Consider the following 56,273-nt stretch of genomic DNA (forward strand, 5'->3'; position numbering starts at 1 on the left):
ACCGATCTCGAGGACGTGCTCGCGGCGATGCGCCGCGCGGGGCGTCACCTGGCCAATGTGCGCGATCTCAGCGGCGCCACCACGGCGGTGCTGTTCCTCGAGGACATCCTCGAGGAGCTCATCGGCGAGGTGCAGGACGCCACGCGGCGCGGACATCACGGACGCTGATCGCGTCCCGGCATCCGGTGCGCAGAACATCGGATGCCGGGACCCGGCCGTCACGCGACGGTGGCGAGTGCCGGTGGCTCAGCGCCAGCGCGCGCGTTCGTACTGTGGAGCCCATTCCACTGCTGCGCCGAGTTCGTGTGCGGCGCGCAGGCCGAAGTGCGGATCACGCAGCCACTCGCGTCCCGCGAAGACGGCATCCGCAGCTCTCGAGGTGAGCACCTCCTCGGCCTGTGCGCCTGAAGTGATCAGGCCGACGGCGCCAGTGCGCACGCGGCCTCCGGCGCGCACGGCGGCGGCGAGGGGCACCTGGTAGCCGGGGTGTACGTCGATGTGCTGGTGCGCGACGAGGCCGCCGCTGGAGACATCGACGAGGTCGGCCCCGGCCTCGATCGCCCACAGGCCGACCTGCGCGGCCTCATCGGGAGTGAACCCGCCCTCGGCGTGGTCTGTGGCCGAGATGCGCAGGAACACCGGAATGTCGTCTCCGGCCGCTTCGCGGACGGTCCTGAGCACACGGAGCAGCAGTCGAGCCCGGTGCGCCAGCGCGCCGCCGTACTCGTCGGTGCGCAGGTTCGACAGCGGCGAGAGGAACTCGTGCAGCAGATATCCGTGCGCACCATGCACCTCGAGTACATCGAACCCGGCGTCGAGAGCGCGCTGCGCCGCTGCGGCGAACGCTGCGACGATCCGATCGATGTCGTCGGCTTCAAGGGCCGTTGGTGTTGCGAGGCCCTCGAAGGCGACGGCGGAGGGCGCCTCCGTGGTCCAGCCGCCGTGCTCGTGCGGTACAGATCCACGCTGTGGCGCCCATGGCCACCAGGTGGAAGCCTTGCGTCCGGCGTGCGCGAGCTGCACGCCGATCAGGGCCCCGCGCTGGTGCACGTCATCGACGATCGGCGCCCATGCGTCGCGCTGCACGTCGTTCCACAGCCCCACATCACGCGGCGAGATGCGGCCTTCAGGGGTGACGGAGGTCGCCTCGGCGAGGATGAGACCCGCACCGCCGGAGGCGAACTGCGGCAGGTGCACGCGGTGCCAGGGCTGCGGGATGCCATCGATAGCGCTGTACATGCACATCGGCGAGACCCACAGCCGGTTGCGGAAGGAGCGGGCGCGGATCGTCAACGGGGAGAAGAGCAGACTCACGGTACGACCGTATCGCCGCACGGATGGCTGTGGGCGCTAGCGTGGAAACATGTTGCGGGAGTGGACGCGGGCCGACACCATCGCCGTGCTGCCGGTACCCACCGCGCACGACGACAAGTACTCGCGGGGTGTCGTGGCGCTGCGCACGGGGTCGGCGACGTACCCGGGCGCGGCCGTGCTCGGGGTCGAGGCGGCCTGGCGCACTGGCGCCGGCTACGTGCGCTACGTCGGCGACGCGGTTCAGGCGGTTCTTGCCCGGCGGCCCGAGACCGTCGCCGGTGAGGATCTCGGCAGCACCCGCGTGGGTGCCTGGGTGATCGGTTCGGGAACGGATGCTGCGCATCGCAGCGAGCACGAGCAGCGAGCTCTGCAGCGGATCCTCGACGGTTCCACACCGGTCGTGGTCGATGCGGGTGCTCTCGATCTCGCGGACGGTGCAGCGGCACCGCTGGTGCTGACGCCACACGCCGGTGAGCTGAGGCGACTGCGCGACCAATTGGGCTTGCCCGCGACCGACCTGACGACCGAGCACGATCGTGTGGCGGCCGTGATCGAGACTGCTGACCGGGTCGGTGCGACGGTGCTGTTGAAGGGCGCTCGAACCCTGATCGCCACCCCGGGGCAGATACCGATCGTCGTAGACAATGCGCCGCACTGGTTGGCGACGGCGGGTACCGGAGATGTGCTCGCCGGCATCCTGGCCGCGCTCCTCGCTGCGTGCGGCACCGCGCCGCCGCACGAGACTGCCGCGGCCGGGGTCTGGCTGCATGGGCACGCGGCCGCTCTGGCGTCGGGCAGCGTCGGGGGAGCCGCCGGGCATCCGATCGTCGCGCTCGACGTCGCCGAGGCGCTGCCGCGCGCGGTCGGGGAGCTGCTGTCGTGACCGCCCGGCACCGCGCATGAGGTGGCCGGCCCTGGCGCTGTGGAGCGTTTTCGTGGCCACGCACGCCGTGGTGGCTTGGTTGGGGTGGATGCTGCCGAATCAGCCTATGGGTGACGTGGTGCTGGTGTACGAGCCCTGGGCTCGTGCGGCGCTCTCGGGCGAGCACGTGATGGGCATCACCGAGCCGTGGGTGTATCCGCAGCTCGCTCTCGTGCCCCTGCTGTTCACCCAGCTGCTGGCCGTACCGCTGCTGCCGTCGCTCGGTGTCACAGCGGCGTATCTGATCGCGTGGGCGGTGCTGGTGACCGTCTGCGACCTGCTCGCCTTCGCCGTTCTCGTCGGCCGGGGCCGGCATCGCGGGCGCCGTGCCGCGGGGTGGTTCTGGACCGGAGCGCTTCTCATGCTCGGACCGATCGCACTCTACCGACTGGACGCCATCACCGTTCCGCTGGCTGTGGTCGGCGGGCTGTGGCTCGCACGGCGGCCGGTCGTCGGGACCGCGCTGCTCACGCTCGCCGCGTGGATCAAGATCTGGCCCGGCGCCGTGGTGCTCGCCGCGATCGCCGCGGGTCGGCGCAGCCTGCGTGTGGCGGTGACGGCTGCGACCGTGTGCGCGGTACTGGTCGCAGGCCTGCTGCTCATCGGCGCCGACGTGTTCGGGTTCCTGACGACGCAGAACGGGCGCGGACTGCAGATCGAGGCGGTCGCCGCGACACCGTTCCTGTGGCTGGCCCTGTTCGGTAAGGCCTCTATCGACTACAGCATCGAGATCCTGACGTTCCAGATCGGGGCTCCGGGAGCGGATGCCATCGCCGCACTGCTCACCCCGGTGATGATCGTCGTGGTAGCAGCCATCGTCGTGCTCGGCGCATGGCGAGCACAGCGCGGGGCTGACTGGCGGCGTCTGCTGCCGCCTCTGTCGCTGGCTCTCGTTGCCGCGCTGATCGTGACGAACAAGGTCGGGTCGCCGCAGTTCCAGACCTGGTTGCTCGTGCCGGTGATTCTGTGGATCGTGTTCGACCGATCCCGCTCCCAGACGCCGGCGGCCATCGTGCTCATGCTGTGCGCACTGACCTTCGCCGTGTACCCGCTCACCTACGACGGACTGCTGCGCGCCCATCTGCTGCCGATCGTGCTGATCACGGTGCGCAACGCGGCCCTGATCGTGCTGCTCGTGTTCGCCGTACGATCGATCATGCGTGTGCCAGCGCGCCGACCGCACCGTCGTGTCTGACGGGCGATCAACTCGACTGAAAGAGGAACCATGCTCGTCGCATTCTCCGTCGCCCCCTCCGGTACCGGACGAGAGGACGCCTCGGTGCACGATGCCGTCGCCGCCGCGGTCCGGGTCGTGCGCGACTCGGGCCTGCCGCACCGCACCACCAGCATGTTCACCGAGATCGAGGGACCGGACTGGGACACGGTGATGGATGTCGTCAAGCGCGCCACCGAGGCGGTCGCGCCGTTCGGCTCACGCGTCTCGCTCGTGCTCAAGGCCGACATCCGGCCGGGGTACTCGGGTGAGCTCGATGCCAAGGTCGAGCGGCTCGAGGCGGCCATCGACTCCTCGGAAGATCGCTAGCATGGACGAGTGAATCCCTCGAAGACTTCGAGGGGTGCGGCGAAGATGGCGCTCCTCTCTCTCGCCATCGGCAGCTTCGGCATCGGCATGACCGAGTTCGTCGTCATGGGGCTGCTACCCGATATCGCCGCCGACCTGTTGCCCGCGCTGTGGGTGCAGAGTCCCGAAGAGGCGCTCGGGCGCGCCGGCTGGCTGATCTCGCTGTACGCGCTGGGTGTCGTCATCGGCGCCCCGACCATCGCCGGCTTCGCCGCGCGCTTCCCGCGCCACCGGGTCATGATCGTGCTCGCGATCGCACTGACCGTGTTCAACGCCCTGACCGTGGTGCTGCCCACCTTCGAACTGGTCGCGCTCTCGCGTCTGCTGGCCGGCCTGCCGCACGGCGCGTACTTCGGCATCGGCGCGCTCGTCGCGGCCGATGTGATGGGCCCGGGCAACCGCGCCAAGGGGGTCGCGTTCATCCTCACCGGGCTCACGCTCGCCAATGTGATCGGTGTGCCGCTGGGCACCTTCCTCGGCCAGCAGTGGGGCTGGCGCACCGCTTTCGCCGTGGTGACGCTGGTCTTCGCCGTCGGAGCCCTGTGCGTTGCTCGATTCGTCCCCGCGCACCCCGGCTCACCAGGGCGCACGATGCGCGAGGAACTCGGCGTGTTCCGCAGCACGCAGGTGTGGTTCGCGCTCGCGGTCGGCGCCATCGGCTTCGGCGGGTTCTTCGCCGTGTACAGCTACATCGCACCCGTCGTCACCGAGGTCGCGGGCGCTGCCGAGTGGACCGTGCCGATCGTGCTCGTGCTGATGGGTGTGGGTATGACCGTCGGCAACCTCATCGGCGGGCACCTGGCCGACATCGATCTGCGCCGCACTCTGCTGTGGGGACTCGCCGCGATGACGGTCGTCTTCGTCGTGCTCGCGATGGTCTCGGCATGGATCGTCACCCTGAGTGCGCTCGTGCTGGTGGTCGGCATCGTCTCGTCGGTGCTCAGTCCGACCATCCAGACCCGCCTGATGGATGTCGCGGGTGACAACCAGTCCATCGCCGCCGCTCTGAACCACTCGGCGCTGAACGTGGGCAACAGCCTCGGCGCTTTCCTCGGCGGGGCTGTCATCGCCGCCGGCTGGGGGTTCACCGCGCCATCCTGGGTCGGCGCCGCGCTCGCTGCCGGAGGCCTGCTGATCGCGTTGCTGTCATACCGCATCGAGCGCGCCCGCGCCGAGGCCGTGCTCGCCGTCGCGTCGTAGAGTGACGGGGTGAGTACCCCCGAGAAGTCGGCTCCGCCCGCGTCAGCCCCGGAGGCCAGCATCCGCGTCGCCGGCACCGCAGTCGTGCTGCGCGACGGTGCAGACGGGCTGGAGACGCTGCTGTTGCGGCGGCCATCTTCGGGGTCGTTCGCCGACGCCTGGGTGTTCCCCGGAGGGCGCGTCGACTCCGCAGACCGCGATCGCGCACGCGATGAAGCGGATGCCGCCCGTCATGCAGCCACGCGCGAGACGCAGGAGGAAGCGGCGATCCGGGTGCATTCGTTGCGGCCGCTCTCGCGTTGGGTGCCGCCGACCGAGACGCCGGTGCGCTATCGCACCTGGTTCTTCCTGGCGCGCGAACACGGGGACGAGGTGCGCGTAAACCCCGGCGAGATCGTCGATGCGGCCTGGATGACCCCGCAACGTGCCTTTGACGCCCACGCCGCGGGCAGCCTCGCCCTGTTCCCACCGACCTGGGTGACGCTGCGCGGGCTGCTTGCGCACGCCAGCGTCGATGCGGCCTTCGCCGCGGCCGGTGAGCTCGCCCGGTACGAGACACGCATGCTCAGTACCGCCACCGGACGACGCGCGATGTGGGCGGGCGACGAGGACTATCCGGATGCCCCGGGCGCAGTCGGAGCGCGGCACCGGCTCACGATGGACGCGCTGCCCTGGGTGTACGAGCGCAGCTGACGGCATCCGTGCCGCGCACACCGTTATGACGCGAGGAGCCGATCGAGGTGCGCGCCGACGGGGTCGGTCTCGATCAGGAAGCCGTCGTGACCGAAGTCGCTGGTGAGTACAATCGCCTCGTCGTCGATCAGGTTCGGGATGCTTCGCGCGATGCGCTGTTGCCCGTCCACGGGGAACAACCGGTCGGTATCGACACCGAGCACCAGGGAACGGGCGGTGATGGTGTGCAACGCCTGCTCGACGCCGCCCCGGTCGCGTCCGATGTCGTGCGAGTTCATCGCCTCGACGACTGTGATGTAGCTGTTCGCGTCGAAGCGCCGTGTGAACTTGTTGCCGTGGAAATCGAGGTACGACTCGACCGCGAACCGGCCGCCGCGACCCAACGGCGACACCCCCGACTGCCATGAGCGCTGGAAGCGCTGGTTCAGCTCGATCGGGCTGCGGTAGTTCAGCAGCGCCATGCGGCGGGCAAGTGCGAGCCCGCGGTGCGGGCCGTCTCCGAGACCGGCGTCGTAGTACTCGCCGCCGGCGAAACGCGGGTCCATCCGCACGGTCTCCAGCTGCACGAAGTTCAGCGCCAACTGATCGGCCGTGGTCACCGGGGGAGAGGACAGCACGGCGAGGCGTTCGACGCGCTCGGGCTGCATGACTGCCCACTCCAGGGCGTGCATGCCGCCCATCGAGCCACCGATCACGGCGGCCCAGCGGTCGATGCCCAGTTCGTCCGCGAGGCGGATCTGCGCGCTTACCTGATCGCGGATGGTCAGGTACGGAAAGCGGGACGCCCACTCGCGTCCGTCGGGGGCGATGCTCGCCGGGCCCGTCGAACCCTGGCATCCGCCCAGCATGTTCGGGGCGATCACGAACCACCGGTCGGTGTCGATCGCCGCTCCTGGGCCGACGATGTCCTGCCACCAACCCGCGGTCGGATGCCCGGGACCGGCGTTGCCGCGCACGTGGCTGTCGCCGGTCAGGGCGTGCAGGATCAGGACCGCGTTGTCGCGGGCCGCGTTCAGCTGCCCCCAGGACTCCCAGGCGATGCGCGCGACCGGCAGATGGTCACCGTTCTCGGTGCGCAGGTCGCTCAACACGGTGAACCGGCGGTCGCCAACCGGATCGCCGTCGCGCCAGGCGCCGGTGGCGGGCGGGCGTGCGCGCAGCAGACGCACGTCGGCTTCGGTCACGGGAGCCGACGGCACCGTGTCCTCGGAGGTCGTCTGCCAGTCCATGCTTCCATTCTCGCCTGCGCGTGCGGGTCGTGCCGGCACGTTACACAGCGCGGCCGTGAAAGACGACGGCGGGCCCCACCAGGAGAGGTGGGGCCCGCCGGAGGAGGTGCCGATGTCAGGCGCGAGCAGCCTCGGTTACGCGACGTGCAGCGGCGAGTGCGTGGTCCAGGTCGGCCTTGAGGTCGTCGATGTTCTCCAGACCCACCGACAGACGCACCAGGCCGGGCGTGACTCCGCTGGCGAGCTGCGCCTCGGGCGACAGCTGCGAGTGGGTGGTGGACGCCGGGTGGATGACCAGCGAACGCACGTCGCCGATGTTGGCGAGGTGGCTGAACAGCGACAGGCTGTTGACGAACTCGCGTCCGGCCTCGACGCCGCCCTTGAGCTCGAACGACAGCACTGCGCCGACACCCTTCGGAGCGTACTGGTTGGCCTTCGCGTACCAGGGCGACGAGGGCAGTCCCGAGTAGTTCACCGAGGCGACGTCGTCGTGGTCGTCGAGCCACTCGGCGATCAGCTGGGCGTTCTGCACGTGCCGCTCGATGCGCAGCGACAGCGTCTCGACGCCCTGCAGCAGGTTCCATGCGCTCTGCGGTGCGATCGCCGAGCCGAGGTCGCGCAGCAGCTGCACGCGTGCCTTGATGATGTACGCCAGGCCGTCACCGACCGCGGTCGTGTAGCTGGCGCCGTGGTACGAGGGGTCGGGCTCGGTCAGGCCCGGGAACTTCTCGACGTTCTTGGACCACTCGAAGCTGCCGCCGTCGATGATCGCGCCGCCGATGGTGGTGCCGTGTCCGCCGAGGAACTTCGTAACGGAGTGGATGACGATGTCGGCACCGTGCTCGAACGGACGGATCAGGTACGGGGTGGCGATCGTGTTGTCGACGATCAGCGGAACACCGTTGTCGTGGGCGACGTCGGCGACGGTACGGATGTCGAGCACGTTGATCTGCGGGTTGCCGATCGTCTCGGCGAAGAACAGCTTGGTGTTCGGGCGCACCGCCGCGCGCCACTCTTCCGCGTCGTCCTGGTTCTCGACGAACGTGACCTCGACGCCCAGCTTGGCGAGCGTGTACTTGAACAGGTTGTAGGTGCCGCCGTAGATCGACGACGACGAGACGATGTGGTCGCCGGCCTGAGCGACGTTGAGCACGGCGAAGGTCGCCGCAGCCTGGCCGCTCGCGAGGACGAGGGCGCCGGTGCCCCCTTCGAGTGCGGCGAGGCGCTGCTCGAGCACGTCCTGGGTCGGGTTCTGGATGCGGGTGTAGATGTTGCCGAACTCTGCCAGGGCGAACAGGTTCGCTGCGTGGTCGGCGTTGTCGAACACGTAGGAGGTGGTCTGGTAGATCGGCGTGGCGCGCGCCTTGGTGACCGGGTCGGGTGCGGCGCCGGCGTGGATCTGCTTGGTCTCGAAGCGCCAGTTCTCAGTTGCGGACATGAGGTTCTCCCGAGGTCAGGGTGCGGGTAGGGGTCGAGCGGCGGATGCCTTGTAGTGAGAGTACGGATGCGGCGCACGCGTCAACAAGCGTCCAGAAATGTTACGTAACACGCCGGAGTCGGATGCCCGTGGCAAAGGACGTACGGTGGAGGCATGGTGAACAGACGAGCCGTGGTGACCGGAGCGAGCACGGGTATCGGAGAGGCGACGGTGCGTGCGTTGCGCGCCCGCGGTTGGGACGTTGTCGGGGTAGCCCGGCGAGAGGAGCGGCTCGCGGTGCTCGCCGCCGAGACCGGTGCGACCGGAATCGCCTGCGACCTCACCGATCAGCGCGCGGTGGATGCCCTGATCGACGAGCTGGCGAAGACCGGTCCCGTGCACGCGCTGGTGCAGGTGGCCGGTGGCGCCCGTGGCACCGACAGCGTCGAGGCGGGCTCGGTCGCCGATTGGCAGTGGATGTATGACGCCAACGTGCTAGCGACGCAGCGGCTGGTTTCGGGCATCCTGCCCCTGCTGCGACGCGCGGCGGCCGACGACGGCCACGCCGACACGGTCTTCGTGACATCGACGGCCGCTCAGACGGCGTACCCCGGTGGTGCGGGTTACAACGCGGCGAAGGCCGCGGAGGCGATGCTTGTGAAGGTGCTGCGCCAGGAGCTCAACGGTGAGCCGATCCGGGTCGTCGAGGTGGCACCCGGCATGGTGCACACCGAGGAGTTCACGCTCAACCGACTCGGCGGCGACAGCGTCGCGGCCGAGGCCGTCTACGCGGGCGTGGAGGAGCCGCTGCTGGCCGAGGATGTCGCCGACGTGATCGCGTACGCACTCAGCGCACCGCGCCGGGTCAACCTCGACCTGGTCACGATGCGTCCGGTGGCGCAGTCCGCGCAGCACCTGCTCGCCCGTGGCCCGCTGCACGTGCGCACCGACGTCGACTGATGGTGCGGTCCCTCGGCGAGCTGGCCGAAGCGGGCCTGATCGACCCTGGCTGGGCGCGCGCGCTCGCGCCGGCGCAACCACTGCTGAACGCACTCGGCGAGCGACTGCACGCCGAGCAGGCCGTGGGGATCGGACACCTACCCGCCGACGAGCACGTCCTGCGCGCGTTCCAGCGCCCGCTCGACGACGTGCGCGTGCTGATCACCGGCCAGGACCCGTATCCGACACCGGGACACGCCATCGGGTTGTCGTTCGCCGTCGACCGCGAGGTGCGGCCGTTGCCGCGCAGTCTGGCGAACATCTACCGGGAACGCGAGAGCGATCTGGGCATCCCTCCTGCACCCCACGGCGACCTCACCGCGTGGAGCGACCAGGGCGTGCTGCTGCTGAACCGCGTGCTCACCGTGCGGCCCGGCGCGCCCGCATCCCACCGCGGGTGGGGATGGGAGAAGGTGACCGAGCTGGCGATCCGTGCGCTCGTCGCGCGCCGTGAACCACTCGTCGCGATCCTGTGGGGAAAGGACGCCGCAGGCCTGAGACCGCTGCTCGGCGATGTTCCGACGATCGAGTCCGCGCACCCCTCACCGCTGTCGGCGCGGCGCGGGTTCTTCGGGTCGCGACCCTTCTCGCGCACCAACGCCCTGCTCGAGCAGCACGGCGCCGCCGAGATCGACTGGCGGGTGGCGGGCGAGCACTGAACACGCACCGGCCGCCTCAGGGGCGGCGGATGGACGGGATCGCAGCGAGCAGTTGGCGCGTGTAGTCCTCGCGCGGATGCTGCAGCACGGCGGCGGTGGTGCCCCGCTCGACGATGCGGCCGTCCTTCATCACCGCGACGGTGTCGCTGAGGTTCTGCACGAGACCGATGTCATGCGACACGACGATCAGAGTGAGTCCCTGTTCGGCGCGCAACTGCTGGAAGAGCGCCAGCACCTGGGCGCGTACGGTCACATCGAGCGCCGACATCGGCTCATCACCGACGAGGATCCGCGGCCGGTGGGCGATCGCCCTCGCGATGGCGATGCGCTGTCGCTGGCCGCCCGAGAACTCGTGCGGATGACGATCGGCCATGTCGGCGTCCAGGCCGACCTGCACGAGCACATCGCGCACGCGCGCACCATGGTCGCCGGGGACATCGAGCGCCCACAACGGCTCCGCGATGATCTGCCCCGCGGTCATACGCGGGTCCAGCGACGCGTACGGGTCCTGGAACACGAGCCCGGTCTGGCGCCGCAACCAGTGCAGCGAACGGGCGCGCGCCGCGGCATCCACATCGCGTCCGTCGACGATCACTCGACCGCCGGACGGACGGTCAAGGCCCAGCAGCAGCCGCACCAGTGTCGACTTACCCGAGCCCGACTCTCCGATCAGGCCGAGTGATTCGCCCTCGGCGATCTCGAGGTCGGTGGGCTCGAGCGCGGTCGACTGGTGCTGCTTCTCGAACACGTGCCGCTTCGGCACGGGGAAGCGCCTGCTCAGGCCCTCGGCGCGGATGAGCGTCACGATGCGCCTCCCTCGGGACGCCACAGGGTGGCGGTCGCATCGCGCAGCAACGCTTGGGTGACCGGTGCCTGCGGTGCTGACAGCAGAGTGCCGATCGGTGCGGACTCGATAACCGTGCCCGCATCGAGAACGACGCCATGCGTGGCCACCTGCGAGAGGACGGCAAGGTCGTGGGTGATGAAGACCAGCGACATGCCCTCTTCCGAGACCAGCGAGAGCAGCAGCCGAAGGATCTCGGCCTGGATCGTGACATCCAGTGCGGTGGTCGGTTCATCGGCGATGAGCAGACGTGGCCGGCAGGCCAGCGCCATGGCGATCGCGACGCGCTGGCGCTGGCCACCCGACAGTTGGTGCGGGTAGCGGTCGACGACGGTCTCGGGGTCGGGAAGGTGCACGCGGGCGGCCTCGGCGATCGCCCTCTCGCGCGCTTGCCTCCGCGGCACGCGTTCGTGGATGCGGATGGCCTCAGCGATCTGACGGCCGACGGTGCGGATCGGGTTGAGGGCGGTGCGCGGTTCCTGAAAGACCATCCCGATCTCGTCGCCGCGTAGCTCAGCCAGTTCGCGATCGCGCATGCCCAGCAACTCGATGCCGTTCCAGCGGACGCTGCCGCGCGCGACCGCGCCCTCCGGCAGCAACCCGAGCACAGCGAGCGCCGTCACCGACTTGCCGGAACCGGACTCGCCGATCAGGCCAAGACGCTGACCGTCGCTCACCTCGAACGAGACACCGTCGAGCACGCGCCGCCCGCCGATCTCGACGACCAGGTCCTCCACCTGCAGACTCATGCCACCACCTCCGGCACATGCACCTGCGCCGCGCGGCGCGACAGCGTCGGATCGGTGGCCTCGCGCAGCGCGTCGCCGAGCAGGTTCAGGCCGAGTACGGTGATCGTGATCGCCAGGCCCGGCCACACCACCGAAAGCGGATGCACGCCGATGTAGCGCTGCAGCTCGGCCAGCAGCGTGCCCCACGAGGCATCGGCCAGCGAGGCGCCGAACCCGAGGTACGACAGACCGGCCTCTGCGAGAACGGCCACCGCCATCGACCACGACAGCTGCACGATGAACACGGGGGCCACGTTCGGCAGCAGGTGACGCACGAGGTTCTGCCCGGCCGTCAATCCGCTGGCGCGTCCGGCGAGCACGAAGTCGCTCTTCTGCACACGGCGCAGCTCGGGGCGGGTGACGCGCGCGATGCTCACACCGAACCCGATGCCGACCGAGATCACGACCACCCACAGTGAACCGCCCCAGACCGCCGAGATCATCATGGCGATCATCAGTACCGGGAAGGCGATCAAGATGTCGACCAGTACCGCGACGGTCTCGCGCATCCAGCGTGCCGTGAGTGCGCCCAGCGCCGCCAGCAGCATGCCGACCACGGTGGCCACGATGCCGGCGCCCACGGCGACGAAGACGGTGGTGCGTGCTCCGGCCATCAGCAGGCTGAGGATGTCGCGGCCCGTCGCATCGGTGCCGAGCAGATGGGGCCACCCCGGGGGCGCCCAGCGCCCCTTGACATCCGTGAGCATCGGATCGAAGGGCGTCCACACCAGCGACACCAGGGCGGTCAGCGCGACGGTCAGCACCACGACCACGCCGAACCAGCCGGTTGCCGACGATAGCAGCACGCGCATCCAGCGGGGCATCATGCGGCCTCTCGCTGTCGCGGGTCGATGGCGTGATGCACCAGGTCGACGATGAACCCGATGATCAGCACGAACCCGGTGAGTACCAGCAACTCGCTCTGCACCTTGACGAGATCACGGGTGCCGACGTCGGCAACCAGCATCCGACCGATGCCCGGCAGGGTGAACAGCTGCTCGATCACGACCGAGCCGACGATGATCCCCGCGATCTGCAGGCCGAGCACCGTCACGATCGACAGGCCGACAGCGGGGATGCCGTGCTGCACCAGGGCGCGGCGCCGGGTGAGGCCCTTGGCTGCTGCGGTGCGCACGAAGTCCTGGCCCGCCGCCTGCAGGGTGGCGCTGCGCACGAAGCGCATCAGCATCGCGCCCTCGACGAGGCCGATCGTCAACGCCGGCAACAGCAGCGCCTCGAAGGCCTTGCCGGGCGTCGCCCAGCCGGTGCGGGGAAAGCCCTGCGCGGGCAGCCACCCGAGCCAGTGGGCGAAGACGACGACGAGCATCATGCCGGCCCAGATCACCGGGACGGCCGCGACGGCCTGCGCGCTGACGCTCATCGCCGTGCCACCGGCGCGGCCGCGCAGCATGGCCGAGACGATGCCGAACGGTACAGCGATGAGCAGGGCGATCGTCAGCGCCATCAGCCCGAGCGGTACGGTGACCTGTGCCTTCTCGAGCAGTTCCGCTGACACCGAGGCGCCGCTGAGCTGCGAGGTGCCGAGGTCGCCGCGCAGAACGCCGCTGATCCATTCCAGGTATTGCACGATGAGTGGCCGGTCCAGGCCGAGCGACTGCCGCAGCGCCTCGACCGTCTCCGCGGATGCCTGTGTGCCGGCGATGAGCTGGGCGACGTCGCCGGGGAGGACACGCAGCGTCAGGAAGATGATCACGCTCGACACGAGGAGCCCTGCGACCAGCAGGGCTCCTCGTGTGAGCGTGTAACGGAGCACAGGTCAGTCTGCGGTCTTCGTGACGCCGGCGAGGTCGATGCGCGAGTTGATCGAGTCCTCGGGGAAGCCCGAGACGCCGGGCAGCAGCGCCGTCAGGGTGGCGCCGTTGTACAGCCAGTCGGCGGCGTGATCTTCGGAGACGAGGCGAGCGGCCTCGGCCAGGAGCTCGGCGGAACGCTCAGCGTCGGTCTCGGTCAGTGCCTGTGTGTACAGGTCCTGCACCTCGGCGTTGTCGTAGCCGAAGTAGTAGTCGGGGTTCGCCCAGTTGCCGAAGTCGCGCGGCTCGACGTGTAGCACGAAGCTCAGCTCGTAGTCGTGGTTGGTGTAGACGTCCTCGAGCCAGGTGGCGAACTCGACGCGCTTTACCTCGAGCGACACACCGACCTTCGCGAAGTCCGAGATCAGCACCTGAGCGGCGGTCGTGCCGTAGAACGACGGGATCGTCAGGGTGAGGTCGAGCTCTTCGTGGCCGGCCTCGGCCAGCAGCTCGCGTGCACGCGACGGATCGTACGGTGCGATCTCGGACAGATCCTCGTAGCCAGGGTCGAGTTCCGGGATGGGGCCGAACATCGTCTGTCCGGCCCCGACGGCGTCGACGAGTGCCTCATGGTCGATCGCCAGGCGGAGCGCTTCGCGTACCTTCACATCGTCCAGTGGTGCCTGGGCGTTGTTGAAGGCGAGGGTCGCCTTGTCGGTCGTGCGCCCGGTGGTGATGACGAACTCGCCCGTCTCTTCGAGCTGCGGTGCCAGGTTCGGGTCGACCGCGGTGAGTACATCGAGTGTGCCGTCCAGCGCGGCGTTCACGCCGGCGGTGAAATCGGGGATGTAGTGGAAGACCACCTCGGCGACCGTGGCCTGTTCGCCCCAGTACTCGTCGAAGCGGTCGAACGTGATCGAGCTGCCCTTGGTCCAGCGGTCGAGCACGAACGGGCCGGTGCCGTTCTCAGCGGTCTTCAGATCGGTCGCGTCGTCCTTCTTGAAGACGAGGCCGGCCGGACCGGTCAGGGCGAACAGGAAGTTCTGGTCGGGTTCGGTGAGTGTGATCACGACGGTCGCGGCGTCCGGGGCTGCGATCGAGGCGATGCCGGCGAACTGCGCGTTGCCCTGCACGGCGGCATCGGAGCGGACGGCCTCGTATGAGGCGACCACGTCGGCGGAGGTCAGCGCGGCGCCATCGTGGAACGTGATGCCCTCGTTCAGCGTGAAGGTGTAGGTGAGGCCATCGGGTGAGATCTCGTATGCGCTGGCGAGGCGCTCGACGATCTCGTTGTCCTGTGTGCGGGTCACGAGGCCCTCGTAGATGTTGTCGACCAGAATCTGTTCGAGGGCGGCGCCGCTGGTGTGCCGGATGTCGAGGTTGGTCGGTTCGAGCACGAGGCCGACGCTGAGGGTGGCATCCGGGTCGGGCGCGCTGGCGGCCGTCGGCGTCGCTTCGGGGGCGCTGCTGCTGCAGGCGCTGAGCACGAGCGCGCCGGTGGCGATCAGGGCGATCGCGGCGACGCGTCCGGATTGACGTGCGCGGGTGAAGGAAAACAAGGGTAGGTCCTCTCGGAGGGGTGCGGTGCCGCGTCGCTCGGGTCAGCGGTGCGTTCGGGTGAGGGCGGCGGAGGCGAGATCGGCGAGGGATGCCGGTGACGTCTCCTGAACGTTGTGGCCGGCGTCGACGGTGACGACGGTTGCCGCAGGGAGTCTGCGGGAGAACTCGGTGACGTCGGCGTCGCGCAGGAATCCGCGGGTACCGCGAACGAGCGACACCGGCGCCGGGACGGCGACGAGATCTTGCCAGGGATCGTCGGATGCCCGTCGCTCCGCGTTGAGTGCGTCAAAGGCGTGGCCGATGATCTGGGCGAAGTGGTGCTTCCACTCGACGCGGCCATCGGCGCGCACGCGGGTGTTGAAGAAGACGCCGCGCTCGGTGTCCTGGATCGTTCCGCCGAAACCGAATGACCGGGCCCGGGTGACCGCGTCGTCGCGGGAATCGAACTCGGTCACGGTGTAGAAGTCGCGCAGCACAGCGGGAGCGGCATCGGTGTCGAGTCCGGGAACCACGTCGACGAGGATGAGTTCACGGACCAACTCAGGGTGCCGGGCGGCGACCACCGCGGCCGCGAGTCCGCCGAGCGAGTGCCCGATGAGCACCTGGGGGACGGAGGTGCGGGCGCGCAAGGCATGTGCGACGTCGTCGGCGAGCGAGCCGGGGGAGTAATCCAGATCCTCGCGCCACGAGGAGTCGCCGTGTCCGGCGAGGTCGATCGCCAAGGCGGGGCGGCCGAGCAGAAGGTTGACGGTGTCCCACGTGTGGGCGTTCAGGCCGGCGCCGTGCAACAGGGTTACGTCGGCGGGGCCGTCGCCGTAGACGAGCGCGCTCAGGGTGCGTCCGTCCGGTAGCGTGTGCGCGATGCGTCGGGCTGCGGGCAGGGCGACGCCGAGCATCTCGGCCTGGCCGGGCAGGTAGCGGAACTCGTCGGCGTGTGTTGTCACGACGATATTGTCCTATCCGTCGGGGGTCAGCAGGAAATGCGGGATCAATTCGTAACGTCACATCGCGAAACAACTATCGTAATGCTGATGATTGACTCTGCCTGCTTGGCTATCTGCATTTCTACCGTGGGGAACTGCTCGGATCTGCTGGCCTAGGCTGGGGCCATGAGTCAGTCGCGATGCCCCGGAACGTGCCGATGACGATCATCCGGGTTCCCGGGGTCAGCAACCTCCGCGACGTCGGCGGTATTCCCGTCGGTGCCGGTCGGGTGCGCGCCGGCCGCCTATTGCGCTCGGGGCAATTGGCCGGCCTCACCCCAGCGGGCAGCGCCTTGCTTGCCGGGCGCGTGCAGCGCGTCGTCGATCTGCGTGCCGACGACGAGGTCCGGGCCGAACCCTCGGCGCTGGCGTCGGTGCCGACGACCAGGATTCCGCTCTTTCTGGGATCGACCGCTTCCTTCTTCACCGAGGACATCGACTTGTCCGGCATGTACCGCCACCTGGTCGATGAGTCTGCTGATCGGCTCGCGCAAGCGGTGCGTCTGATCGCGCAGGGAGTGCCGACGCTGGTGCACTGCACCGTGGGCAAAGACCGCACCGGTGTGACCGTGGCACTGGCCTTGAGCGCCGTGGGAGCGGATCGGGCTGCCGTAGTCGCCGACTATGCGCTCACCGCCTCGCAACTGCCCGAGGCGCGCACACGTGCGGTGGTGGAGTACTTTCGCACGCACCTGCCCGATTCGCGGAATGCGATCCAACTCGCCACCGAGTCTCCGGCGCCGGTGATGGCGGCGCTGCTTGCCGATATCGATGAGCGCTACGGATCAGCGGCGGAGTACCTGCGCGCGGTGGGGATGTCGGACGCCGAGCTCGACGCGCTGCGGGCCTTCCTCGTCGAGTGATGCGCGCTATGTAGGTAAGGCATGCCTACATCGGGTGTAGACTGAGTGCATCATGAGCACTGTCGAGACCGCCGCTGGCACCCGCGCCGCCCGCGCTGCGCGTCGGGCGTCCCGTCGCCCGCAGGTGCAGCACCTCATCACGGCCGACGAGAACGCGCTCGCCGAACTCGAGGCGGTCCTGGCCACTCTTCCGCTGTGTGCGGTCGGCCGCGTGTTCATCGAGGTGCCTGAAGCGGGCGACGTCAGCATCGTCACGGCGCCGCCGCGCATGACTGTCACCTGGTTGCCGCGGGCACGCCCCGTTGGAGCGATCGGCTCCGCTCGCCGATGCGCCACCGGCGAGGCGCTCACCAGGGCAGCCATCGCGTGGGCCGATGAGATGCTCTGCGATGCCGGTCCCGAGGCGCTGCGCACCGAGGTGACCCTGCTCGGCGGGTTCTTGAGCACGGCCGACATCATCGAACACCTCACAGAGACACTCACTGTGGATGCTACGGCGATCACCGCTCCGGAGCGCTACGGCCTGAGCGTGCGCTGATTGCGTCGGCGGCGCACATAGCCGCCGTCCTCCAGACCGGCCTCGATCTCGAAGCGGTTGCGCAGCGGATCCCTCCCGGCGAACAGGTACAGCACCGGGGTGAGGAAGCCGTAGCGCAGCCACTGCTGCTTGTGAACGGCCTCGTGTCGCAACACCGCATCGGACGGCGAGGTATCGCCGGTGAGGAAGCATCCGCCGACGCAGACGCCACCGCGCATGAATGTCCACTTCGGCATCCCGCGGAACACCCAGAGGGCCTCACGTCGCTCGACACGGCCGGTGCTCCAGAGGGTGCCCCAGGTCCAGCCGACGGCGGTGCCCCACCAATAGCCGATGCGACTGATCGGGGAACGCAAGAGGAACGAGGGGATGCGGCGATCGAGGCGTCGCCCGCGCTGCAGAACGCGTTCGGCTTCCGAACGCCAGTCGTCGCTCACGCCACGGCGCCGATCAGCCGCAGGATCGACCCCATGTCCTGCACAGCGTCCTCGGGGCCGCGCGGAGCGAAGCCGGCGATCGTGGCACCCGCCAGCGGCACGTGCTCGCGTACCTGGCGGATCGCCGTGACCAGTGCGGCGGTCGTGGTGCCGAACGGAGCGGCATCCGATACACCGGAGATCGTCGAGGGGTCGAGCACGTCGACGTCGATGTGCACCCAGACGCGCGACGCCCCCGTCGAGCGCACCGCCTCGGCGACGGAATCCGCGTCGAAGTCGGTGGGGGAGAACCGCGTCAGCCGATCGAGTTCGGGCTGCTCCGCGGCGTCGATGTTGCGCGTGCCGAGCATCACGACGCGTTCGCGCGGAATGCCGGGCGATAGCGCCAGCTGACCTTCTCCGTCGCCGAGGACGGCACGCAGCGCCATGCCTGAGAACGCCCCGGAGGGGGAGGAGCCGGGGTCGTGCAGGTCCGGGTGGGCGTCGCACCAGAGCACCGCCAGATCGGAGGTGTCGATCGCCGACAGCGCGAAGGCGCTGACGCTGCAGTCGCCGCCGATGACGATGGTCGTCTCGTCGGAGTGCGACATCGTCTCGCGCAGCAGTTCGCGCACGCGCAACAGTGAGCTGAGGCGATGAACACCGGTACCGAGCGCCTCACCGGCCTCCATCGGCACGTCGAGGGTGATGGTGTCCTTGCGTGGCAGGTCACCCGAGATCGCCGTTGCGCCGTCGATCAGCAGCATGGCGCGGGCCGACGGCGATCCCTGCCACTGCGGGGTGATGAGAAATCGGGTCATGACGTTCTCCGGGGGAGAGGTAGGGCGGATGCCACCGGCATCCGCCCCGGGGAATCACTCGGATTCGAGGGCGGCCTGCGGTTTGCCGCCGACCTTCAGTGCGGCGAGACGCGCCTCGACCTCGGTCAGCTCACCGAGGTCTTCCAGGCTCTCGAACTGCGCATCCAGCGACGAGGCCGCGAGCTCGGCCTTGCCCTGTGCCAGGGCCTCCTGGCGGCGGATCTTGTCTTCGAAACGGCCCAGTTCGCTGGTGGGGTCGAGCACATTGATCGAGCCGATGGCGTCCTGCACCTTGGTCTGTGCCTCGGCGACCTTGGCGCGGGCGAGCAGCTCGCTGCGCTTGGTCTTCAGCTCGCCCAGCTTGGTCTTCATGCCGTTGAGACCGTCCTTGAGCTTGTCGACGATCTCGGTCTGGGTCGCGATCTGCGGCTCGGCTGCACGGGCTTCGCGCTCGGCGCCGATCTGACGCTGCAGGGCGATCTTGGCGAGGTTGTCGAACTTGTCGGCGTCGGCGGTGTGGCCGCCGCCGCGCAGCTCATCGGCCTTGCGGCTGGCAGCGATCGCCTTGTTGCCCCAGTCCTTGGCGGACTGCACGTCCTCCTGGTGGTCGCGCTCGAGCAGGCGCAGGTTGCCGATGGTCTCGGCGATGGCCGACTCTGCCTCGGCGATGTTGTTCGTGTAGTCGCGCACGAGCTGGTCGATCATCTTCTGCGGGTCCTCGGCGGAGTCGAGGAGCGAGTTGATGTTTGCGCGGACGAGGGTCGAGATGCGCCCGAAGATGGACTGCTTGGTCATGGGTTGTTCCTTTCAGGGGACGGGATCATGAAGTCGAGTCGGAATGAGCGGGGGTCAGAATCGGCCTCCTCCGGAGCGGCCACTGCGGCCTCCTGACCGCCCGCCGCCGAAGCCTGAGCTGCGGAAACCGCCGCCGCCCGAGCGGAAGCCGCGGGAGCGCGAACCACCGGAGGAACGTCGTGAGGAGCTTGCGCCGGCGATCAGCCCGCCGATGATGCCGCCGACGATGTCCCCCGTGATTCCGGAGCCCGAGCTGCGACCGGAGCCGCCGCCGAAGGGGTCACCGCCCCAGCTCGCCCAGCCGTCCTGAGCGCCGCGGCGGGCGTACGCGTCGACGTCGCTGCGAGCGTGCTGTGAAGCCTGGCGGGCGAGCGAAAGGGCGCGTTCAGCTTCGGAGAGCGCGGTGCGTTCGTCGGAGGGCTGCACCGCGATCGCCTGGTCCAGCGCCGCCTCGGCCTGCGACAGGCGCGTGCGGGCCGTGGAGCCGATGCCACCGCGACGGGTGTCGATGAAGGTGCGCGCGGCGCGCACCTCGGAGCTTGCCTGAGCCAGAGTCTGCGACAGCAGCGCCTTCTGGCGCTGGGCTTGTGCGAGTGTCTCGTGCCCCCGGGCGATCGCGGCGTCGATCTGCGTGTTGGCGGCGGTCAGCGCACTCAGCATCCGCTGCGGGCTGCGTGACTGTCCGCTGAGATTCGCGGCGGCCTCGGCGAGCCGGGAGCGCACGGAGTTCACGGCGGCGGCGATCTGCCCGTCCGGGTCGGGCAGGGCCTGTGCGGCGGTCACATCGGCCTGCAGCTCAGAGACGAGCGCCTGGGCCTGCGTCTCGAGAGCGTGCAGCTCGTCACCGAGCGTCGAGACGGCCGTGACGAGCTGAGTCGCCTGCGCGACGGCCTGCTCGGCGGTGCGGATGCCGAATGCTGCCGGGCCGGTCTGTCCGGCGGCGATCGACGCTGCGGCGGATTCGATGGCGTGGTCGGCGAGCATCGCCCGCTCGTGCGCTTGTTCGGGGTTGTCCGTGACGGTCGAGAGGGCATCCGCGTCATACTCGCCGTGCAGCGCCGTCAGCGCCGGGCCGACGTGTGCCAGCAACGGCGTGAGCGCGGCGCGCTCGGCACGTACGCGTTCGAGCTCGGCCGGTGCGTTCTGCTGCAGCGCGCGCAGCGCTTCGAACGCCTCGGTGTTGTCATCGAGCAGGTCGTCGATCTCGTCACACAGTTCGATGATGCGGATGTTCCACGCGCGCCGGTCGTGGATGGAGTCCTCGATCTCGTCGTCGAGCTTCTGGCGCAGGCCGAAGGCCTCGGAGAGCTTCTCACGTGCCGTCTGGACGACCTGTGCGAATTCCTCGGTCGCCTGGTCGCCGAACTGCGCGATGGCGAAGCCCAGTTCCTCGCGGCTCGAGGTGATCGCGTCGTCCGCCTGCACCAGCGCCGATCCCGCCTGAGTCTGCACCTGCTCATCGGTGAGCGTCGAGAACGGATCGTTCGGGTCGGGGGTGGCGGGCATGGCTCCGCGGGCGCGGATCGCGGCCGCGCGTCTGCGGCGCCGGATCGCGCGCACGATCAGCCAGATCACGATGATGACGGCGGCGACCGCCACCAGCACCAGCATGACGCGCAGCAGTCCTGCACCGCCGTCGCCCTGGATCTCGTCGGCGGCGAGGGCGATCGCGCCGCTCCAGTCGTTCTGAGCGAGAAGGGGTTGGATGCTGTCCTCGATGGCGCTCAATCTGCTGTCTCTGAGTGGGCCGCCGGTGGCTGCCGAGATGTAGTACGCCCGCTGCTCGACGGCCACGGCGAGCAGATACTGCTCGGGGCCGAGGTTGTTCTGCTCGGCGACCGTGTCGGCCCAGGCGATGCGATCGGTGGGCGACGAGAACTCGTCGACGAACACCACGAACAGATCGGCCGAGGAGTTCTCGGTCAGCTCCTGCAGGCGTTGTTCGGCGGCATCCTCCTGCGCGGGCGAGAGCACCCCGGCGGTATCGGTGACGTAGCCCGAATCGAGCGTCACCGGAGCGGTGGCCGAGGCCGCTGAGCCGGTGATGGCAGTCAGCGCCGCGCTGAGCAGCAGGGCGGCAGAGAGCAGCCACCGTGTTCGCATAGTGTTCCCTCCACTCGGCTGCCGAGCCCCCATGCGTCGAGTCTATGCACTGCGACCGACGCGCGACAGCATCCGCGCGTGCGGCGTTCGCTGTCGGCGCAGACGCATACGCTGGAAGGCATGGACGACAGATACGGTACCGACGTCCTCGCCGACGGATGGCGCAAGCGGGGTGTACCCACGACGACCGACGTCGCAGCGCAGAGGGATCTCGTCGTCGAGGTCGCCAACGACGGATACTGCGGGGCGATCACCCGCGTCGAGGCGGGGCTGGTCGAACTCGAGGACTGGAAGGGGCGCCGGCGCAGCTTCCCGCTCGGTGGCGGCTTTCTCATTGAGGGGCGTCCGGTGCGCCTGGTCGTGCCCGCCCGCGCCCCGTCGGGCCCGCGGCGCACCGCGTCGGGGTCGTACGCACCCGCTGACGACCGGGCACGCACAGCGCTGCCGAGCCGCATCCTGGTCGAGGGTCGCCACGATGCGGAACTGGTCGAGAAGGTCTGGGGTGCCGATCTGCGCGTCGAGGGCGTGGTCGTGGAGTACCTGCAGGGGCTCGATCGCCTCGACGAGTTGCTGGCCGAGGCGCCGCCGACGGCGACGCGCCGGTATGGGGTGCTGGTCGACCATCTCGTCGCCGGCTCGAAGGAGACCCGGATCGTCGATCAGATCATGCGGGGCGCGCACGGGGCCCACCTGAAGATCGTCGGTCATCCGTTCATCGACGTCTGGCAGTGCGTGACACCGGCGGCGATGGGTATCCGTGCGTGGCCGCAGATCCCGCGCGGAACCGACTGGAAGACCGGCATCTGCCGGGCATTCGGCTGGCCCGCCGACGACCAGACAGACATCGCGCACGCCTGGAAGCGCATCCTGTCGCGGGTGACTACCTTCCGAGACCTGGAGCCCGCCCTGTTGGGGCGGGTCGAAGAGCTCATCGACTTCGTCACCGAGCCGCACGCCCGTGGCTGAACACCCGCGCCGGTACCCTGGAGGGATGCCAGAACCACGCACCTTCCGCGACGAACCGGTCTCGTTCGTGCGCCGCAGCGGCCGGATGTCGGAGGGGCAGGAGCGGGCATTCGCCGAGCTCGCCCCGTTCTACTTGCTCGATGTGCCGCGCGACGTCGCCTTCACATCCGTGCACCCGCAGGCGCGGCTGGACGTGGCATCCGCATACGGACGCACCGCACCGCTGATCGTCGAGATCGGTTCGGGACAGGGCCACGCGATCGTCTCGGCGGCATCCTCACGACCCGACGATGACTTCCTCGCCGTCGAGGTGTTCCGCGCCGGACTCGCCCGCACCATGCTCGATGCCGACAAGGCCGGTGCGCGCAACCTGCGCCTGGCCGAGGCGAACGCCCCTGAGGTGCTCTCGACGTACCTGCCCGAGGCGGCAGCATCCGAGGTCTGGATCTTCTTCTCGGACCCCTGGCACAAGAAGCGCCACACCAAGCGGCGGATGATCCGGCCGGGCTTCCCCGAGATCGCCGCGCGGGCGATCGCTGACGACGGGTTGCTGCGCCTGGCCACCGACTGGGAGGACTACGCCCTGCAGATGCGCGAGGTGCTCGATGAGGCACCGCAGTTCGAGCGCGCGTTCGAGGGGGAGTGGGCCGACCGCTTCGCCGGTCGCGTGATGACCGCGTTCGAACGCAAGGGCATCGCGAAGGGGCGCGACATCCGCGACCTCACGTACCGTCGGGTACCGCGCGCGTGACGGTCACCGCCTGGCGCAGCGTCCTCGCCGCCGCGCTGGTGTGCGCGGCGGCACCGGCGTTCTTCGTGCTGGGCTGGACGTGGCAGGGATGGGTGCTGCTCATCACCGGAATCGGGACGGCCGCGGTCGCCGAGAGACGTCGGATGCTGGCATCCGACCCCTCGCTGACACGCGACCTGTCGATCATCGCCGTGGGCATGGTGATCGTGCACGCCATCTCGCTCGAGGCGAAGCTCGACGACCTCGCGATGCTGCGCTTCACGCTGGCGCTGGGCGGTGCCGTGCTGGTGCCGTACCTGATCTCGCGATTCGTGTACCGCGACCGGGCGATCTCGTTCCCGTGGCGCACGGGGCAGCGGTGGGCGCGCTGGCAATGGATCTGGCTCTTCGGGGTGCTGGCGCTGGGCTGGCTGATCCTGCCGTTCTACTTCATCACCAGCGGGGTCTACCAGAACTGGCCGGTCGTCGACACTCCCGACCTCATCGCGCGTCTCTTCGTCGGCGTCGGAGCGGTAGGGATCTGGGATGAGCTGTTCTTCATCTGCACGGTCTTCGCGTTGCTGCGCCGGCACATGCCCGTTGTGCCTGCGAACATCCTGCAGGCCGTCGTGTTCGTGTCGTTCCTGTGGGAACTGGGGTACCGGGAGTGGGGACCGCTGCTGACGATCCCGTTCGCGCTTCTGCAGGGGTGGATCTTCCTGCGCACGCATTCCCTGGCGTACGTGGTCACGGTGCATCTGCTGTTCGACGCGGTCGTCTTCGCCGTGCTGGTGCACGCGCACAACCCCGGCATGCTGCCGTTGTTTCTGGTCTGAGCCGATCCGCGCACCAGGGCGTTCATAGACGTCGTGACTACCGTGGCGCCATGCGTACCCGTCTCACGGCGCTCGCCGCCGGCGTCTTCGCCCTCACCCTGTTGATCACCGGATGCTCGCCCGCTGCTGAACCAGCCGGCTCCGTCGCCTCGCAGAGCGATGTGTTGAGCGCGTACGGTCTCGACGGACTCGACGCCAAGCAGGTCATCGAGAAGCTCGACACCACCGCGCTGACCGATCGGCCGCAGACACTGCAGGCGTCGATCCGCCCCGACGAGCTGGTTCTTGTGGACGAGTCCGGCCAGGACGTGCTGCTGCCGATGCCCGACGATGAGGTCTACATCGCCTTCGCCCCTTTCGCCACCCAAACCCACGACTGCACGTTCCACGCACCCAACTCCTGCGTGGGCGAGATGCAGCAGACCGATATTCAGATCACCATCACCGACGCCGACACCGGTGAGGTCTACGTCGACGAGCAGGCCGAGACCTACGACAACGGATTCATCGGCTACTGGCTGCCCCGCGACGTCGACGCGACCGTGGCGGTTACCACCGAGGGCAAAGCCGGTAGCGTCGAGATCACCACACGGGGTGCCGAGGCGCCCACGTGCATCACCACTCTGCAGGTCAGCTGACCGAGCCAGGTCAGTTGATCGGAGCCGATCCGGGCGCGCCGAGGGTGCGCAGAGGCGGCCCCGGCAACTGATAAGCTCGTTGAGTTCGCCTCCGTAGCTCAGTGGATAGAGCGCCGGTTTCCGGTACCGTAGGTCGCAGGTTCGACTCCTGTCGGGGGCACACACAGAGAGACCGTCCGGGTTCCCGGGCGGTCTTCTTCGTCTCCGGCCTCGACCGATGGTCGCTACTCGACAGGCGATTCCTCAGGGCCGTCCGCGGCCGTCACCGGCGCATCCGCGAGCCCTGCCAGAGCCTCGGCGACCTTCTCGGCGAGGTACTCGTGACCGGCGTTCGAGGGGTGCTTGCGTCCGGCGCCGACATCGATCACGTCCAGGTAGTTCCGGTCGGTGATCCACTCGTCCTGCACGGGCGAGATATACCACCAGTTGCGCGCGGCGGCGAGGTCCGCGAGGTCCCGGTCGATCCGCGCCGTCGATGCGCCGACGGGAAGCTCATGCGGTGCGGGGCCGAGCACGACAACCGGTACGTCTGGGAACACGGCGACCAGCTGGTCCCACACGGCGGTGACAGCGGCGCGGTAACCGGCGGCATCCTCGCGGCGATCGTTGATCGATCCCTGCATGATCACGAGGTCGGGCGCGATCGTGGCATCCAGGGCCGCCACGCGCTCACCGTACGCCGGGCCGTTGCGGCCGGGGCGCTGATAGCCGCTGCCCGGAACCCCCGCGACCACGGTCTCGCCTTCGATCAGGTCGGCGAGCAGGTACGCATAGCCGAGCGTCGGCTCGGTCGCCGCCGAGCCATACGTCCATGAGTCGCCGAACACGAGCACCCGGGGCCGTTCGGCAAGGTGCAGCGGAGCGGGCACGGCACCGTCCTGCCCCGCGGCGATCGGCGTGGTCTCCGCCGGTGTGTTCCAGGGGCGTGTGATGCCGATGACCACCGCGAGGACGACGGCGAATGCGCCGACGAGCGCGATGACCATGCGGCGCCGTCGGGTCGGCGGGTGCAGGGTCATGGGGCGAGTGTAGGCGAGTCGGCGCGTCGAGCGAACTCGGGCGCGGTGGACGAAGAGACACGGATCGCCCCCGCGCCGCTGAAGCGGGCAGGGGCGATCCGGGCGAACACGGATGCTACTTCGACGTGCCCTGCGAGACGGACCCCTGCAGCTGACGCTGGAAGAGCACGTACACCACGAGCACGGGGACGATCGTGATGATCACCGCGGCGAACATCGCGCCGAAGTCGACCTGGTAGCCGGCGGCCGAGGCGAAGTTGGCCATACCCTGCGAGAGCACGTAGTTGTCCTGGTTCGTGTTCAGCGAGATCGGCAGCAGGAACTGGTTCCACAGGCCCAGGAAGTTCATGATCGCGATGGCGGCCATCCCGGGCTTGGCCATCGGGAGCATCACCTGGAAGAACGTCCGCCACTCGCCGGCGCCATCGACGTAGGCAGCTTCCTGGATCTCGTACGGCAGCGACTTGAAGAACGAGAACAGGAAGAACACGGTGAACGGCAGGGCGAACGCCACGTACGTGATGATCAGACCCGGCAGAGTGTTCAGCAGACCCATACCCTGCAGGATGAAGAACAACGGCACGATCGCGAGGAAGACCGGGAAGGTCAGGCCCGCGAGCATGAGGTAGTAGATCACTCGGCTGCCGGGGAGCGCGAAGCGCGCCAGCACATAGGCGCACATGGCGCCGAGCACCATCACCAGGACGAGGGCGACGCCCACGACGATGACGGTGTTCAGGAACATGCCGCCGAAGTTGTTCTTCACCCACGCGTTGACGTAGTTGTCGAAGTTCCAGTTGGCAGGTAGTCCGAACGGCGAGGCGAAGATCTCTTTGGTCGTCTTGAACGAGCCGACCAGGGTCCACAGCATCGGCAGGATGACCACGATCGACCAGACCGCTAGGACGCCATGCGAGAGACCGCCGACCACCTTGTCGCTCGTCGTGTCCTTCGGCGTGCGCAGGCCCTTGCGCGAGGTTGATTTCGGGTCGATCGTGATCGCGGCGCGCGTGTCGGTGCTCATGCGCGACCTCCTTCATCCTTGCCGCCGATCAGGCGGAACACGCCGATCACGAGCGCGGCGAACAGCAGGGTAAGCACGGCGAGGACGACACCCATCGCGCTGGCCAGTCCGAACTGGCCCTTCTCGAACGCGGTGCGGAACAGGTACTGGCTCATCACCAGCGTGCTGTTGCCAGGTCCGCCGGTCGCGTTCAGACCGGCCATGTAGACGAAGGCGTCGAGGGCGAGGATGCCCAAGTAGATGTACGCGGTCTGCACGTTGTCGCGGATCTGCGGCAGCAGGATCGAGATCACTGTACGGAATCGACCTGCGCCGTCGATGCGAGCCGCCTCGAGCGTCTCTGAGGGGATGCCCTTGATCGCGGCGACGAACAGCACCATGTAGAACCCGACCATGCTCCACACGATCACGAAGATCGTCGCGCCCATGGCCGTGCGCTCGTCGCCGAGCCAGGCGTACTCGTTCATATCGATGCCGAGCAGGCCGATCAGGCCGTTGAGCAGACCGCTGGGGGTGTAGATCATGTTCCACAGGATCGCGATGACGATCGCGGGGATGACGTACGGGAAGAACGACACCACCCGGTAGAAGCTCGAGGCCTTCAGCCCGCGCACCTGTCCGTGGCTCGGACCACCGACGGTGATCATGCTCGCGAAGATCAGGGCGATCGCGATCGTGATCAGCGGCACGACGATCGCGAGCAGCGCGTTGTTGCCCATCGCCTGCAGGAACGTCGGATCCTGAAACAGCCGCACGAAGTTCTGAACGCCGATGAAGTCCATGGTCGCCGAGAACCCGGTCCAGTTGGTCATCGAGTAGTAGACGGCCTGGACGAACGGCGAGATCACGAAGATCAGGAAGATCGCGACCGGGAGACCCAGGAACACGATCAGGAACGACACGTAGTCGAGCGTGAGTTTGCGCGGGACCCCCGCACGGGGCGGCTTGCGCCGCCCCGTGCGTGCTGCAGTCGCCGCAGCGGTCTGCAGCTGGGGACCACCAGAGGCGGTCTGCGAGGTCACTTGATCTCGATCTTCTCGATGGAGCTGTCGTTGCGGATCCGGTCGGTCAGATCCTGCAGCTGCTTGGTGATCTCTGCGACGCTCATCTTGCCGTCGAGGAACGAGTTCCAGATCGGCAGCTGGTCGGAGTTCATGCCGTACAGGTTGAACGACTTGATGGTGAACATGCCCGAACCGGCGGCGTCGATCATCTCGACCTGCGACACCAGCGCCGTCGACCCGAAACCGTCATCGGGCACGGTGCCCTTGACGACCGTGGGAGCGAGCTTGTTCTTCGAGAAGTCGGATGCCGCCTGCTTCGACAGCATCGTGCGCAGCAGCTCCTTGCCACCGGCAGGGTTCTTCGCGTTGGTGGGCACGATGAACGGCTCACCGGCCTCGGCACGCATGTAGCCCGCCGGGGTAGTCGCGCTGTCGTCGAGCGGCATCTCGCGCACGCCCATCATCTGGAAGTTATCTGCCGTGGTGTCCTTCATCTCGTTCTCGATCCACGAGCCGGACGGGTACAGCAGCGCCTCCTGGTCGAGGCTCCACTGCGCCTGAGCCTGCGTGAACTGCGTGCCGGCACCGCCGGGCTTGACGTAGCCCGCCTCGATGAGGCTGTGCAGCTCGGTGAGGATGCCCTGCAGTGCCGGGTGCGACCAGCAGCCCTCTTCGAGGTTCTCCAGCGGCAGACGCACATCGTCGCCCGCCTGGATGACCGCCGAGTCGACGACGAACGTCTGGTAGTAGGTCGCGGCCTCCTTGCCCCACAGGAAGAGGTACTTGTCCTTCTCCTTCGCGGCGGCACCAAGAGCCTTGAGGTCCTTCCACGTCTTCGGCGGCTCCCAGCCGTTCTCCTCGAACAGGCTGCCCGAGTACCACACCGCGTACGTCGTGAAGACGTAGTTGAGTGCGGCGAACTTGTCGCCGAACGTCCCCGGGGCCTTGACACCGTCGAACAGTGTGTCGGCGATCTTCTCGCCTTCGAGGTTGTTCGATTCGAGCACCTCGGACAGGTCCTCGAGCTGGTCGAGGATGGTGTTGAAGCCGATCGAGTTCGCACCGGAGTTGTCGATGAGGTCCGGCGGGTTGCCGCCGACGAACCGAGGCTGCAGCTCCTGGGCGATCTTGGTCGAGGCGGAGACCTTGACGGTGACACCGTCAAGACCGGCGTTGCCCTCCATGATGCTCGCGGCGTTCTGGACGTAGTCGATGCCGTAGCCGCCGTCGAAGATCACGGCGTCGACGGTCGAGTTGGCGGCGACGCCGAACGGGTTGTCGGAGGTGACCTCGCCAGCCGGTTCGTCTCCGCCTCCGCCGCCACCGCCGGGTGCTGCGCAGGACGCGAGGGTCGCGCCGAACGGCAGCAGCACCGCTGCGGCGGCCGCGCCGCGCAGCAGGTTGCGACGGCTGATGGATGCTTCGTTGAGTTCCATCTCAATACCTTCCGTTTATGTGTTGATCGGTGTGTGGGTTTCGGGCCGACCGGGATCCCGATCAGGCTCCCCGCCGAATGCGGTCGCGATAGCGATCCACGAGGGCGGAGTTGTGCTCATCGCCGCCGGGAATGTTGGCGGAGATGTACATCGGGGGTGTCTCACCGCGCGCGGCGATCGTGCGGGCCACGCCCAGCGTGAGCAACTGCGCGATGAACGCGGCGGTGATCGACGAGATGGCGCCGGCGCTGACGCCGTCGGAGACGTCGAGGGTGGCGTCGCCGAAGGGGGCGAGGTTGTCGATCACGACGTCAGCGATCTCGCTGAGTCGCTTGCCGCTCGGATGCTTGGGCTCGACCCGCGCAGTGTGCTCGAGGCTGGTCACGGCGATCACCGGGTGGCCATGCTCCTTGGCCCACAGGGCTGTGCCGACGATCGAGCCGTTCACGCCGGAGTTCGAAGCGATGAGGAACACATCGTGCGGCTGCACCGTCACGGTCGCCATCAACTCGTCGACCACCCAGGGCTCGCGCTCCAGCGGTGGTTCACCGTCGAGTACGGCGACGTCCCGGTCGCCGAACATGACGATGTCGCGCAGGCTGAACTTGTTCGTGGGGATCAATCCACCGGCGCGCCCGGCGATCTCCATCGCGAACGCCTCGGAGTGCCCCGTGCCGAACGCGTGCAGGATGCCGCCGGCATCGAGCGCGCCGACCATCAGGGCGATGGCGTCGTCGAGAGCGCCCGCTTCGGCATCCGCCGCGAGGCGTTCCAGACGGGTCGTCGCCTCACGCAGCAGGTCGGTCGGGGTGGCGGTCATCGGGTCTCCTCCTGGAACACGGGTGTCTTGGCGGTACGGGTGGCGCGGCGGTGGCCGGATACGGCCATCGCGCTCGCCGCGAGGTGTGTGGTGGCGACGCCGAACGTCTGCTGCGCGACCAGCAGGTAGAGCAGATCGAGCACGAGCAGCTGCGAGTGCTTGACCGACAGGTCATCCGGTCGCAGATACGGGGTCGGCGCGGTGGTGGACAGTGAGACATCGGCGAGGCCGGCCAGCCACGATTCGGCGTCGTGCGTGATGGCGACGGTGAACGCGCCGGCCGCTCGTGCCTGCGACAGCATCTGCACGGTCTCTTCCGTGCGTCCCGTGCTGGAGATACCGATGGCGACCGAGTCCTGGTTCTGCATGACGGCGCTGGTGAGTCCCTCGTGCACATCCGACCAGCTGTGCGCCCTGACGCCGATGCGGTACAGCCGCGCCTGGAACTCCCGAGCGATCACTCCGCTGCCGCCGACGCCGTAGATATCGACATGGTCGCTCGCGGCGATCGCATCGCCGACGCGCAGGACGGCATCGAGATCGAGGTGCTCGGCGGTGCTCTCGAGGCTCTGTACATGCAACGCGACCAGTGTCTGCAGCATCTTGCCGACCTCGTCGTGTGCACCGAACTCCCGGCCGATATCGGCCTGCCAGCTCTGATCGGCTCCGCCTCGGCCGATCTCGCTCGCCACGCCGACGCGGAACTGCGTGTAGCCGTCGAACCCGAGCGCGCGGCAGAATCGGGTCACCGTCGCAGCGGAGGTACCCGCGCGCTCGGCCAGTTCGGTGATCGTCAGCTCGACCGGCGCCGTCGGATGCTCGGTGACGACGTCGGCGATCTTGCTCATCGCGGCGGGCATCGTGCGTCGCCGCGCCGCGATGCGGCGGGCGATCGTCATCCCGCGGCCGTTGCCGTCGCCGTTGGTCCGTGGCACCATTGCCTCCAACTTCTTCCGAAGTGGCCCGGCTCGTCGTCGATCCGGATCCCTGTAGGAATGAAAACTATTCTCAGGCGACGAAAACGTCAAACAGGACAAGATCACAAATGAATCACGAACCGCTCCTCATCGGCCTCGACGCCGGGGGGACTTCCACCCGTGCGCTGCTTACAGACGCCTCCGGCAACTGCCTCGGATACGGCGTCGGCGGGCGCGGCAACCCCATTTCAGCCGGACCCGCGCTCGCCGCCGACGGCGTGCTGGCGGCCATCGATGCCGCGCTCGCGCCTACGGGACGCACACTCGCCGACGTGACGGTCGTGGTGGCGGCGATGGCGGGTATGCGTGCCGCCGGAGGTGACGCGTGGCTGAAGGACCGGCTCAGAGAACGGGGATTCAACGGCGTGCTCTCGTTCGAAGCCGATCTGCTCGCGGCGTACTTCAGCGGAACAGCATCGACGTTCGGCTACGCCCTCGTCTCGGGCACCGGAGCCTGCGTGATCCGCGTGCAGGACGGGCGGATAGACGGAGCGGCTGACGGTCTGGGCTGGCTGCTGGGTGATCGTGGCAGCGGTTTCTGGATCGGCCAGGCCATCGCCAGGGCCGTCGTGCAGGACCTGGACGGCACGGGGCCCCGCACCCGCCTGACCGAGCACGTGCTCGCCCGGCACGGGCTTGCGCGCACAACCACCCGCCACAATGGCCGGTCCCCGGAGCTGGAGCAGATCATCGGCGTGCTGTACTCGCATCCGCCGATCGATCTCGCCGGCCTCGCACCGCTCGCGTTCGATGACCCCGACGACGTCGCGCTCGGCATCCTGACCGCTGCGGGCGAGAGCCTCGCCGACACACTCGCCGCCGTGCTCACCGACCCCGGCCCCCTCGTGATCGGCGGGAGTGTCCTGGCGCAGCCCGGACCGTTGCGAAACGCGTTCCTCGCGCGGCTGGGAGACCGCGCTGAGCAGGTGCAGATGCGCTCGGTGAGCGACGGCGCCGTGGGCGCGGCCATGCTCGCGGTGCGGGCCGGCGGCGGTCGGCCGGATGAGGACATGCTCACGCGTCTGACCGACACCCTCACCGCATTCCGCTGATCCTCGCGGGCTGCGGCGAGCCATAGAATGGAGCGGATATGAGTCCAGAATCCCTCTCCGCCGCAGTCCTCGCCGTCCTCGTCCCGATCGCGGCCGCGCGACGACCCGACGAAGAGCTGGAGCTCACGGCGTCCGACATCGTCCTTGACCGCCCCCGCAACCGCGACCACGGCGACTGGGCGACCAACATCGCCATGCGGCTGGCGAAGGGACTCGGCGCGAACCCCCGCGAACTCGCGCAGCAGATCGCCGACCGGCTGGTCGAGACCGATGGCATCGCCTCGGTCGACGTCGCGGGGCCGGGATTCATCAACATCCGGCTCGAGGCCGGTGCCGCCGGCGCACTCGCCAAGACCATCGTCGACGCGGGCGCGGCATACGGAACCAATGATTCCCAGGCGGGCGTCTCGGTGAACGTCGAGTTCGTCTCGGCCAATCCGACCGGGCCGCTGCACATCGCGCACACACGGTGGGCCGCGCTGGGTGACTCGATCGTGCGACTGCTGCTCGCCAGTGGTGCGCGCGCCGTGCGGGAGTACTACATCAACGACGCCGGCGCCCAGATGGAGCGCTTCGGCCAGTCGGTGCTGGCCGCAGCCAAGGGCGAGCCGACCCCCGAGGGCGGATACCCGGGGGAGTACATCGCAGACCTGGCCCGTCGAGTGCTCGACGCGCATCCGGGGCTGCTGGACCTGCCCGCCGACGAACAGCTCGTCGTCGCGCGCGACCAGGCGTACACCTACCAGTTGGCCGAGATCCAGCACTCGCTCGAGCGCTTCAACGTGCCCTTCGACGTCTGGTTCTCGGAGCGCACACTGCACGCGGCTGCCGAGGACGGCGGCCCCAGCCTGATCGAGCGCGCGATCGACCGCCTGCGCGAGCAGGGGCACGTCTTCGACGAGGACGGCGCGGTGTGGGTGCGCACCACCGACTTCACGGATGACAAGGATCGCGTCATCCGGCGCTCGAACGGCGAGTACACCTACTTCGCCGCCGACGCCGCGTACTACCTGAACAAGGGCGACCGAGACTTCGAGAACAAGATCTACCTGCTCGGCGCCGACCACCACGGCTACGTCAACCGGCTCAAGGCCGTTGCGGGCGCCGCGGGCGAGGACCCCGACAAGAACATCGAGGTGCTCATCGGTCAGATGGTGTCGATCGGGGGAGCGCGGCTCAGCAAGCGTGCCGGCAACATCATCGAGATGGACGACCTGCTCGATTGGCTCGGCGCGGATGCCCTGCGCTACTCGCTGGAGCGCTCGCCGGCCGACTCGCCGCTCGACCTCGACCCCGAGCTGCTGCAGAAGCGCACCAATGACAACCCGGTCTTCTACGTGCAGTACGCGCACGCGCGCACGCACAACGTCGCCCGCAACGCCGCCGACTCCGGCGTCGACCGGTCCGAGTTCGCGCCCGAGCTGCTGACGCATGAGACCGAGAGCGCGCTGCTGGGCGCCCTCCAGGAGTTCCCGCGCATCGTGGCGTTCGCCGCTGAGGTGCGCGAACCGCACCGTGTGGCCCGCTACCTCGAAGAACTCGCCGGTCTGTACCACCGCTGGTACGACAACTGCCGTGTGATCCCGAAGGGCGACGACCCGCTCGAGACGGTGCACCGCACGCGGCTGTGGTTGAACGATGCCACCGGCCAGGTGCTGCGCAACGGACTGGAGCTGCTCGGCGTCTCGGCGCCCGAGCGGATGTGACATGACCGACACGGCCGCGGTCGGACGGGCGCGACGGCGTGCTCGGTGGCCGTGGGTCGTGCTCGTCGTCGTGACGCTGCTCGCCGTGTTCGTGGTCGCCGCAGAGGTGATCGCCCGCGCGGTCGTCCCGGCGACCGTGCGGGGACTGGTGATCGACGCGCTCGACCTGCCGGCCGACCAGCAACTCGATGTCGAGACGCAGGGGGTGCTGCTGCCGCAGCTGCTCGGCGGCACGCTCGATGAACTGCGCCTGTCATCCGATCAGGTCACGATCGGCGGTGTCACCGGCGCGGCCCAGGTGACCGCGACGCAGGTTCCGCTACGTGGTGGTTCGCTTGCCGGTGCCGAGGGCACGGTCATTATCGACCAGTCGCAGTTCGCCGGCCTGCTCGAACGCGTCGAGTTGCCGATCACCGAGATCACCCTCGACGAGCCCGACGTGACCGTTCACGGTGGCATCTCCGTACTCGGCGCCGAGATCCCGCTGGCGCTGACCATGACGCCGGGCGCCGATGACGGCGATCTGATGCTCACGCCGATCGCCGTCGAGGTGGCCGGTGCCGAGGTCGACCTGCAGCGGCTGGCCGGCATGTTCGGCGACATCGGTGCGGCCCTGGCGGGACCGCAACGAGTGTGCATCGCGGATCAGCTGCCGACCGGGATCACGCTGACCGGTCTGCGCATCGACGGCACGAGCGTCGTGGCCGAGATCTCGGCGGACGGTCGGATCGCCGTCGACGAGGCGCTTCTCGAACCAGGCGTCTGCCCGTAGCCACGCAGCGCCGTCGAGGCTCAGTCCTTGTCGCGTTCCTCGGCGACCGCGCGTTGTGCCGCGCGCAGCGCGACCGTGGCAGTCCGCACGTTCTGCTCGGCGCCGTACAACGCTGCCTCGGCGAACGTCTCGGCACCGAACCTGCTGGCGACGCGGTCGTGCTCCTCGCGCACCGATACGGTGATGAACGCGCTCGCCAACAGAATCACCTGCGTCGACAGGTTCAGCCACAGCAAGAGCGCCAGTAGCGACGCGAACGAGGCCAGCAGTGGGTTCGCACGAGCCCCGCCGACGAACAGCCCCGAAAGCTCCTGAAGCACGAGCAGCGCGATGGCGCCGAGCAACGCGCCGCTCCACAGTGCCCGCGCTGATGCGCGCACCCCGGAGAGGATGCGGAACGCCGCGGCGACGAGCACCGCATTCAGCGAGAGCACGACCAGCAGGGACAGCACCCGGGTCGTCCAGAATGCGACCGCCGAGCCGTCCGGCACGCCCAGCACATCCGACGCCGTACCGACCAGCACACCGCTGGAGAAGGTCAGCGCCGCAGCGCCGGCGAACGAGAGGCCGATCAACGCGGCCAGCAGCAGGTTGCGCAGCACCACCAGGTACCAGGCGACATCCGCCGACACGGTACCGGTCACGGTGCGGATGGCGGTGCGCAACGAGCTGATCGCGCCCAGTGCCGAGCCGATCAGGCCGGCCAGCGAGATGGCGCCGGCGACCGAGAGCCCTGTCGGGGCGCGAATCGTGTCGGGGTCGACGATGCCCGCGCCGCCGGCGGTCGTGAGCAGGCCGGGGATCGCCGCATCCACGGCACCGACGACGGCCTCCCACGCCGCGTCGTCCTGGGTGAGCCAGAGCGCGGCGAGCGAGAAGCCCAGCAGCACCCCGGCGAACACGCTGAACAGGGCGCGGTAGGTCACCGCGTCGGCGAGAACCGGGCCTCTGCTGCCGGTGTAGAGCAGTGCTGCGCGGACGAGACGCTGACGCAGCAACCATCGCACCAGCAGATACCGCGTCCGCGCCACCTTGTTGATGCCTGCGGGGCGGGAATCGGTGCCCGTCGAGCTGTCCATCGTCTTCACACTAGACGCCGTGGTCGCGGAACAGGTGCGTCACCCGCCGTGATCTGCGCGGGACGGGCACGTGGGGTGCTTTAGAATCGGGGGCATCCTCGCCGTACGAACCGCGCGAGGAGCCCACGACTCCCTCGCGATAGATCGGTGCTCTGTGCAATCCACCTCCGCCTCACCCGCCCCCGAGTGGCTCGTCACCCCCGATGACGCCAACGACCTCGCCAGGGCGGTGTGGCCGGCATCGGCGCACCGCACCGAGAACGGCGAGTTTGTGATCGGCGGCGTCCCCGCGAGCGATCTGGTGCGTGAGCACGGCACGCCCCTGCAGGTGCTCGACGAGGGCGAGGTGCGGCGTCGCGCCGCCGCCCTGCGCGACGCATTCGACGCGGCTACTGCCGCGCACGGCACCTCCGCGCGCATCTACTACGCGGGCAAGGCGCTGCTGAACACGACGATCGTGCGGTGGATGCTCGATGAGGGCCTGAATGTCGACGTGTGCACGGGGGGCGAGCTCGAGGTCGCGCTCCGCGCGGGGGCGGATGCTGCGCGTCTGGGCTTCCACGGGAACAACAAATCCGTCGCCGAACTGGAACGGGCCGTCGAGGCCGGCGTCGGCACGATCATCATCGACAGCACGGTCGAGATCGAGCGGCTCGGCCGCGTCGTCGCCGACCGCGGTGCCGAGCAGCGCGTGATGCTGCGCGTCAACAGCGGCGTGCACGCCGAGACTCACGACTTCCTGGCCACGGCGCACGAGGATCAGAAGTTCGGCTTCCCGCTCGTCGACGCCCCCGAGGCCGTCGCCCTCATCCGGCGAACACCGGGCCTGATCTTCGCGGGTCTGCACTGCCACATCGGTTCGCAGATCTTCGGCGTCGCCGGGTTCCGCGAGTCGGCCGAGCGCGTGCTCGCGCTGCACGAACAGCTCCTGACCGGCGGGGAGGTCCCGCAGCTGAATCTCGGCGGAGGTTTCGGCATCGCCTACACGCGCGTCGACGACCCGGTGCCGATCACCGAACTCGCCGAGGGGATCGTCGCCGCGGTCGCCGAGACGTGCGAACGCCGCGGCATCGCGATGCCCGCGCTGTCGTTCGAGCCGGGCCGGGCGATCGTCGGAAACGCGGGAGTCACGCTCTACGAGGTCGGCACGATCAAGGACGTCACACTCGATCAGGGCATCCGACGCTACGTCAGCGTGGACGGCGGCATGAGCGACAATGCCCGACCAGCGCTGTACGGCGCGCAGTACTCCGCGAGGCTCGCCTCTCGCGTGAGTGAAGCGGCGCCCGCGCTGGTACGGGTGGTCGGCAAGCACTGCGAATCCGGAGACATCGTCGTTGACCACGAGTATCTGCCCGGCGACGTCGCACCGGGCGATCTGCTCGCCGTCGCGGCCACCGGCGCCTACTGCGCGCCGCTGTCGAGCAACTACAACCACGTCACCCGGCCGCCGATCGTGGCCGTGCGCGACGGCGCCGCGCATGTGATCGTCCGTGGCGAGAGCATGGCAGACCTGCTGGCGCGCGACGCCGGCATCACCCCGTGAGCGGACGTCCGCGGCGACCGCGCCCGACGACCAACACATCCGATGTGCTGAGGAGCCCAGATGACTGACTATCGCCGACTTCGCGTTGCCCTGCTGGGTGCCGGTGCCGTGGGATCGCAGGTGGCGTCCCTGCTGCTGCGTCACGGCGACGAGCTCGCCGACCGCGCCGAGGCGCGGCTTGAGCTGGTCGGCATCGCCGTGCGCGATGTCGACGCGCCGCGCGACGTCGACCTGCCACGTGAACTGTTCACGACAGATGCCGAGGCGCTGATCACCGGTGCTGACATCGTCATCGAGCTGATGGGCGGCATCGAGCCGGCTCGCTCGAACATCCTGCTGGGGCTGGGCTCCGGTGCCGACGTGGTCACCGCCAACAAGGCGCTGCTGGCCACACACGGGCCCGAGATCTACGAGGCGGCAGATCGGGTCGGGGCGTCGGTCTACTACGAGGCCGCTGCAGCCGGGGCGATCCCGATCATCCGTCCGCTGCGCGATTCGCTGGCGGGGGACCGCGTCGTGCGGATCATGGGCATCGTCAACGGCACCACCAACTACATCCTCGACCGGATGGACTCCGAGGGCGCCGACTTCGCCGACGTGCTCGCGGACGCACAGCGACTGGGGTACGCCGAGGCCGACCCGACCGCCGATGTCGAGGGGCATGACGCCGCGCAGAAGGCAGCGATCCTGGCATCCCTCGCCTTCCACACTGCTGTGCCGCTCGACGCCGTGCACTGTGAGGGCATCACCGGGGTCACGGCGGCCATGATCGAAGAGGCGCGCGCCGCTGGCTTCGTCATCAAGCTGCTCGCCGTCTGCGAACGACTCAGCGGCGAGGACACCGAGTCGATCTCGGTGCGCGTCTACCCGGCACTCGTTCCGCGCACGCACCCGCTTGCTTCGGTGCACGGTGCGAACAACGCCGTGTTCGTCGAGGCCGAGGCTGCCGGATCGCTGATGTTCTATGGCGCCGGCGCCGGTGGCGTGCAGACCGCCTCCGCCGTGCTCGGCGATGTCGTCTCGGCCGCGCGTCGGCACATCGCCGGTGGCACGGGTGTGGGCGAGTCGACCAGGGCGAACCTGCCGGTCGTTCCGATCGGCCACGTCTGGACGCGCTACCAGATCACTCTCGAGGTCGCCGATGAGCCCGGTGTGCTCGCCACGATCGCCGGCCTGCTCAGCGAAGGCGGTGTCTCGGTCGCGACCCTGGTACAGACCGTTGTCGCCGGTGAGGACGGCGCTGAGGGCGCCACTGCCCGCCTTATCATCGGCACGCACCGTGCCGCCGACAGCGCCCTGAGCGCCGCGGTCGAGCGCCTCACCGCGAGCGACGTCGTCGAGCGCGTCGTCTCGGTGCTGCGCGTCGAGGGGGAGTGAGAGTGGGCGTCTCGGTCGTCCCCGCCGACCTCGAGCCCGTGGTCTCGATCGCCCCGGCGGTCGACGGCGCGGTGCGCACGGTGACGGTGACCGTACCGGCGACGAGCGCGAACCTCGGACCTGGGTTCGACACGCTCGGACTGGCACTGAGCATTTACGACACGCTCACCGTGTCGGCTTTCGACGATGCTCGGCTCGAGATCGACGTGCATGGTTCAGGCGCCGAGGAGATCCCGCGGGATGCGAGCAACCTCGTGGTGCGCGCGATCGCGCACGTATACGCGGATGCCGGTCGCACGATGCCGGGCCTGCGTATCCACGCCGAGAACGGTGTGCCGCACGGCCGGGGGCTCGGCTCGTCCGGTGCCGCGGTGGCGGCGGGCGTGCTGATCGCCAAGGGCCTGCTGGCCGGCGACGTCGATCTCGATGACGACGCGCTGTTGCGATTGGCCACGGAGCTCGAAGGGCACCCCGACAACGTCGCGCCCGCACTGTTCGGCGGCCTCACGATCGCCTGGACGGGCGACCGCGGGCCGCAGCACAAGAAGCTGCTGGTGCACCGCGGTGTGGCACCGGTCGTCTTCGTGCCCGGTTTCACGATGTCGACCTCGCTCGCCCGATCGCTGCAACCGCCGCAGGTATCGCGTGAGGACGCGGTGTTCAACGTGTCGCGCTCGGCCCTGCTCGTGGCGGCTCTCATGCAGAGTCCGGAGCTTCTGCTCGACGCCACGGCCGACCGTCTGCATCAGGACTATCGCGGTCCCGCCATGCCCGAGACCTTGCGCCTGGTGCAGGCGCTGCGTGCGGCGGGTTTCGCCGCGGTCGTCTCGGGCGCCGGCCCCAGCGTGCTGGTGCTCGCCGACGGCCCGGGCGCGCGCGCCAGAGCTGTCGAGGTCGCCGACGAGATGACCGACACTCCCTGGGATGCGCACATGCTGGCCGTCGACGTGCGTGGTGGTACAGTTAGGGATCGAGCGGAGGGCTCCACGTAACTTCGTGAATCTCGCCCCATCGCGCATCTGCGAAATCCGCACGCAAACCCTGGAATCATCCTGATACCGGCTGGCAGACGCTCTGCGTCGGCGCGTGTGATGCGCGCGGCTGTTGCCGTGCGCTGACCGGATTGCTCATTTCCCACGACATATGAGGGAGTACTCGTGGAGAACTTCTCCGAGACCCAGAACGACACTCCGGCCGCTGAGACGGCCGCCCCCGCCGCTGAGGCGGCACCGGCACGCAAGCGCACCCCGCGCCGTGCGACCACCGCCTCAGCCGCCGCCGCTGCTGCAACGGCCGAGCCGGCGAACGAGGCGAAGCCCGCCGAGGCGCCCGCCGCTGAGCAGACGGCGTCCGACGTGCCGGCCGAGCCCAAGGCCAAGGCGCCGCGGCGCACGCGGGCGAAGAAGGCCGACGCCGAGACGCTCGACCTTCCGGCCGCCGACGCACCCGCGGTGGAAGCGACGGCTACCGAGGAACCCGCCGACGCTGCTCCGGCCAAGCCGGCGCGTAAGCGCCCGTCGCGGGCCAAGACTGCGGCGGCGACGGCCGACGACTCCGCGGCATCCGATTCCGCGGCATCCGACGCGCCCAAGGCGGAGCAGACGGGCGACGCGGCAGCGACCGACGCCGCCGCGGAGGCGCCCGCCAAGCGCCCCGCACGCGGTCGTCGCAACGCGAAGACCGCAGATAAGCCGGCCGACGAGACGGCGACGGATGCCGCAGGCGAGAGCACCGCGGCGCAGACCGCCGAGCGCGCCTCGGACGGTGCCGAGCAGGAGAGCGGCGCCAAGGAGACGGAAGCAGACTCCCCGCGCGGCAACCAGCGTTCCAAGGGCGGCGCGAGCAAGAACACGTCCAAGGGCGACGCCAAGAACAACGAGCCCAAGAACGACGCCAAGGGCAATGAGGCGGACAGCTCCGAGTCCTCGGACGCCGACTCGTCGGACGGCGAGGGCAGTGGCCGCAGCCGTAGCCGTAGCCGCAGCCGCAGCCGCGGACGCGGAGGCGCCACGCAGAGCGGCAACGGACAGGGCGGCGCGAACGCCGACAACTCCGACGACGAGCAGTCCTCGGGACGTACCCGCCAGCGCAACAAGCGCCGCGGCGGCGGCAACGCGGCAGGCGACGAGTTCGAGACCGAGATCGGCGAGGACGACGTCCTCATCCCGATCGCAGGCATCCTCGACGTGCTCGACAACTATGCATTCGTGCGCACCACCGGCTACCTCGCCGGACCCAGCGACGTGTACGTGTCGCTCGGCCAGGTCAAGAAGTACAACCTGCGCAAGGGCGACGCGATCGTCGGCGCCATCAAGCAGCCGCGTGAGGGCGAGCAGCAGGGGCGCCAGAAGTACAACGCGCTGGTCAAGGTCGACTCGGTCAACGGTCTGTCAACGGACGATGCCGAGACCCGCGTGGAGTTCGGCGACCTGACCCCGCTCTACCCGCAGGAGCGCCTGCGACTGGAGACGGCGCCCGAGAAGCTCACCCAGCGCATCATCGATCTGGTGGCGCCGATCGGCAAGGGGCAGCGCGGTCTGATCGTCGCGCCGCCGAAGGCCGGCAAGACCATCGTGCTGCAGCAGATCGCGAATGCGATCGCGCAGAACAACCCCGAGGTGCACCTGATGGTCGTGCTCGTCGACGAGCGCCCCGAAGAGGTCACCGACATGCAGCGCACCGTGAAGGGCGAGGTCATCGCCTCGACCTTCGACCGCCCTGCCGAAGACCACACCACGGTCGCCGAACTCGCCATCGAGCGCGCAAAGCGCCTGGTCGAGCTCGGCCGCGACGTGGTCGTGCTGCTCGACTCGATCACGCGCCTCGGTCGTGCCTACAACATCGCGGCACCGGCCTCGGGCCGTGTGCTCACCGGTGGTGTCGACGCCTCGGCGCTCTACCCTCCCAAGCGCTTCTTCGGCGCCGCGCGCAACATCGAGAACGGTGGATCGCTGACCATCCTCGCCACCGCTCTGGTCGAGACCGGCTCGAAGATGGACGAGGTGATCTTCGAGGAGTTCAAGGGCACCGGCAACAGCGAGCTGCGTCTGTCTCGTGCGCTGGCCGACAAGCGGATCTTCCCCGCCGTCGACGTCAACGCCTCGAGCACGCGCCGCGAAGAGATGCTGCTCTCGCCCGACGAGGTCAAGATCACGTGGAAGCTGCGTCGCGCCCTGGCGGGCCTCGACCCGCAGCAGGCACTGGAGGTCGTCCTCGGCAAGCTGAAGGAAACCGGCTCGAACGTCGAGTTCCTGTTCCAGATGCAGAAGTCGATCCCGGCACCGACGTCGACCGGTTCGTCGCACGCGCACGAGAACAGCATCCGCTGATCCGGCCGCGGAGCTGATCGAGCAACGGAACAGAGACGTGTTCGAATCCGTCCACGCCCTCATCGAGGAACACCGCCGGGTGCAGGAGGAGCTCTCCGACCCGGCGGTGCACGCCGACGCCGCCCGCGCCAAGCGGGTCAATCGTCGCTACGCCGAACTCAACCGCATCGTCGCTGCGCACGAGGCCTGGTTGTCGGCATCCGAGGATCTTGACGCGGCCCGCGAGCTCGCCCGCGAGGACGATGCGTTCGCCGAAGAGGTCCCGGCCCTCGAAGAGGGGCTTCGTGTGGCGCAGGAGAAGCTGCGCCGTCTGCTCATTCCACGAGATCCCGACGACGCCCGTGACGTGATCATGGAGATCAAGGCGGGGGAGGGCGGCGCCGAATCGGCGCTTTTCGCGGCGGACCTGCTGCGCATGTACATCCAGTACGCGGCGCACCGGGGCTGGAAGACCGAACTGCTCGAGCGCAACGAGTCTGATCTGGGCGGATACAAGGACGTCCAGGTGGCGATCAAGGGGTCCTCGACCGATCCGTCGCAGGGCGTCTGGGCGCATCTGAAGTATGAGGGCGGCGTGCACCGCGTGCAGCGCGTGCCGGCCACCGAATCGCAGGGACGCATCCACACCTCGACCACCGGCGTGCTGGTGTTCCCCGAGGTCGATGAGCCCGAAGAGATCCAGATCGATCCGAACGACCTCAAGATCGACGTCTACCGCTCCTCGGGGCCCGGCGGGCAGTCGGTGAACACCACCGACTCCGCCGTGCGCATCACCCACGTGCCCACTGGGATCGTCGTGTCCATGCAGAACGAGAAGTCGCAGCTGCAGAACCGCGAAGCCGGCATGCGGGTGCTGCGTGCCCGCCTGCTCGCCAAGCAGCAGGAAGAGCTCGACGCGGCAGCATCCGATGCCCGCCGCTCGCAGATCCGCGGGATGGACCGTTCCGAGCGGATCCGCACCTACAACTTCCCCGAGAACCGCATCGCGGATCACCGCACCGGCTACAAGGCCTACAACCTGGATCAGGTCATGGACGGCGCGCTCGATCCGATCATCGAGTCGGCGATCCACGCCGATGAAGAGGCCCGGCTCGCCGCGCTCGGCGGCGACGCCGCGTAACCCGACCGCGGAGCGCTATGCTCAGCGGGTGATCACTCTTCTGATTCGGGGCGTGCTGTTCGTCGCCTCCGCCGCGCTCGGTCTGATCGTCGCCGACCTGCTTCTGCCTGACTTCACCATCGTGTGGAGCCGGTGGTGGGGCTTCGTGCTGTGCGTTGTGATCTTCGCGGTGCTGCAGAGCATCCTGAGCCCTTGGGTCGTGAAGATCGCCCGTCGCCATGCGCCGACTCTGCTGGGTGGAGTCGGGATCTTCTCGACGCTCATCGCCCTGATCGTGGTCGTGCTGCTGCCGATCGACGGGCTGCACATCAGCGGAATCGTGGCGTGGACGCTCAGCGCGGTGATCATCTGGGCTGTGACGGCGCTGGCCACGCTACTTCTGCCGATGCTGTTCCTGCGCAAGACGGTGCAGAAGGCGAAGAACTCGGACGAATGATCCGCTCTGTGCCGGGGCGTGCCCCGACACAGAGACCTCAGACGCAGAGACGTCAGATCGTGTAGTCCGGCGCCGTCAGCACGGCCCGGCTGGGTTGCTCCGGCTTGCGGGGGCGCGGCTTCGCCGGGACTCCGACCAGAACGCTGTCCGCTGGGGAGTCCTTCGTCACCACGGCGTTCGCGCCGATCGTGCAGCGCGCGCCGACCGTGATCGCACCGAGCACCTTGGCGCCGGCGCCGACTGCCACGCCGTCCTCGAGCGTCGGGTGACGCTTGCCGTGCGACGGACCGCGGCCGCCGAGGGTGACGCCGTGGTACAGCATCACGTCATCGCCGATCTCGGCGGTCTCGCCGATGACGACGCCCATGCCGTGATCGATGAAGAACCGTCGGCCGATACGCGCGGCGGGGTGGATCTCGATCCCGGTGAACCACCTGGTCACCTGTGAGCCCATGCGCGCCGGGAACCGCAGGCCTCGGCGCCACAGGCGATGCCACACCCGATGCGCCCAGATGGCATGCAGTCCGGGGTACAGCAGAGCCACCTCGACCCCGCTGCGAGCAGCGGGGTCGCGGTGACGGGCGGCCGCGATGTCCTCGCGGATCCGTGAGATCGTGCTCACCTGTCGGTCACGCCTCGCGCAGGTCTTCGAACAGTGCCGTCGAGATATAGCGCTCCCCGGTATCGGGGGCGACGACGACGATGGTCTTGCCAGCGTTCTCGGGACGCGCGGCGACCTTCAGCGCCTGTGCGACCGCGGCGCCGCTGGAGATGCCGACCAGCATTCCCTCCTTCGCGGCGAGATCGCGTGCTGTGCTCAGCGCCTCCTCGAACCCGGCGGTGATGACCTCGTCGATCACATCGCGGTCGAGTACAGCCGGAACGAAGTTCGGGCCGATGCCCTGGATCTTGTGCGGACCGGGGCGGCCCTCGGTCAGCACGGGGGAGTCGGTCGGCTCGACAGCGATGATCCGCACGTCGGGCTTGGCGGCCTTGAGTGCCTGTCCGACACCGGTCACTGTTCCGCCGGTGCCGACGCCGGCGATGAAGACGTCGACGTCGCCGTCGGTGTCGCGCAGGATCTCCTGCGCCGTGGTCTCGCGGTGGATGCGAGGGTTCGCGGCGTTCTCGAACTGGCGAGCCCAGATCGCACCCGGCGTGCTGTCGATGATCTCCTTGACGGCCTCGATCGCACCGCTCATGCCCTTGGTCGGGTCGCTCAGCACGAGCTCGGCGCCGAACGCCTTGAGCAGAACGCGGCGCTCCTTCGACATCGACGCGGGCATCGTGAGGATGACCCGGTAGCCGCGCGCCGCGCCGACCATCGCCAGTGCGATGCCGGTGTTTCCGCTGGTGGCCTCGACGATGGTTCCACCGGGCCGCAGGTCACCGGACTCCTCGGCGGCGTTGATGATCGCGATGCCGATGCGGTCCTTCACGCTCGACGCGGGGTTGTACGACTCGAGCTTGACGAGCACGGTCGCGTCCAGCCCCTCGGTCAGCCGGTTCAAGCGCACCAGCGGGGTGTTGCCGAATGCAGTCGTGATGTCGGAGTGGATGCCGGTCATGTTCGGGCCTTTCGTTGCCGGATGCAGCGTGCACAAGCCTACGGCGCGCAGGTGTCGGAGGCACGAATATGACCGAAGGCGCGTAACGAAATACGCTGAGTGGATGCCCGATTCCCTTGCCGCATTCCTCCGTGCCGCCGCTCAGCGCCTCGCCGAGGCCGGAGTGCCGGATCCGTCGGTGGACACCGAACTGCTGGCCGGTCACGTCCTCGGGCAGAGCCGGGGCGGTGTGCAGGCCGCCGCACTGCGCGGTGATGCGATCTCGTCCGAGGCCGCCGAGGCCGTCACACAGTTGGTGTCCCGCCGCGCCGATCGTGAGCCCCTGCAGCACCTCACGGGACTCGCCGCCTTCCGCAACCTGGAACTGGCTGTCGGTCCGGGGGTGTTCGTACCGCGTCCCGAGACCGAAACCGTCGTGCAGTACGCGATCGACGCACTCCTGGAGAACGCCTCGGACTCGCCGCTGGCGATCGACCTGGGCACGGGCAGTGGTGCGATCGCGCTGGCCATGGCGACAGAGGTTCCCCATGCCAGGGTGTTCGCCGTCGAGCGTTCGGAGCAGGCGTACGCGTGGGCGAAGCTCAATGTCACGGGTGTCGAGAACCTCACACTGGTGCACGGCGACCTCGCAACGGCGTTCGACGAGTTGAGGGGGCGCGTGGACGTCGTGATCTCCAACCCGCCCTACGTTCCGGACGAGGCGGTGCCTCGTGACCCGGAGGTGCGGCTCCACGACCCGGCGGCGGCTCTGTACGGCGGGCCCGATGGGCTCGATGTGGTGCGCATCATCAGCCGACGCGCAGCAGATCTGCTGCACGCGGGAGGGCTGCTCGTGCTCGAGCACGGAGAGCTCCAGGGTGAGGCGATCCGTGGCATCCTCACCGCGGACGGATGGCGCGCTGCGGCGACGCACGAGGATCTGACCCGACGCGATCGGGTCACCACCGCGCTGCGCGGCTGAGCGCGACCGGGCCTTGTCGGGGGCGTCCACCGGCGACCACCGTAGAATGGGCACGCCATGTCAACTGTCTTCGATTGCCGCGACGATTCCGAGATCCTCGCCGGCATGCGCCACGCGCGCCAGGCCATCGCCCGCGGTGAGCTGGTCGTGCTGCCCACCGACACCGTCTACGGCCTCGCGGCCGATGCCTTTGCGCCGGCCGCTGTGCAGCGACTGCTGGACGCGAAGGGGCGCGGGCGCGATATGCCGCCGCCCGTGCTGGTCGCCGGACGCGACGTGCTCACCGCATTGGTCGAGACGGTTCCCGAGCCCGTCACGAGGCTCGTGGATGCCTTCTGGCCCGGCGGGTTGACGATCGTGCTGCCCGCGCAGCCGTCGTTGACGTGGGACCTCGGCGAGACTCAGGGCACGGTCGCGGTGCGGATGCCCGATCACCGCATCGCTCTGGAACTGCTCGCCGAGACCGGGCCGCTGGCTGTCTCGAGCGCGAACCTCACCGGCCGCTCCGCTGCCGTGATCGCCTCGGACGCCCAGGAGATGCTCGGTGAGAGCGTCGCCGTGTACCTCGAGTACGGCTACAGCGATGACGGCGTCCCGTCCACGATCATCGACGCGACCTCGCTTGTCGGCGCGACTGAGGACGAGACCCCGAGCGTGCGCATCCTGCGGGAGGGCGCGATCAGCAGGGAGCAACTGGCCGAGGTGCTCGGCGACCTGCTCGAGCCTGAGGAGCAGCCCGGCGACGTCATGCCGGCCGACGCCGTCGACCAGGGTCCGGTCGACGAAGAGTGAAGCAGTATCTGTTCACGATCATCCTGACGGCGTCGATCACCTTCGCGCTGTCATGGGTGGTCTGGCGGTTGAGCCTGAAGTTCAAGCTCTACCCCGGCATCCGTGAACGGGATGTGCACAAGACCCCCACGCCGCGGCTGGGGGGAGTGGCGATGTTCTTCGGGATCGCCTCGGCGATCCTGATCTCGGCCGCCAACCCCTTCTTCGAGCGGATGTGGATCCCGCCGCAGACGCTCTGGTCGATCCTGGCCGCGACGGTGCTGATCGCCGTCATCGGCGTCGTGGACGACCTGGTCGACCTCGACTGGATGATCAAGCTCGCGGCGCAGTTCCTGGCCGCAGGGATCATCACCGTCGGCGGTGGTCTGCAGATTCTGACCCTGCCGGTCGGTGACATGATCCTCGTCTCCAGCTGGGTGAGCATCTCGATCACGATGTTTGCGATCGTCGTCGTGATGAACGCCGTGAACTTCATCGACGGTCTTGACGGGTTGGTCGCCGGCGTATGCCTCATCGCCAATGGCATCTTCTTCGTGTACGCATACATCCTCACGCGCGACTCCGGCGCGACGACGTACTTCAACCTGGCGACGTTCCTGGCCGCCGTGCTCATCGGTGCGTGCTTGGGATTCCTCCCGCTGAACTGGAGCCCCGCAAAGCTGTTCATGGGCGACTCGGGCGCGCTCGTGCTCGGCCTGCTCATGGCGACATCCGCGATCGCGCTCACCGGACAGGGCGACGTCAACGCGTTCGACCCCGAGCAGTTCGGACGCTCCCAGCTGCTCGGTGCGTTCATCCCGATCGTGCTGCCGTTGGTGATCGTCATGCTGCCCCTGCTCGATTTCGGACTGGCCGTCTTCCGGCGCATGCGCGCCGGGAAGTCCCCTTTCTCGCCCGACCGCAAGCACCTCCACCATCGGATGCTCGATCTCGGCCACCGCGATCGGGATGCGGTCCTGATCTTCTACGCCTGGACGGCCGTGATCTCGCTGTCGGTGCTGCTGATGTACATCGCCACCCGCCAGGACTGGCCCGGGGGATACCTGATGGGTATCGCCTTCGGCGTGGTGGGCAGTGCCGCCTGCCTGGTCGTCACCCTGTTGCCCTCCGGGCGCCACCGCAAGCCCGGCCACGTGCCCGCACCTGCCTCTCCCGAACCCTTGGAGCCCCGATGACCCCGAGCCCTGTCTCAAGCAATCCGATCCTGCGCCGCACCCTGATCTGGTCGGCTGTCTCCGCCCTGGTGCTCGGTCTTGTCGCCGGGGGCATCGGCTTCGCCGTGGCCGGCGTCAACGGCCTGTGGAGCGGCCTGCTCGGCGTGGTGCTCGCCGTGCTGTTCCTCGGCATCACCGCCGGTAGCATCCTGTTCGCCAACCGCTGGTTCGGCGACCCGATCTACGTACAGCTGTTCTTCGCGATCGTGCTGGGCGGCTGGCTGCTCAAGCTCGGCATCTTCTTGGTCGTGATGATGCTGCTCAGCAGCCAGGACTGGGTCGTTCCGCTGGTGTTCTTCCTGTCGATCGTGGCGGGCGTCGCGATGTCGCTCATCGTCGACGTCATCGTCCTCACGCGGATGCGGCTGCCGAACGTCAGCGACATCACCCTGCCGACCACGAATCCCGAGGATGAGCCCGCCGATCAGGCCGGTGAGACCCCGCCGGCGGCATCGGACGGGAAATGAGTCTGGTAGTGTTCTACAGGTGCCCGCCGCTCGTCCCGCGAGCGCTTGCGCCGTGATGCACACCGTCCCTCGTCGCCCCGGTTCTGACCGGTGACCCGAAGCTGGAGCCCGCGCTGTTGAACCTCGCTGCGACCATGACCCTTCGTCCTATTGCCGGTGACGGTGAATTCCACGGTCCTTCGATGGACGAGTTCTTCCCCGAGACGCTGTTCCAGGTCTTCGGCGTGATCGACGTCAACCGGATCCACCTGATCCAGTTGCTCTCGGTCACCGCCGTGGTTCTGCTGCTGTGGCTCGGCACCCGCCGCATGAAGGTCGTCCCCGGCCGTTTCCAGAGCCTCGTCGAGATGGGCCTCGGCTTCGTCCGCGGCAGCATCGCCCACGACCTGCTCGGCCGCAAGGACGGCGATCGCTTCCTGCCGATCCTGACCACGATGTTCTTCATGATCCTCTTCATGAACATCACCGGGATCATTCCGTTCCTGAACATGCCGGGTACCGCGATCATCGCCGTCCCGCTCACGCTGGCGATCATCAGCTACGTGACGTTCATCTACGCCGGCATGAAGAAGAGCCCGCTCGGGTTCTGGAAGAACTCGCTGTTCCCGTCGGGCGTGCCGTGGCCGGTGTACATCATCGTCACGCCGCTGGAGTTCATCTCGACCTTCATCATCCGCCCCGTCACGCTGACGCTGCGTCTGATGATGAACCTGGTCGTCGGCCACATGATTCTGGTGCTGTGCTTCGCTGCCACCCAGTTCTTCTTCTTCACTGCGGGTGGCGGCTGGGCCCTGCTCGGTATCGGAACGCTTGCCTTCGGCGGCGCGTTCACCGTCTTCGAGCTGCTCGTCGTCGTCCTGCAGTCCTACGTCTTCACCGTCCTCACCGCGATCTACATCCAGCTCGCGGTCGCAGAAGAGCACTGATCTGAGCAGCTTCCCGCTGTTCGAAACCGAAAGGAAACACCCCCGTGGACGCAACTACGGTTCTCGCTGACATCAACGGTCACCTCGCAGCTGTCGGCTACGGCCTCGCAGCGATCGGTCCGGCCATCGGTGTGGGCATCGTCGTCGGCAAGACGATCGAGGGCGTCGCCCGTCAGCCCGAGCTGGCCGGTCGCCTGCAGGTCCTCATGTGGATCGGTATCGCCTTCACCGAGGCGCTTGCATTCGTCGGCATCGCCGTCGGATTCATCCCCTTCCCGTAATCCGCACCGAGTTCTGAAGGAGACAGGATGCTGAACGCTCTTGTCACGAACCTCGCCGCGGAGACAGCGCCTAACCCGCTGATTCCCGCGTGGTACGACATCATCTGGTCGGGGCTGTGGTTCGTCATCATCCTCGTCGTCGTGTGGAAGGTCGCCCTTCCGCGACTGAACGCGATGCTCGACGAGCGCTCGGCCGCCATCGAAGGCAACATCGCCAAGGCCGACGAGGCCCAGAAGCAGGCCGAGGAGGCGCTGGAGGAGTACACCCGTCAGCTCGCCGAGGCGCGCACTGAGGCCGGCGAGATCCGCGAGGCCGCCCGTGAGGACGGCAAGAAGATCGTGACCGAGGCGAAGGACGCCGCCACTGCCGAGGCGAACCGCATCACCGCGGCCGCTCACACGCAGATCGAGGCCGAGCGCCAGGCGGCGTTCGTCTCGCTCCGCAGCGAGGTCGGCACGCTGGCGATCGACCTGGCAGGCAACGTCGTGGGCGAGACCCTCGCCGACGACACGCGTGCGACGGCCGTCGTGGACCGCTTCCTGGCCGACCTCGAGAAGGCGAAGTAATGGGCAGCGCGACCACTCAGGCACTCGCGGCATCGACGGACGCCCTTGCCGCAGCGTCGGCCCTGACTCTCGATAGCGCGGCCGAGCTGTTCGCAGCAGCCCGCGCCATCGGGGACTCGGGTCAGCTGAGCGGCGCGCTGGCCGACCCTTCGGCTCCCGCCGAGGCGCGTACGGCCCTGGTCGACGGCGTGTTCGCCGGGGCTTCGGCTCCGGTGCGCGCGCTGCTGACCGCCGTGGCGGCACAGCGCTGGTCATCGGCATCCGATCTCGTCGACGGTGTCGAGGAGCTCGCGATCCGCGCAGCGGCGATCGCCTCGACGGGCGTCGACCTCTCCGGTGAGCTGTTCGGCTTCTCGCGCGTCGTCGCGGCAAACCCCGAGCTCGAGCTCGCACTCGGCAGCCGGCTCGGCGACGCCGACGCGAAGGGCGCGCTCGTCGAGCGTGTTCTCGGTGCGTCGGCAGCGCCTGCCACGGTGCTGATCGTGTCATCGCTCGTGCGTCGGCCCCGTGAGCGTCGCGTACGCCAGCTGCTGAGCCGTGCGATCCGCATCGTGTCGGCACAGGACGGCCGCACCGTCGCCACGGTCTACACCGCAGCACCGCTCAACGCCGCACAGGAGACCCGTCTCCGTGATGCGCTCGCAGGTCGTTATGGCGGGGAGATCTCCATCAACCAGGTGATCGACTCCACGGTTGTCGGAGGTCTGCGTGTGCAGATCGCCGATGACGTCATCGACGGCAGCATCTCCGCCCGACTCGCCGACCTTCGCCAGAAGCTCGCGAGCTGAACTACTCGCCGCGGGGAACCGCGCACACCCAGACACATAAAGGGAAGACAATGGCAGAACTATCGATCAGCCCCGACGTCATCCGTGACGCGCTGAAGAACTTCGCCGACGCCTACGAGCCCACCGGGGCCGCGGCGACCGAGGTCGGCACCGTCATCGACGCGGCCGATGGCATCGCGCACGTCGAAGGACTGCCGGGCGTCATGGCCAACGAGCTCGTCACCTTCGCCGATGGCACCAAGGGCCTCGCGCTGAACCTCGACGAGCACGAGATCGGCGTCGTCGTGCTCGGTGACTTCACCGGCATCGAAGCGGGTCAGGAAGTCACCCGCACCGGAGAGGTCCTCTCCGTTCCTGTCGGCGACAACTACCTCGGCCGCGTGGTCGACCCGCTCGGCAACCCGATCGACGGCCTGGGCGCCATCGAGTCCGAGGGTGTCCGCGAGCTGGAGCTGCAGGCACCCGGCGTCATGCAGCGTAAGTCGGTGCACGAGCCGATGCAGACCGGTATCAAGGCGATCGACGCCATGATCCCCGTCGGCCGTGGCCAGCGCCAGCTGATCATCGGTGACCGCCAGACCGGTAAGACGGCGATCGCGATCGACACGATCATCAACCAGAAGGCCAACTGGGAGTCGGGCGACGTCAACAAGCAGGTGCGCTGCATCTACGTCGCCATCGGTCAGAAGGGCTCGACCATCGCCTCCGTGAAGGGCGCGCTGGAAGAGGCCGGTGCTCTGGAGTACACCACGATCGTGGCCGCTCCCGCATCCGACCCCGCCGGCTTCAAGTACCTGGCGCCCTACACGGGCTCTGCCATCGGCCAGCACTGGATGTACGGCGGCAAGCACGTCCTGATCATCTTCGATGACCTGTCGAAGCAGGCTGAGGCTTACCGCGCCGTGTCGCTTCTGCTGCGCCGCCCGCCGGGCCGCGAGGCTTACCCGGGCGACGTCTTCTACCTGCACTCCCGCCTGCTGGAGCGTTGCGCCAAGCTGTCCGACGAGCTCGGTGCCGGCTCGATGACGGGTCTGCCCATCATCGAGACCAAGGCCAACGACGTCTCGGCGTACATCCCGACCAACGTGATCTCGATCACCGACGGCCAGATCTTCCTGCAGTCCGACCTGTTCAACGCCAACCAGCGCCCCGCCGTCGACGTGGGTATCTCGGTTTCGCGAGTCGGTGGTGACGCACAGGTCAAGTCGATCAAGAAGGTCTCCGGAACACTGAAGCTCGAGCTGGCTCAGTACCGCTCGCTCGAGGCGTTCGCGATGTTCGCATCGGACCTCGACGCGGCCTCGCGTCGTCAGCTGTCGCGCGGTGCTCGTCTGACTGAGCTGCTCAAGCAGCCGCAGTACTCGCCGTACCCCGTCGAGGAGCAGGTCGTCTCGATCTGGGCCGGAACGAACGGCAAGCTCGACACCATCGAGGTCGAAGACGTGCTGCGCTTCGAGCGCGACCTGCTCGACTACCTGCGTCGCAACACCGGCATCCTCGACACGCTGCGCGAGACGAACGTCCTCGACGACGCAACGGTTGCTGAGCTGGACAAGCAGACGGACGCCTTCATCCTGGAGTTCCAGGGTGGCAAGGGGCACGCGATCGGCGCTCCCGGCCACGAGGAGCACGCCGCCGCGGACGCGGAGGACGTCAACCAGGAGAAGATCGTCAAGGGTCGTCGCGCGTAATCGCGTGAGGTACTGATTCATGGGCGCTCAACTCAGGGTCTACAAGCAGAAGATCTCTTCTGCTCAGACGACCAAGAAGATCACGAAGGCGATGGAACTCATCGCGGCTTCGCGCATCCAGAAGGCGATGGCACGCGTCAAGGCGTCCACCCCCTTCGCGCGGGCCGTGACGAGGGCCGTCTCAGCCGTCGCGACGCACTCGAACGTCGATCACCCGCTCACCCGCGAGCCCGAGAACATCCGCCGCTCCGCGGTGGTCATCTTCTCGTCGGACCGCGGTCTGGCCGGAGCCTTCAACTCGCAGATCCTCCGTGAGGGTCTCGAAGTTGCCGAGCTCCTGCGCGAGCAGGGCAAGGAGCCGGTGTTCTACCTGGTCGGCCGCAAGGCCGTCGGGTACTTCCAGTTCCGTCGCATCGCATCGGCTGCCGAGTGGACCGGCGACACCGACACGCCGTCGTTCCACACCGCCGAGGAGATCTCTCAGACTCTGCTGGATGCCTTCTCCCGCGGGGGAGAGGCCGGCGGCGTCGACGAGATCACCCTCGTGTACAACCGTTTCGTCAGCATGATGACGCAGACGCCTGAGAACGTGCGTCTGTTGCCTCTGGAGATCGCGGAGTCCGACGAGTCGGAGGCGGGTAAGACCGTTTACCCGCTCTACGAGTTCGAACCGGACGCCGAGACCGTGCTGGATGCGATCCTGCCGGTCTACATCCAGAGCCGCGTGTTCAACGCCCTGCTGCAGTCGTCCGCGGCCAAGCAGGCGGCGACGCAGAAGGCGATGAAGTCGGCCAGCGACAACGCCGACAAGCTGATCACCGACTACACCCGCCTGCGCAACAACGCGCGCCAGGCCGAGATCACCCAGCAGATCGCCGAGATCGTCGGTGGCGCCGACGCTCTGGCTTCGAGCTGACAGACCCTCAGGAAAGAGACGAAGAAATGACCCCCACCGCAACGGCTGACCAGGCCGCGACCGCGGTCGTCGGGCGCGTCGCACGCGTCAACGGTCCGGTTGTGGACATCGAGTTCCCGCACGACTCGATCCCCGACATCTACAACGCGCTGAAGACCACGATCACGCTGGGCGAGGAGTCCACCGAGATCACGCTCGAGGTCGCACAGCACCTCGGCGACGACCTCGTCCGCGCCATTGCGCTGAAGCCCACCGACGGCATCGTCCGCGGGCAGGAGGTGCGCGACACCGGCGAGGCAATCTCGGTTCCGGTCGGTGACGTCACCAAGGGCAAGGTGTTCAACGTGATCGGCGAGGTGCTGAACCTCGAGCCCGGCGAAACCATCGAGGTCAGCGAGCGGTGGCCGATCCACCGCAAGGCTCCGAGCTTCGACCAGCTGGAGTCCAAGACCCAGATGTTCGAGACCGGCATCAAGTCGATCGACCTCCTCACCCCCTACGTTCTGGGTGGAAAGATCGGTCTGTTCGGTGGCGCCGGTGTCGGCAAGACCGTTCTGATCCAGGAGATGATCCAGCGCGTCGCGCAGGACCACGGCGGTGTGTCGGTGTTCGCTGGTGTCGGTGAGCGTACCCGTGAGGGCAACGACCTGATCCACGAGATGGAAGAGGCCGGCGTCTTCGACAAGACCGCGCTGGTGTTCGGCCAGATGGACGAGCCGCCGGGGACGCGTCTGCGCGTGGCCCTTTCGGCTCTGACGATGGCGGAGTACTTCCGTGACGTGCAGAAGCAGGACGTGCTGTTGTTCATCGACAACATCTTCCGCTTCACGCAGGCCGGTTCTGAGGTCTCCACGCTGCTGGGCCGCATGCCCTCGGCCGTGGGTTACCAGCCGAACCTGGCCGACGAGATGGGTCTGCTGCAGGAGCGCATCACCTCGACGCGTGGTCACTCGATCACGTCGCTGCAGGCGATCTACGTCCCCGCTGACGACTACACCGACCCCGCTCCGGCGACGACCTTCGCGCACCTTGACGCGACGACCGAGCTCTCGCGTGAGATCGCGTCGAAGGGTCTGTACCCGGCCATCGACCCGCTGACCTCGACGTCGCGGATCATGGACCCTCGTTACCTGGGTGAGGACCACTACCGCGTCGCCACCACGGTCAAGCAGATCCTGCAGAAGAACAAGGAGCTGCAGGAGATCATCGCGATCCTCGGTGTCGACGAGCTGTCGGAAGAGGACAAGATCGTCGTGTCGCGTGCACGCCGCATTCAGCAGTTCCTCTCGCAGAACACCTACATGGCGAAGAAGTTCACCGGTGTCGAGGGTTCGACGGTTCCGCTGAAGGAGACCATCGAGTCGTTCGATGCGATCTGCCGCGGTGACTTCGACCACGTCGCCGAGCAGGCCTTCTTCAACGTCGGTGGCATCTCGGACGTCGAAGAGGCATGGGCGAAGATCCAGAAGGAGAACGCCTGATCATGGCGCACTCTGCCAGCTCACTGCATGTCAGTCTGGTCTCCGCCGACGCGGAGGTCTGGACGGGAGAGGCGTCGCTCGTCGTCGCCAAGACCGTCGAGGGCGAGATCGGCTTCATGTCCGGTCATGAGCCGGTGCTGGCCATCCTCGCCGAGGGCCAGGTCCGGATCACCAAGACCGACGGCAGCAAGGTGCTCGCCAACGCGCAGGACGGCTTCCTCTCCATGGAGGGCGACGCCCTGACGATCGTGGCCGGCAACGCCGCGCTGATCGCCTGACGATAAAGCACTGAGGCGTCCGCCTCGGCACCGTGTATCTGCACGGGCCGGGGCGGACGTCTTTGTCTGTAGGGGAGAGTATGAAGGTCCTTCTGCCGCCGTCCGAGACGAAGCGCCCGGGGGGCAGCGGTGCGCCGTTGCGGCTCGATGCGCTCGCGCTGTCGTCATTGCTCGACCAGCGCCTTGCGGTGACGCGCGCCCTGGTCACCCTTGCCGGTGACCCCGCTGAGGCGCAACGCGTGCTGAAGCTGAGTGACCGGCAGGTCGGCGATATCGAGCACAACCGGATGCTGTTCGATGCGCCCACGATGCCGGCCGTGGATCGCTATACGGGTGTCTTGTTCGATGCGCTCGATGCGGCCACGCTCGACGAACAGTCCCGTGCGTGGCTCGGACGCCAGGTGCTGATCCACTCGGCCCCGTTCGGACCGGTCTCGGCTCTCGACGATATTCCGCCGTACCGCCTTGCCGCGGGAATCGCGCTGCCGGGCGTTCCGCCACTGCGCAGATTCTGGGCCGAGCCGACCTCGGCGGCTTTGGCAGATGCCGGTTTCCTGCTCGATCTCAGAAGCGAGGCCTATGTCGCTCTTGGGCCGGTGCCGGACGGCGCCGAATCGGCGTACATTCGTGTCGTCACCGCGGCAGGTCGCGCCCTGAACCACTTCAACAAGAAGGCGAAGGGCGAGCTTGTGCGGGCGCTCGCGACGACCGGCGCCGTCATCACAGGCACGTCCGACCTGCTGGCATGGGCAGAGCACAATGACGTCATCCTGCGGGCATCCGACGTCCCTCGCGTGTGGGAACTCGTCGTCACCGCGTGATATCCGGTCGGTATCGAGCGCGTGTCGTGCGTTGCCCGCCGCGTGCGCGTCCCGCTACCATGGGGCCGATGCGGCAGACGTCGCCCGGGAGCGACCCGGCTTCCGCCTAACAAGGGATGTGAAAAGACTCATGGACTACGATCCGTACGGCTACGGGGCGTTCTCGGCGATGATCGCC

Annotated in this window: 59 protein-coding genes and 1 tRNA gene (2 of these 60 running past the window's edge); 38 read left to right on the top strand and 22 right to left on the bottom strand. The window is 68.3% G+C overall.

All coding sequences use genetic code 11. From position 1 onward, the window contains the following. Nucleotides 1–168 carry the final stretch of a hemolysin family protein gene (locus tag JF543_RS07245; RefSeq protein WP_179411247.1) on the top strand. It extends 891 nt beyond the left edge of the window, so 168 of the gene's 1,059 nt are visible here — the last part of the coding sequence; its start codon lies beyond the left edge, outside the window; its stop codon occupies nt 166–168. Nucleotides 169–246: 78 nt separating this feature from the next. On the opposite strand, the gene JF543_RS07250 is transcribed toward JF543_RS07245, so the two are convergent. Next, entirely contained in the window at nt 247–1,314 is a 1,068-nt protein-coding gene (locus JF543_RS07250; protein WP_206823509.1) for an NADH:flavin oxidoreductase/NADH oxidase, read from the bottom strand. A gap of 49 nt (nt 1,315–1,363) precedes the next feature. Here JF543_RS07250 and JF543_RS07255 point away from each other — a divergent pair, with 49 nt between their 5' ends. From JF543_RS07255 to JF543_RS07275, 5 genes are read left to right on the top strand one after another with little or no spacing between them, the layout of a single operon-like run. Then, nucleotides 1,364–2,197: an ADP-dependent NAD(P)H-hydrate dehydratase gene (locus tag JF543_RS07255; protein ID WP_179411245.1), complete on the top strand. Its 834-nt coding sequence runs from the start codon at nt 1,364–1,366 to the stop codon at nt 2,195–2,197. A 52-nt stretch (nt 2,198–2,249) separates the two neighbouring features. Further along, complete coding sequence (locus JF543_RS07260) at nt 2,250–3,431, top strand: hypothetical protein (protein ID WP_347401118.1); 1,182 nt, start codon at nt 2,250–2,252, stop codon at nt 3,429–3,431. Between the two features lie 30 nt (nt 3,432–3,461). Further along, complete coding sequence (locus tag JF543_RS07265) at nt 3,462–3,779, top strand: thiamine-binding protein (protein WP_179411243.1); 318 nt, start codon at nt 3,462–3,464, stop codon at nt 3,777–3,779. 45 nt (nt 3,780–3,824) lie between these two features. Next, the gene (locus JF543_RS07270) at nt 3,825–5,018 is read left to right on the top strand and encodes an MFS transporter (RefSeq protein WP_206823515.1); all 1,194 of its coding nucleotides are present in this window, start codon (nt 3,825–3,827) and stop codon (nt 5,016–5,018) included. 9 nt (nt 5,019–5,027) lie between these two features. Next, entirely contained in the window at nt 5,028–5,711 is a 684-nt protein-coding gene (locus JF543_RS07275; protein ID WP_206823517.1) for an NUDIX domain-containing protein, read from the top strand. 23 nt (nt 5,712–5,734) lie between these two features. Here JF543_RS07275 and metX read toward each other — a convergent pair whose 3' ends face one another. Further along, complete coding sequence (gene metX, locus JF543_RS07280) at nt 5,735–6,940, bottom strand: homoserine O-acetyltransferase MetX (protein WP_179411237.1); 1,206 nt, start codon at nt 6,938–6,940, stop codon at nt 5,735–5,737. Nucleotides 6,941–7,055: 115 nt separating this feature from the next. After that, entirely contained in the window at nt 7,056–8,378 is a 1,323-nt protein-coding gene (locus tag JF543_RS07285; RefSeq protein ID WP_206823519.1) for a bifunctional o-acetylhomoserine/o-acetylserine sulfhydrylase, read from the bottom strand. Nucleotides 8,379–8,531: 153 nt separating this feature from the next. Here JF543_RS07285 and JF543_RS07290 point away from each other — a divergent pair, with 153 nt between their 5' ends. Next, nucleotides 8,532–9,317 carry an SDR family oxidoreductase gene (locus tag JF543_RS07290; RefSeq protein WP_179411235.1) on the top strand — a complete coding sequence of 262 codons (786 nt, stop codon included), beginning with the start codon at nt 8,532–8,534 and terminating at the stop codon, nt 9,315–9,317. Next, nucleotides 9,317–10,015: a uracil-DNA glycosylase gene (locus tag JF543_RS07295; protein WP_206823521.1), complete on the top strand. Its 699-nt coding sequence runs from the start codon at nt 9,317–9,319 to the stop codon at nt 10,013–10,015. The genes JF543_RS07290 and JF543_RS07295 overlap by 1 nt, the downstream gene beginning before the upstream one ends. Before the next feature lie 16 nt (nt 10,016–10,031). Here the strand turns inward: JF543_RS07295 and JF543_RS07300 are convergent, their stop codons facing one another. The 6 genes from JF543_RS07300 to JF543_RS07325 are packed head-to-tail and all read right to left on the bottom strand — an operon-like array spanning nt 10,032 to nt 15,902. Further along, nucleotides 10,032–10,820, bottom strand: a complete 789-nt coding sequence (locus tag JF543_RS07300) for an ATP-binding cassette domain-containing protein (protein ID WP_179411233.1) — start codon at nt 10,818–10,820, stop codon at nt 10,032–10,034. Next, the gene (locus tag JF543_RS07305) at nt 10,817–11,608 is read right to left on the bottom strand and encodes an ABC transporter ATP-binding protein (protein ID WP_179411232.1); all 792 of its coding nucleotides are present in this window, start codon (nt 11,606–11,608) and stop codon (nt 10,817–10,819) included. The genes JF543_RS07300 and JF543_RS07305 overlap by 4 nt, the downstream gene beginning before the upstream one ends. After that, nucleotides 11,605–12,471: an ABC transporter permease gene (locus JF543_RS07310; RefSeq protein ID WP_206550108.1), complete on the bottom strand. Its 867-nt coding sequence runs from the start codon at nt 12,469–12,471 to the stop codon at nt 11,605–11,607. The genes JF543_RS07305 and JF543_RS07310 overlap by 4 nt, the downstream gene beginning before the upstream one ends. Then, entirely contained in the window at nt 12,471–13,421 is a 951-nt protein-coding gene (locus tag JF543_RS07315; RefSeq protein ID WP_206823523.1) for an ABC transporter permease subunit, read from the bottom strand. Before JF543_RS07315 ends, JF543_RS07310 begins: the two co-directional genes overlap by 1 nt. Before the next feature lie 3 nt (nt 13,422–13,424). Beyond that, nucleotides 13,425–14,957, bottom strand: a complete 1,533-nt coding sequence (locus tag JF543_RS07320; RefSeq protein WP_206823525.1) for an ABC transporter substrate-binding protein — start codon at nt 14,955–14,957, stop codon at nt 13,425–13,427. A gap of 42 nt (nt 14,958–14,999) precedes the next feature. Further along, nucleotides 15,000–15,902, bottom strand: coding sequence for an alpha/beta fold hydrolase (locus JF543_RS07325; protein WP_307858840.1), 903 nt, complete (start codon nt 15,900–15,902; stop codon nt 15,000–15,002). 179 nt (nt 15,903–16,081) lie between these two features. On the opposite strand from JF543_RS07325, the gene JF543_RS07330 reads away from it, so the two are divergent. Next, a complete protein-coding gene (locus tag JF543_RS07330; protein ID WP_242519412.1) occupies nt 16,082–16,804 on the top strand; it encodes a tyrosine-protein phosphatase in 723 nt (240 codons plus the stop codon). Between the two features lie 52 nt (nt 16,805–16,856). Further along, complete coding sequence (locus JF543_RS07335) at nt 16,857–17,342, top strand: SIP domain-containing protein (protein WP_179411228.1); 486 nt, start codon at nt 16,857–16,859, stop codon at nt 17,340–17,342. Here JF543_RS07335 and JF543_RS07340 read toward each other — a convergent pair. The 4 genes from JF543_RS07340 to JF543_RS07355 are packed head-to-tail and all read right to left on the bottom strand — an operon-like array spanning nt 17,321 to nt 21,477. After that, nucleotides 17,321–17,779: a Fe-S oxidoreductase gene (locus tag JF543_RS07340; RefSeq protein WP_347401119.1), complete on the bottom strand. Its 459-nt coding sequence runs from the start codon at nt 17,777–17,779 to the stop codon at nt 17,321–17,323. The genes JF543_RS07335 and JF543_RS07340 overlap by 22 nt on opposite strands. After that, nucleotides 17,776–18,579, bottom strand: coding sequence for an arginase family protein (locus tag JF543_RS07345; protein WP_206550103.1), 804 nt, complete (start codon nt 18,577–18,579; stop codon nt 17,776–17,778). Before JF543_RS07345 ends, JF543_RS07340 begins: the two co-directional genes overlap by 4 nt. Before the next feature lie 54 nt (nt 18,580–18,633). Further along, complete coding sequence (locus JF543_RS07350; RefSeq protein ID WP_179411226.1) at nt 18,634–19,374, bottom strand: PspA/IM30 family protein; 741 nt, start codon at nt 19,372–19,374, stop codon at nt 18,634–18,636. Between the two features lie 54 nt (nt 19,375–19,428). Continuing rightward, the gene (locus tag JF543_RS07355) at nt 19,429–21,477 is read right to left on the bottom strand and encodes a TPM domain-containing protein (protein WP_206820709.1); all 2,049 of its coding nucleotides are present in this window, start codon (nt 21,475–21,477) and stop codon (nt 19,429–19,431) included. Nucleotides 21,478–21,597: 120 nt separating this feature from the next. On the opposite strand from JF543_RS07355, the gene JF543_RS07360 reads away from it, so the two are divergent. The 5 genes from JF543_RS07360 (at nt 21,598) to JF543_RS07380 (ending at nt 24,807) form a co-directional block, all read left to right on the top strand. Next, a complete protein-coding gene (locus tag JF543_RS07360) occupies nt 21,598–22,443 on the top strand; it encodes a DUF3097 domain-containing protein (protein ID WP_206823527.1) in 846 nt (281 codons plus the stop codon). A 25-nt stretch (nt 22,444–22,468) separates the two neighbouring features. Then, nucleotides 22,469–23,194: a tRNA (guanosine(46)-N7)-methyltransferase TrmB gene (gene trmB / locus JF543_RS07365; protein ID WP_206823530.1), complete on the top strand. Its 726-nt coding sequence runs from the start codon at nt 22,469–22,471 to the stop codon at nt 23,192–23,194. Then, nucleotides 23,191–24,009: a CPBP family glutamic-type intramembrane protease gene (locus JF543_RS07370; RefSeq protein ID WP_206823532.1), complete on the top strand. Its 819-nt coding sequence runs from the start codon at nt 23,191–23,193 to the stop codon at nt 24,007–24,009. Before trmB ends, JF543_RS07370 begins: the two co-directional genes overlap by 4 nt. A 50-nt stretch (nt 24,010–24,059) precedes the next feature. Beyond that, nucleotides 24,060–24,647 (top strand): CueP family metal-binding protein, encoded by a 588-nt coding sequence (locus tag JF543_RS07375; RefSeq protein WP_206823534.1) that lies wholly within the window; start codon nt 24,060–24,062, stop codon nt 24,645–24,647. Nucleotides 24,648–24,734: 87 nt separating this feature from the next. Beyond that, nucleotides 24,735–24,807: transfer RNA gene (locus tag JF543_RS07380), tRNA-Arg, on the top strand. A 64-nt stretch (nt 24,808–24,871) separates the two neighbouring features. Here JF543_RS07380 and JF543_RS07385 read toward each other — a convergent pair. From JF543_RS07385 to JF543_RS07410, 6 genes are all read right to left on the bottom strand, one after another. After that, nucleotides 24,872–25,666, bottom strand: coding sequence for an SGNH/GDSL hydrolase family protein (locus tag JF543_RS07385; protein WP_206820706.1), 795 nt, complete (start codon nt 25,664–25,666; stop codon nt 24,872–24,874). A gap of 115 nt (nt 25,667–25,781) precedes the next feature. Continuing rightward, complete coding sequence (locus tag JF543_RS07390; RefSeq protein WP_179411187.1) at nt 25,782–26,690, bottom strand: carbohydrate ABC transporter permease; 909 nt, start codon at nt 26,688–26,690, stop codon at nt 25,782–25,784. Then, complete coding sequence (locus tag JF543_RS07395) at nt 26,687–27,712, bottom strand: carbohydrate ABC transporter permease (protein WP_318247839.1); 1,026 nt, start codon at nt 27,710–27,712, stop codon at nt 26,687–26,689. Before JF543_RS07395 ends, JF543_RS07390 begins: the two co-directional genes overlap by 4 nt. Beyond that, nucleotides 27,709–29,130 carry an N-acetylglucosamine/diacetylchitobiose ABC transporter substrate-binding protein gene (ngcE, locus tag JF543_RS07400; RefSeq protein WP_179411186.1) on the bottom strand — a complete coding sequence of 474 codons (1,422 nt, stop codon included), beginning with the start codon at nt 29,128–29,130 and terminating at the stop codon, nt 27,709–27,711. Before ngcE ends, JF543_RS07395 begins: the two co-directional genes overlap by 4 nt. 61 nt (nt 29,131–29,191) lie before the next feature. Continuing rightward, nucleotides 29,192–29,950 (bottom strand): sugar isomerase domain-containing protein, encoded by a 759-nt coding sequence (locus JF543_RS07405; protein ID WP_206550096.1) that lies wholly within the window; start codon nt 29,948–29,950, stop codon nt 29,192–29,194. Further along, complete coding sequence (locus tag JF543_RS07410) at nt 29,947–30,885, bottom strand: SIS domain-containing protein (protein ID WP_206823537.1); 939 nt, start codon at nt 30,883–30,885, stop codon at nt 29,947–29,949. The genes JF543_RS07405 and JF543_RS07410 overlap by 4 nt, the downstream gene beginning before the upstream one ends. 110 nt (nt 30,886–30,995) lie before the next feature. Between JF543_RS07410 and JF543_RS07415 the strand changes: the two genes are divergently transcribed. From JF543_RS07415 to JF543_RS07425, 3 genes are read left to right on the top strand one after another with little or no spacing between them, the layout of a single operon-like run. Then, nucleotides 30,996–31,979, top strand: coding sequence for an N-acetylglucosamine kinase (locus tag JF543_RS07415; protein WP_206820703.1), 984 nt, complete (start codon nt 30,996–30,998; stop codon nt 31,977–31,979). Between the two features lie 38 nt (nt 31,980–32,017). After that, nucleotides 32,018–33,685, top strand: a complete 1,668-nt coding sequence (gene argS / locus JF543_RS07420) for an arginine--tRNA ligase (RefSeq protein WP_206823540.1) — start codon at nt 32,018–32,020, stop codon at nt 33,683–33,685. Nucleotide 33,686: 1 nt separating this feature from the next. Continuing rightward, entirely contained in the window at nt 33,687–34,457 is a 771-nt protein-coding gene (locus JF543_RS07425) for a DUF2993 domain-containing protein (protein ID WP_206823544.1), read from the top strand. A gap of 20 nt (nt 34,458–34,477) precedes the next feature. Here JF543_RS07425 and JF543_RS07430 read toward each other — a convergent pair whose 3' ends face one another. Then, nucleotides 34,478–35,536, bottom strand: a complete 1,059-nt coding sequence (locus JF543_RS07430) for a YhjD/YihY/BrkB family envelope integrity protein (RefSeq protein WP_206820700.1) — start codon at nt 35,534–35,536, stop codon at nt 34,478–34,480. A gap of 154 nt (nt 35,537–35,690) precedes the next feature. Here JF543_RS07430 and lysA point away from each other — a divergent pair, with 154 nt between their 5' ends. From lysA to JF543_RS07460, 6 genes are all read left to right on the top strand, one after another. Continuing rightward, nucleotides 35,691–37,082 carry a diaminopimelate decarboxylase gene (lysA, locus tag JF543_RS07435; protein WP_206820699.1) on the top strand — a complete coding sequence of 464 codons (1,392 nt, stop codon included), beginning with the start codon at nt 35,691–35,693 and terminating at the stop codon, nt 37,080–37,082. A 60-nt stretch (nt 37,083–37,142) separates the two neighbouring features. After that, nucleotides 37,143–38,459, top strand: coding sequence for a homoserine dehydrogenase (locus tag JF543_RS07440; protein WP_206823545.1), 1,317 nt, complete (start codon nt 37,143–37,145; stop codon nt 38,457–38,459). A 47-nt stretch (nt 38,460–38,506) separates the two neighbouring features. Beyond that, complete coding sequence (gene thrB / locus JF543_RS07445) at nt 38,507–39,451, top strand: homoserine kinase (protein ID WP_179411893.1); 945 nt, start codon at nt 38,507–38,509, stop codon at nt 39,449–39,451. Nucleotides 39,452–39,616: 165 nt separating this feature from the next. Next, on the top strand, nt 39,617–41,788 hold the full coding sequence (gene rho / locus JF543_RS07450) for a transcription termination factor Rho (RefSeq protein WP_206823546.1): 2,172 nt from the start codon (nt 39,617–39,619) through the stop codon (nt 41,786–41,788). A 37-nt stretch (nt 41,789–41,825) separates the two neighbouring features. Continuing rightward, a complete protein-coding gene (prfA, locus tag JF543_RS07455; protein ID WP_206550089.1) occupies nt 41,826–42,908 on the top strand; it encodes a peptide chain release factor 1 in 1,083 nt (360 codons plus the stop codon). A 28-nt stretch (nt 42,909–42,936) separates the two neighbouring features. Continuing rightward, nucleotides 42,937–43,344, top strand: coding sequence for a hypothetical protein (locus tag JF543_RS07460; RefSeq protein WP_206823547.1), 408 nt, complete (start codon nt 42,937–42,939; stop codon nt 43,342–43,344). 52 nt (nt 43,345–43,396) lie between these two features. On the opposite strand, the gene epsC is transcribed toward JF543_RS07460, so the two are convergent. Both epsC and cysK read right to left on the bottom strand, forming a co-directional pair. Further along, complete coding sequence (epsC, locus tag JF543_RS07465; RefSeq protein ID WP_206820697.1) at nt 43,397–43,966, bottom strand: serine O-acetyltransferase EpsC; 570 nt, start codon at nt 43,964–43,966, stop codon at nt 43,397–43,399. A gap of 7 nt (nt 43,967–43,973) precedes the next feature. Beyond that, nucleotides 43,974–44,912, bottom strand: coding sequence for a cysteine synthase A (cysK, locus tag JF543_RS07470; RefSeq protein WP_179411173.1), 939 nt, complete (start codon nt 44,910–44,912; stop codon nt 43,974–43,976). A 103-nt stretch (nt 44,913–45,015) separates the two neighbouring features. Here cysK and prmC point away from each other — a divergent pair, with 103 nt between their 5' ends. The 14 genes from prmC to JF543_RS07540 form a co-directional block, all read left to right on the top strand. After that, nucleotides 45,016–45,873: a peptide chain release factor N(5)-glutamine methyltransferase gene (prmC, locus tag JF543_RS07475; RefSeq protein WP_206823548.1), complete on the top strand. Its 858-nt coding sequence runs from the start codon at nt 45,016–45,018 to the stop codon at nt 45,871–45,873. Between the two features lie 57 nt (nt 45,874–45,930). Further along, a complete protein-coding gene (locus JF543_RS07480) occupies nt 45,931–46,665 on the top strand; it encodes an L-threonylcarbamoyladenylate synthase (RefSeq protein WP_179411171.1) in 735 nt (244 codons plus the stop codon). Further along, a complete protein-coding gene (locus JF543_RS07485) occupies nt 46,662–47,840 on the top strand; it encodes an MraY family glycosyltransferase (protein WP_206823549.1) in 1,179 nt (392 codons plus the stop codon). Before JF543_RS07480 ends, JF543_RS07485 begins: the two co-directional genes overlap by 4 nt. Continuing rightward, nucleotides 47,837–48,346: a hypothetical protein gene (locus JF543_RS07490; RefSeq protein ID WP_206823551.1), complete on the top strand. Its 510-nt coding sequence runs from the start codon at nt 47,837–47,839 to the stop codon at nt 48,344–48,346. The genes JF543_RS07485 and JF543_RS07490 overlap by 4 nt, the downstream gene beginning before the upstream one ends. 134 nt (nt 48,347–48,480) lie before the next feature. After that, nucleotides 48,481–49,272: a F0F1 ATP synthase subunit A gene (atpB, locus tag JF543_RS07495; RefSeq protein ID WP_206823554.1), complete on the top strand. Its 792-nt coding sequence runs from the start codon at nt 48,481–48,483 to the stop codon at nt 49,270–49,272. A gap of 44 nt (nt 49,273–49,316) precedes the next feature. Continuing rightward, nucleotides 49,317–49,553, top strand: a complete 237-nt coding sequence (gene atpE, locus JF543_RS07500) for an ATP synthase F0 subunit C (RefSeq protein ID WP_067198640.1) — start codon at nt 49,317–49,319, stop codon at nt 49,551–49,553. A 27-nt stretch (nt 49,554–49,580) separates the two neighbouring features. Further along, nucleotides 49,581–50,120: a F0F1 ATP synthase subunit B gene (locus tag JF543_RS07505; protein WP_179411167.1), complete on the top strand. Its 540-nt coding sequence runs from the start codon at nt 49,581–49,583 to the stop codon at nt 50,118–50,120. After that, nucleotides 50,120–50,908, top strand: a complete 789-nt coding sequence (locus tag JF543_RS07510; RefSeq protein WP_179411166.1) for a F0F1 ATP synthase subunit delta — start codon at nt 50,120–50,122, stop codon at nt 50,906–50,908. Before JF543_RS07505 ends, JF543_RS07510 begins: the two co-directional genes overlap by 1 nt. Nucleotides 50,909–50,958: 50 nt before the next feature. Continuing rightward, on the top strand, nt 50,959–52,599 hold the full coding sequence (gene atpA / locus JF543_RS07515; protein WP_206820693.1) for a F0F1 ATP synthase subunit alpha: 1,641 nt from the start codon (nt 50,959–50,961) through the stop codon (nt 52,597–52,599). 19 nt (nt 52,600–52,618) lie between these two features. Further along, nucleotides 52,619–53,515 carry a F0F1 ATP synthase subunit gamma gene (locus JF543_RS07520; RefSeq protein WP_179411164.1) on the top strand — a complete coding sequence of 299 codons (897 nt, stop codon included), beginning with the start codon at nt 52,619–52,621 and terminating at the stop codon, nt 53,513–53,515. Nucleotides 53,516–53,541: 26 nt separating this feature from the next. Next, complete coding sequence (gene atpD, locus JF543_RS07525; RefSeq protein ID WP_179411163.1) at nt 53,542–54,996, top strand: F0F1 ATP synthase subunit beta; 1,455 nt, start codon at nt 53,542–53,544, stop codon at nt 54,994–54,996. A 2-nt stretch (nt 54,997–54,998) separates the two neighbouring features. Next, on the top strand, nt 54,999–55,274 hold the full coding sequence (locus JF543_RS07530; protein WP_179411162.1) for a F0F1 ATP synthase subunit epsilon: 276 nt from the start codon (nt 54,999–55,001) through the stop codon (nt 55,272–55,274). An 80-nt stretch (nt 55,275–55,354) separates the two neighbouring features. Continuing rightward, nucleotides 55,355–56,095, top strand: coding sequence for a YaaA family protein (locus JF543_RS07535; RefSeq protein WP_206823557.1), 741 nt, complete (start codon nt 55,355–55,357; stop codon nt 56,093–56,095). Nucleotides 56,096–56,225: 130 nt separating this feature from the next. Then, a protein-coding gene (locus JF543_RS07540) for a DUF5684 domain-containing protein (RefSeq protein WP_179411160.1) crosses the window boundary here: on the top strand, nt 56,226–56,273 show its 5' portion. It continues 756 nt past the right edge of the window; only the first 48 of its 804 coding nucleotides appear in the window; it begins with the start codon at nt 56,226–56,228; its stop codon lies off the right edge, out of view.

Origin of the sequence: Microbacterium esteraromaticum (assembly GCF_017303215.1) — a bacterium.
Lineage (GTDB): Bacteria > Actinomycetota > Actinomycetes > Actinomycetales > Microbacteriaceae > Microbacterium > Microbacterium esteraromaticum_C.

Excerpts from the sequence above, each read along its gene's own strand:
- JF543_RS07255 (WP_179411245.1), top strand. The coding sequence starts at position 1,364 with ATGTTGCGGGAGTGGACGCGGGCCGACACCATCGCCGTGCTGCCGGTA.
- JF543_RS07265 (WP_179411243.1), top strand. The coding sequence starts at position 3,462 with ATGCTCGTCGCATTCTCCGTCGCCCCCTCCGGTACCGGACGAGAGGAC.
- JF543_RS07270 (WP_206823515.1), top strand. The coding sequence starts at position 3,825 with ATGGCGCTCCTCTCTCTCGCCATCGGCAGCTTCGGCATCGGCATGACC.
- metX (WP_179411237.1), bottom strand. The coding sequence starts at position 6,940 with ATGGACTGGCAGACGACCTCCGAGGACACGGTGCCGTCGGCTCCCGTG.
- JF543_RS07285 (WP_206823519.1), bottom strand. The coding sequence starts at position 8,378 with ATGTCCGCAACTGAGAACTGGCGCTTCGAGACCAAGCAGATCCACGCC.
- JF543_RS07290 (WP_179411235.1), top strand. The coding sequence starts at position 8,532 with ATGGTGAACAGACGAGCCGTGGTGACCGGAGCGAGCACGGGTATCGGA.
- JF543_RS07295 (WP_206823521.1), top strand. The coding sequence starts at position 9,317 with ATGGTGCGGTCCCTCGGCGAGCTGGCCGAAGCGGGCCTGATCGACCCT.
- JF543_RS07305 (WP_179411232.1), bottom strand. The coding sequence starts at position 11,608 with ATGAGTCTGCAGGTGGAGGACCTGGTCGTCGAGATCGGCGGGCGGCGC.
- JF543_RS07310 (WP_206550108.1), bottom strand. The coding sequence starts at position 12,471 with ATGCCCCGCTGGATGCGCGTGCTGCTATCGTCGGCAACCGGCTGGTTC.
- JF543_RS07330 (WP_242519412.1), top strand. The coding sequence starts at position 16,082 with ATGCCCCGGAACGTGCCGATGACGATCATCCGGGTTCCCGGGGTCAGC.
- JF543_RS07335 (WP_179411228.1), top strand. The coding sequence starts at position 16,857 with ATGAGCACTGTCGAGACCGCCGCTGGCACCCGCGCCGCCCGCGCTGCG.
- JF543_RS07345 (WP_206550103.1), bottom strand. The coding sequence starts at position 18,579 with ATGACCCGATTTCTCATCACCCCGCAGTGGCAGGGATCGCCGTCGGCC.
- JF543_RS07350 (WP_179411226.1), bottom strand. The coding sequence starts at position 19,374 with ATGACCAAGCAGTCCATCTTCGGGCGCATCTCGACCCTCGTCCGCGCA.
- JF543_RS07355 (WP_206820709.1), bottom strand. The coding sequence starts at position 21,477 with ATGCGAACACGGTGGCTGCTCTCTGCCGCCCTGCTGCTCAGCGCGGCG.
- JF543_RS07360 (WP_206823527.1), top strand. The coding sequence starts at position 21,598 with ATGGACGACAGATACGGTACCGACGTCCTCGCCGACGGATGGCGCAAG.
- trmB (WP_206823530.1), top strand. The coding sequence starts at position 22,469 with ATGCCAGAACCACGCACCTTCCGCGACGAACCGGTCTCGTTCGTGCGC.
- JF543_RS07375 (WP_206823534.1), top strand. The coding sequence starts at position 24,060 with ATGCGTACCCGTCTCACGGCGCTCGCCGCCGGCGTCTTCGCCCTCACC.
- JF543_RS07385 (WP_206820706.1), bottom strand. The coding sequence starts at position 25,666 with ATGACCCTGCACCCGCCGACCCGACGGCGCCGCATGGTCATCGCGCTC.
- JF543_RS07390 (WP_179411187.1), bottom strand. The coding sequence starts at position 26,690 with ATGAGCACCGACACGCGCGCCGCGATCACGATCGACCCGAAATCAACC.
- ngcE (WP_179411186.1), bottom strand. The coding sequence starts at position 29,130 with ATGGAACTCAACGAAGCATCCATCAGCCGTCGCAACCTGCTGCGCGGC.
- JF543_RS07405 (WP_206550096.1), bottom strand. The coding sequence starts at position 29,950 with ATGACCGCCACCCCGACCGACCTGCTGCGTGAGGCGACGACCCGTCTG.
- JF543_RS07415 (WP_206820703.1), top strand. The coding sequence starts at position 30,996 with ATGAATCACGAACCGCTCCTCATCGGCCTCGACGCCGGGGGGACTTCC.
- argS (WP_206823540.1), top strand. The coding sequence starts at position 32,018 with ATGAGTCCAGAATCCCTCTCCGCCGCAGTCCTCGCCGTCCTCGTCCCG.
- JF543_RS07425 (WP_206823544.1), top strand. The coding sequence starts at position 33,687 with ATGACCGACACGGCCGCGGTCGGACGGGCGCGACGGCGTGCTCGGTGG.
- JF543_RS07430 (WP_206820700.1), bottom strand. The coding sequence starts at position 35,536 with ATGGACAGCTCGACGGGCACCGATTCCCGCCCCGCAGGCATCAACAAG.
- JF543_RS07440 (WP_206823545.1), top strand. The coding sequence starts at position 37,143 with ATGACTGACTATCGCCGACTTCGCGTTGCCCTGCTGGGTGCCGGTGCC.
- cysK (WP_179411173.1), bottom strand. The coding sequence starts at position 44,912 with ATGACCGGCATCCACTCCGACATCACGACTGCATTCGGCAACACCCCG.
- prmC (WP_206823548.1), top strand. The coding sequence starts at position 45,016 with ATGCCCGATTCCCTTGCCGCATTCCTCCGTGCCGCCGCTCAGCGCCTC.
- JF543_RS07480 (WP_179411171.1), top strand. The coding sequence starts at position 45,931 with ATGTCAACTGTCTTCGATTGCCGCGACGATTCCGAGATCCTCGCCGGC.
- JF543_RS07490 (WP_206823551.1), top strand. The coding sequence starts at position 47,837 with ATGACCCCGAGCCCTGTCTCAAGCAATCCGATCCTGCGCCGCACCCTG.
- atpB (WP_206823554.1), top strand. The coding sequence starts at position 48,481 with ATGACCCTTCGTCCTATTGCCGGTGACGGTGAATTCCACGGTCCTTCG.
- JF543_RS07505 (WP_179411167.1), top strand. The coding sequence starts at position 49,581 with ATGCTGAACGCTCTTGTCACGAACCTCGCCGCGGAGACAGCGCCTAAC.
- JF543_RS07510 (WP_179411166.1), top strand. The coding sequence starts at position 50,120 with ATGGGCAGCGCGACCACTCAGGCACTCGCGGCATCGACGGACGCCCTT.
- atpA (WP_206820693.1), top strand. The coding sequence starts at position 50,959 with ATGGCAGAACTATCGATCAGCCCCGACGTCATCCGTGACGCGCTGAAG.
- JF543_RS07520 (WP_179411164.1), top strand. The coding sequence starts at position 52,619 with ATGGGCGCTCAACTCAGGGTCTACAAGCAGAAGATCTCTTCTGCTCAG.
- atpD (WP_179411163.1), top strand. The coding sequence starts at position 53,542 with ATGACCCCCACCGCAACGGCTGACCAGGCCGCGACCGCGGTCGTCGGG.
- JF543_RS07530 (WP_179411162.1), top strand. The coding sequence starts at position 54,999 with ATGGCGCACTCTGCCAGCTCACTGCATGTCAGTCTGGTCTCCGCCGAC.
- JF543_RS07535 (WP_206823557.1), top strand. The coding sequence starts at position 55,355 with ATGAAGGTCCTTCTGCCGCCGTCCGAGACGAAGCGCCCGGGGGGCAGC.